The sequence below is a fragment of the Deinococcus roseus genome (assembly GCF_014646895.1).
Lineage (GTDB): Bacteria > Deinococcota > Deinococci > Deinococcales > Deinococcaceae > Deinococcus_C > Deinococcus_C roseus.
This window is the reverse complement of the sequence record NZ_BMOD01000019.1, coordinates 24229-81899: the sequence shown is the minus strand read 5'-3', so window position 1 is coordinate 81899 and position 57671 is coordinate 24229. Positions and strand designations below refer to the sequence as shown.

General features: G+C 56.9%; 53 protein-coding genes (1 of these 53 running past the window's edge). 23 read left to right on the top strand and 30 right to left on the bottom strand.

Going from position 1 to position 57671, the window contains the following annotated elements; all coding sequences use genetic code 11:
* On the bottom strand, positions 1-291 hold the start of the coding sequence (locus IEY52_RS19290; RefSeq protein WP_189005534.1) for a TPM domain-containing protein. The gene continues 1050 nt to the left of window position 1, outside the view; the window shows 291 of its 1341 coding nt (coding positions 1-291); it begins with the start codon at positions 289-291; its stop codon lies beyond the left edge, outside the window.
* A gap of 103 nt (positions 292-394) precedes the next feature.
* Here IEY52_RS19290 and IEY52_RS19285 point away from each other — a divergent pair, with 103 nt between their 5' ends.
* The gene (locus IEY52_RS19285) at positions 395-1768 is read left to right on the top strand and encodes a TIGR04013 family B12-binding domain/radical SAM domain-containing protein (protein ID WP_189005531.1); all 1374 of its coding nucleotides are present in this window, start codon (positions 395-397) and stop codon (positions 1766-1768) included.
* Here IEY52_RS19285 and IEY52_RS19280 read toward each other — a convergent pair.
* Positions 1755-2942 carry an MFS transporter gene (locus IEY52_RS19280; protein ID WP_189005529.1) on the bottom strand — a complete coding sequence of 396 codons (1188 nt, stop codon included), beginning with the start codon at positions 2940-2942 and terminating at the stop codon, positions 1755-1757. The two genes, IEY52_RS19285 and IEY52_RS19280, sit on opposite strands and share 14 nt — an antisense overlap.
* A gap of 213 nt (positions 2943-3155) precedes the next feature.
* On the opposite strand from IEY52_RS19280, the gene fumC reads away from it, so the two are divergent.
* On the top strand, positions 3156-4553 hold the full coding sequence (gene fumC / locus IEY52_RS19275) for a class II fumarate hydratase (RefSeq protein ID WP_189005527.1): 1398 nt from the start codon (positions 3156-3158) through the stop codon (positions 4551-4553).
* A gap of 65 nt (positions 4554-4618) precedes the next feature.
* On the opposite strand, the gene IEY52_RS19270 is transcribed toward fumC, so the two are convergent.
* Positions 4619-5161 (bottom strand): hypothetical protein, encoded by a 543-nt coding sequence (locus IEY52_RS19270; RefSeq protein ID WP_189005525.1) that lies wholly within the window; start codon positions 5159-5161, stop codon positions 4619-4621.
* Positions 5162-5424: 263 nt separating this feature from the next.
* Between IEY52_RS19270 and IEY52_RS19265 the strand changes: the two genes are divergently transcribed.
* Both IEY52_RS19265 and IEY52_RS19260 read left to right on the top strand, forming a co-directional pair.
* On the top strand, positions 5425-5646 hold the full coding sequence (locus tag IEY52_RS19265) for a hypothetical protein (RefSeq protein ID WP_229684876.1): 222 nt from the start codon (positions 5425-5427) through the stop codon (positions 5644-5646).
* Positions 5647-5729: 83 nt separating this feature from the next.
* Positions 5730-7958 carry a carbohydrate binding domain-containing protein gene (locus tag IEY52_RS19260; protein ID WP_189005521.1) on the top strand — a complete coding sequence of 743 codons (2229 nt, stop codon included), beginning with the start codon at positions 5730-5732 and terminating at the stop codon, positions 7956-7958.
* Between the two features lie 269 nt (positions 7959-8227).
* On the opposite strand, the gene IEY52_RS19255 is transcribed toward IEY52_RS19260, so the two are convergent.
* The 3 genes from IEY52_RS19255 to uvrB form a co-directional block, all read right to left on the bottom strand.
* Positions 8228-9580 (bottom strand): GH1 family beta-glucosidase, encoded by a 1353-nt coding sequence (locus tag IEY52_RS19255; RefSeq protein ID WP_189005519.1) that lies wholly within the window; start codon positions 9578-9580, stop codon positions 8228-8230.
* Between the two features lie 123 nt (positions 9581-9703).
* Entirely contained in the window at positions 9704-10726 is a 1023-nt protein-coding gene (locus IEY52_RS19250; RefSeq protein WP_189005517.1) for a hypothetical protein, read from the bottom strand.
* Positions 10727-10865: 139 nt separating this feature from the next.
* A complete protein-coding gene (gene uvrB / locus IEY52_RS19245) occupies positions 10866-12881 on the bottom strand; it encodes an excinuclease ABC subunit UvrB (RefSeq protein ID WP_308425021.1) in 2016 nt (671 codons plus the stop codon).
* 313 nt (positions 12882-13194) lie between these two features.
* Here uvrB and IEY52_RS19240 point away from each other — a divergent pair, with 313 nt between their 5' ends.
* The 8 genes from IEY52_RS19240 to IEY52_RS19205 all read left to right on the top strand — a co-directional run bounded on the left by IEY52_RS19240 (position 13195) and on the right by IEY52_RS19205 (position 24584).
* Complete coding sequence (locus tag IEY52_RS19240) at positions 13195-13497, top strand: hypothetical protein (RefSeq protein ID WP_189005515.1); 303 nt, start codon at positions 13195-13197, stop codon at positions 13495-13497.
* A 194-nt stretch (positions 13498-13691) separates the two neighbouring features.
* Complete coding sequence (locus tag IEY52_RS19235) at positions 13692-15923, top strand: diguanylate cyclase domain-containing protein (RefSeq protein ID WP_189005512.1); 2232 nt, start codon at positions 13692-13694, stop codon at positions 15921-15923.
* Positions 15924-16305: 382 nt separating this feature from the next.
* A complete protein-coding gene (locus IEY52_RS19230; RefSeq protein WP_189005504.1) occupies positions 16306-17307 on the top strand; it encodes a LacI family DNA-binding transcriptional regulator in 1002 nt (333 codons plus the stop codon).
* 180 nt (positions 17308-17487) lie between these two features.
* Entirely contained in the window at positions 17488-19131 is a 1644-nt protein-coding gene (locus IEY52_RS19225) for an ABC transporter substrate-binding protein (RefSeq protein WP_189005502.1), read from the top strand.
* Positions 19132-19387: 256 nt separating this feature from the next.
* The gene (locus IEY52_RS19220; RefSeq protein WP_189005500.1) at positions 19388-20374 is read left to right on the top strand and encodes an ABC transporter permease; all 987 of its coding nucleotides are present in this window, start codon (positions 19388-19390) and stop codon (positions 20372-20374) included.
* 1 nt (position 20375) lies between these two features.
* Positions 20376-22244 carry a dipeptide/oligopeptide/nickel ABC transporter permease/ATP-binding protein gene (locus IEY52_RS19215; RefSeq protein ID WP_189005499.1) on the top strand — a complete coding sequence of 623 codons (1869 nt, stop codon included), beginning with the start codon at positions 20376-20378 and terminating at the stop codon, positions 22242-22244.
* A complete protein-coding gene (locus tag IEY52_RS19210) occupies positions 22241-23242 on the top strand; it encodes an ABC transporter ATP-binding protein (protein WP_189005498.1) in 1002 nt (333 codons plus the stop codon). Before IEY52_RS19215 ends, IEY52_RS19210 begins: the two co-directional genes overlap by 4 nt.
* Positions 23235-24584, top strand: coding sequence for a GH1 family beta-glucosidase (locus tag IEY52_RS19205; protein WP_189005497.1), 1350 nt, complete (start codon positions 23235-23237; stop codon positions 24582-24584). Before IEY52_RS19210 ends, IEY52_RS19205 begins: the two co-directional genes overlap by 8 nt.
* A gap of 51 nt (positions 24585-24635) precedes the next feature.
* On the opposite strand, the gene IEY52_RS19200 is transcribed toward IEY52_RS19205, so the two are convergent.
* From IEY52_RS19200 to IEY52_RS19190, 3 genes are all read right to left on the bottom strand, one after another.
* Positions 24636-25070 (bottom strand): hypothetical protein, encoded by a 435-nt coding sequence (locus IEY52_RS19200; protein WP_189005496.1) that lies wholly within the window; start codon positions 25068-25070, stop codon positions 24636-24638.
* A gap of 214 nt (positions 25071-25284) precedes the next feature.
* Positions 25285-28059: a glycoside hydrolase family 3 N-terminal domain-containing protein gene (locus IEY52_RS19195; RefSeq protein ID WP_189005495.1), complete on the bottom strand. Its 2775-nt coding sequence runs from the start codon at positions 28057-28059 to the stop codon at positions 25285-25287.
* A 100-nt stretch (positions 28060-28159) separates the two neighbouring features.
* The gene (locus tag IEY52_RS19190) at positions 28160-29176 is read right to left on the bottom strand and encodes a LacI family DNA-binding transcriptional regulator (RefSeq protein ID WP_189005493.1); all 1017 of its coding nucleotides are present in this window, start codon (positions 29174-29176) and stop codon (positions 28160-28162) included.
* 201 nt (positions 29177-29377) lie between these two features.
* Here IEY52_RS19190 and IEY52_RS19185 point away from each other — a divergent pair, with 201 nt between their 5' ends.
* Positions 29378-30229 (top strand): GNAT family N-acetyltransferase, encoded by an 852-nt coding sequence (locus tag IEY52_RS19185; RefSeq protein WP_189005491.1) that lies wholly within the window; start codon positions 29378-29380, stop codon positions 30227-30229.
* A gap of 31 nt (positions 30230-30260) precedes the next feature.
* Positions 30261-31160 carry an aminoglycoside phosphotransferase family protein gene (locus tag IEY52_RS19180; protein ID WP_189005489.1) on the top strand — a complete coding sequence of 300 codons (900 nt, stop codon included), beginning with the start codon at positions 30261-30263 and terminating at the stop codon, positions 31158-31160.
* Here the strand turns inward: IEY52_RS19180 and IEY52_RS19175 are convergent.
* Together IEY52_RS19175 and IEY52_RS19170 are read right to left on the bottom strand one after the other, a co-directional pair.
* The gene (locus tag IEY52_RS19175; RefSeq protein ID WP_189005487.1) at positions 31151-31750 is read right to left on the bottom strand and encodes an HAD-IA family hydrolase; all 600 of its coding nucleotides are present in this window, start codon (positions 31748-31750) and stop codon (positions 31151-31153) included. The two genes, IEY52_RS19180 and IEY52_RS19175, sit on opposite strands and share 10 nt — an antisense overlap.
* Before the next feature lie 45 nt (positions 31751-31795).
* Positions 31796-32992, bottom strand: a complete 1197-nt coding sequence (locus IEY52_RS19170) for a cytochrome P450 (RefSeq protein ID WP_189005485.1) — start codon at positions 32990-32992, stop codon at positions 31796-31798.
* A 179-nt stretch (positions 32993-33171) separates the two neighbouring features.
* On the opposite strand from IEY52_RS19170, the gene IEY52_RS19165 reads away from it, so the two are divergent.
* Positions 33172-35190: a diguanylate cyclase domain-containing protein gene (locus IEY52_RS19165; protein WP_189005483.1), complete on the top strand. Its 2019-nt coding sequence runs from the start codon at positions 33172-33174 to the stop codon at positions 35188-35190.
* On the opposite strand, the gene IEY52_RS19160 is transcribed toward IEY52_RS19165, so the two are convergent.
* Positions 35187-36224, bottom strand: coding sequence for a M42 family metallopeptidase (locus tag IEY52_RS19160; RefSeq protein WP_189005474.1), 1038 nt, complete (start codon positions 36222-36224; stop codon positions 35187-35189). The genes IEY52_RS19165 and IEY52_RS19160 overlap by 4 nt on opposite strands.
* Before the next feature lie 147 nt (positions 36225-36371).
* Entirely contained in the window at positions 36372-36863 is a 492-nt protein-coding gene (locus tag IEY52_RS19155; RefSeq protein WP_189005472.1) for an LEA/WHy family protein, read from the bottom strand.
* Between the two features lie 83 nt (positions 36864-36946).
* Here IEY52_RS19155 and IEY52_RS26990 point away from each other — a divergent pair, with 83 nt between their 5' ends.
* Entirely contained in the window at positions 36947-37075 is a 129-nt protein-coding gene (locus tag IEY52_RS26990; protein ID WP_268239739.1) for a hypothetical protein, read from the top strand.
* A 61-nt stretch (positions 37076-37136) separates the two neighbouring features.
* On the opposite strand, the gene IEY52_RS19150 is transcribed toward IEY52_RS26990, so the two are convergent.
* Positions 37137-38657: an amidohydrolase gene (locus IEY52_RS19150; protein ID WP_189005470.1), complete on the bottom strand. Its 1521-nt coding sequence runs from the start codon at positions 38655-38657 to the stop codon at positions 37137-37139.
* A gap of 175 nt (positions 38658-38832) precedes the next feature.
* Here IEY52_RS19150 and IEY52_RS19145 point away from each other — a divergent pair, with 175 nt between their 5' ends.
* Positions 38833-39654 carry a metallophosphoesterase gene (locus IEY52_RS19145; protein ID WP_229684874.1) on the top strand — a complete coding sequence of 274 codons (822 nt, stop codon included), beginning with the start codon at positions 38833-38835 and terminating at the stop codon, positions 39652-39654.
* Positions 39651-40178 carry a GNAT family N-acetyltransferase gene (locus IEY52_RS19140; protein ID WP_189005468.1) on the top strand — a complete coding sequence of 176 codons (528 nt, stop codon included), beginning with the start codon at positions 39651-39653 and terminating at the stop codon, positions 40176-40178. Before IEY52_RS19145 ends, IEY52_RS19140 begins: the two co-directional genes overlap by 4 nt.
* A 3-nt stretch (positions 40179-40181) precedes the next feature.
* Here the strand turns inward: IEY52_RS19140 and IEY52_RS19135 are convergent, their stop codons facing one another.
* Positions 40182-41087 (bottom strand): DMT family transporter, encoded by a 906-nt coding sequence (locus IEY52_RS19135; protein WP_189005466.1) that lies wholly within the window; start codon positions 41085-41087, stop codon positions 40182-40184.
* 109 nt (positions 41088-41196) lie between these two features.
* Here IEY52_RS19135 and ispF point away from each other — a divergent pair, with 109 nt between their 5' ends.
* Together ispF and IEY52_RS19125 are read left to right on the top strand one after the other, a co-directional pair.
* Complete coding sequence (gene ispF / locus IEY52_RS19130; RefSeq protein ID WP_373289896.1) at positions 41197-41676, top strand: 2-C-methyl-D-erythritol 2,4-cyclodiphosphate synthase; 480 nt, start codon at positions 41197-41199, stop codon at positions 41674-41676.
* Complete coding sequence (locus IEY52_RS19125) at positions 41673-42128, top strand: tRNA (cytidine(34)-2'-O)-methyltransferase (RefSeq protein ID WP_189005461.1); 456 nt, start codon at positions 41673-41675, stop codon at positions 42126-42128. The genes ispF and IEY52_RS19125 overlap by 4 nt, the downstream gene beginning before the upstream one ends.
* Positions 42129-42301: 173 nt before the next feature.
* Here the strand turns inward: IEY52_RS19125 and IEY52_RS19120 are convergent, their stop codons facing one another.
* From IEY52_RS19120 to IEY52_RS19070, 11 genes are all read right to left on the bottom strand, one after another.
* Positions 42302-42922 carry a hypothetical protein gene (locus IEY52_RS19120; RefSeq protein WP_189005459.1) on the bottom strand — a complete coding sequence of 207 codons (621 nt, stop codon included), beginning with the start codon at positions 42920-42922 and terminating at the stop codon, positions 42302-42304.
* 82 nt (positions 42923-43004) lie between these two features.
* Positions 43005-43724, bottom strand: a complete 720-nt coding sequence (gene tmpR, locus IEY52_RS19115) for a bifunctional dihydropteridine reductase/dihydrofolate reductase TmpR (RefSeq protein WP_189005457.1) — start codon at positions 43722-43724, stop codon at positions 43005-43007.
* Positions 43721-44125, bottom strand: coding sequence for an NUDIX domain-containing protein (locus IEY52_RS19110; RefSeq protein WP_189005454.1), 405 nt, complete (start codon positions 44123-44125; stop codon positions 43721-43723). The genes tmpR and IEY52_RS19110 overlap by 4 nt, the downstream gene beginning before the upstream one ends.
* 31 nt (positions 44126-44156) lie before the next feature.
* Positions 44157-44981 (bottom strand): CDP-alcohol phosphatidyltransferase family protein, encoded by an 825-nt coding sequence (locus tag IEY52_RS19105; RefSeq protein ID WP_189005452.1) that lies wholly within the window; start codon positions 44979-44981, stop codon positions 44157-44159.
* A gap of 328 nt (positions 44982-45309) precedes the next feature.
* Positions 45310-46293, bottom strand: a complete 984-nt coding sequence (locus IEY52_RS19100) for an aldo/keto reductase (protein ID WP_189005450.1) — start codon at positions 46291-46293, stop codon at positions 45310-45312.
* A 159-nt stretch (positions 46294-46452) separates the two neighbouring features.
* Entirely contained in the window at positions 46453-47331 is an 879-nt protein-coding gene (locus tag IEY52_RS19095) for a phosphotransferase (protein WP_189005448.1), read from the bottom strand.
* A 53-nt stretch (positions 47332-47384) separates the two neighbouring features.
* Positions 47385-48371, bottom strand: coding sequence for an ABC transporter ATP-binding protein (locus IEY52_RS19090; protein ID WP_189005446.1), 987 nt, complete (start codon positions 48369-48371; stop codon positions 47385-47387).
* A gap of 9 nt (positions 48372-48380) precedes the next feature.
* On the bottom strand, positions 48381-49187 hold the full coding sequence (locus tag IEY52_RS19085; RefSeq protein WP_189005444.1) for an ABC transporter permease: 807 nt from the start codon (positions 49185-49187) through the stop codon (positions 48381-48383).
* Between the two features lies 1 nt (position 49188).
* Positions 49189-49980, bottom strand: a complete 792-nt coding sequence (locus tag IEY52_RS19080; RefSeq protein WP_189005442.1) for an ABC transporter permease — start codon at positions 49978-49980, stop codon at positions 49189-49191.
* A gap of 250 nt (positions 49981-50230) precedes the next feature.
* Complete coding sequence (locus IEY52_RS19075; RefSeq protein ID WP_189005440.1) at positions 50231-50698, bottom strand: single-stranded DNA-binding protein; 468 nt, start codon at positions 50696-50698, stop codon at positions 50231-50233.
* A 133-nt stretch (positions 50699-50831) separates the two neighbouring features.
* Entirely contained in the window at positions 50832-51182 is a 351-nt protein-coding gene (locus tag IEY52_RS19070) for a hypothetical protein (RefSeq protein ID WP_189005438.1), read from the bottom strand.
* Positions 51183-51447: 265 nt separating this feature from the next.
* On the opposite strand from IEY52_RS19070, the gene lipB reads away from it, so the two are divergent.
* Both lipB and lipA read left to right on the top strand, forming a co-directional pair.
* Positions 51448-52104 (top strand): lipoyl(octanoyl) transferase LipB, encoded by a 657-nt coding sequence (gene lipB, locus IEY52_RS19065; RefSeq protein ID WP_229684873.1) that lies wholly within the window; start codon positions 51448-51450, stop codon positions 52102-52104.
* A 12-nt stretch (positions 52105-52116) separates the two neighbouring features.
* Complete coding sequence (gene lipA / locus IEY52_RS19060; protein ID WP_189005433.1) at positions 52117-53091, top strand: lipoyl synthase; 975 nt, start codon at positions 52117-52119, stop codon at positions 53089-53091.
* Between the two features lie 59 nt (positions 53092-53150).
* Here lipA and IEY52_RS19055 read toward each other — a convergent pair whose 3' ends face one another.
* Positions 53151-54386: a hypothetical protein gene (locus IEY52_RS19055; protein ID WP_189005431.1), complete on the bottom strand. Its 1236-nt coding sequence runs from the start codon at positions 54384-54386 to the stop codon at positions 53151-53153.
* A gap of 300 nt (positions 54387-54686) precedes the next feature.
* On the opposite strand from IEY52_RS19055, the gene IEY52_RS19050 reads away from it, so the two are divergent.
* Entirely contained in the window at positions 54687-55205 is a 519-nt protein-coding gene (locus IEY52_RS19050) for a hypothetical protein (RefSeq protein ID WP_189005429.1), read from the top strand.
* A 70-nt stretch (positions 55206-55275) separates the two neighbouring features.
* On the opposite strand, the gene IEY52_RS19045 is transcribed toward IEY52_RS19050, so the two are convergent.
* The 3 genes from IEY52_RS19045 to IEY52_RS26780 all read right to left on the bottom strand — a co-directional run.
* The gene (locus IEY52_RS19045) at positions 55276-56148 is read right to left on the bottom strand and encodes a carbohydrate ABC transporter permease (RefSeq protein WP_189005427.1); all 873 of its coding nucleotides are present in this window, start codon (positions 56146-56148) and stop codon (positions 55276-55278) included.
* A 9-nt stretch (positions 56149-56157) separates the two neighbouring features.
* Positions 56158-57081, bottom strand: coding sequence for a carbohydrate ABC transporter permease (locus tag IEY52_RS19040; protein ID WP_189005425.1), 924 nt, complete (start codon positions 57079-57081; stop codon positions 56158-56160).
* Between the two features lie 130 nt (positions 57082-57211).
* On the bottom strand, positions 57212-57671 hold a 460-nt coding region (locus tag IEY52_RS26780), incomplete at its 5' end, for an extracellular solute-binding protein (protein WP_229684872.1).

Genomic DNA, 57671 nt, shown 5'->3' with positions numbered 1-57671 from the left:
GCTTCCCAGGGTCACATGGGCTTTTTTCAGCACCGGGTTGTAATTCACCAGCACGGCGTATTGCTTTTTGAATTTTCCAGGGTTCCACTGGTTCCAGAGTTGCACTGCAGATTTCTCTGAGGTGACAAGCTGCACCGAATGCCCCCAGGTGCTGGCATGTTGCCTGAGCACAGCAGCAATCTGGCTTTCCTGCCCGGAACCGATGGCCTGACGCTGGTCCTGCACCTGCTGGGCCTGGACCATTGCGGTCAACAAAAAAAGGGTCAATGCACTGGAAAAAGGTTTCATCATGGGTTTCATGGTGTCTGTATTGTCTCATGGCAGAACGCTCTTTGTTGTGCTGGTGCCAGAAGATGTCCAGAACACGTGGTGCTGAACAGCAAAAAATGCTTTAATGAATCCCGTGAAGGGCAAACAGGCCATCTTGATGGTGGAATACAGCTACAACCGTTACAGCCTTGCGGTGCTGACCGGCATTCTGGAAGCCGACGGGCGCTTTGAAGACCTGGACATCCACTTCCGCAAAGCGGCCAGAAAAGACAGCCTGGAAGACAGCAGACATGAGGAACTGCTGCAGAACATCCTGCTGCTGGCCCGGCAATACCAGCGTCTGGTGGTGGCTTTTTCTTTCCACACCCCCAATGTGGCGGCCATGGGCTATACCCTGCAAGCCATCCGTGCCGAACTGCAAAAACAGCAGATGGACAATGTGCTGATCCTTGCCGGAGGCCCTCACCCCAGCGGTGATCCGCTGGGCACCGTGCAACTCGGGGTGGATGTGGTGGTGCTGGGCGAGGCTGAACTGACCCTCCCTGAACTGCTGGACCGTATTTTTCAGCAGAAATCCCTGGAAGACCTCAAAGGCATTGCCTTTCTGGACGATCAGAAAAAATACCGCTTCACAGGCCGTGCGCCCCAGATTGACCTCAACGATTACCCACCGTTCTCTTTGAAATCCAGACGCTTTGCCCCGCTGGAAATTGGCCGGGGATGTGCCTTTGCCTGCAGTTTCTGCCAGACCCCTTTCCTGATGGGGGCCAAAATGCGCTACCGCTCCATAGAAAACATCATCCACTGGGCAAAGCAGGGCAAAGATGCCGGTTATCAGGCCCTGAGGTTCCTGACCCCCACTGCATTCACCTATGGCAGCGTGGATGGGCAAACCCTGCACCTGGATCTTCTGGAAGACCTTTTAAAAGGGGTCAGCCAGATTTTTGGCAAAGAACACGTGTTTTTCGGGTCTTTTCCCTCCGAAGTGCGGCCCGAGACCGTCACGCACCAGACCCTTTCGCTGGTGAAAAAATACTGCACCAACGACAACATCATCATCGGGGCGCAATCTGGCAGCAACCGCATGCTCTCTGAAGTGCACCGGGGGCACGGCACCGAAGAAGTGGAAGAGGCCGTGCGCCTGCTGCTGGAATACGGGTACCAGGCCAATGTGGATTTCATTTTCGGGATGCCCGGAGAAACCGAGGAGGACCTGGCCCAGACGCTGGAATTCATGCTGAAACTCACCCGACTGGGGGCCAGGGTGCACTCTCACACCTTCATGCCTCTGGTGGGTACGCCGCTGTCCAGTGCCGCTCCGGGGGTGGTTTCTCCTGCCGTGCGCAAGATGCTGGAAGAACTGAGGTTGCTGGGCCTGGAATACGGGCACTGGAAGCAGCAAGAACTCATCGCAAAAGAAAGCACAGCCTTTCTGGAAGACCTGCTGCAAGAGCGCCCCGATGAACTGAAAGGGGTTCGGGCGTTTAAACGGCAGTAGGGGTTTTTTGGTCCAGCTGTTTTTTCACCTGGAATTGCCCGATCAGCAGCGCAGTAACGGCCCCAACCGCGAAGAACACCACCCAGGGCAGCGCTGCAAAATGCAGGTGCTTGCCGTAATCAAACAGCACACCTCCCAGCGCATTGCCCAGAAAGCCTCCCACCGCCAGAGGCAAAGCCGCCACTCCCAGGTAGGTTCCGGCCCGTTCTGGAGGGGTCAGGCTGGCGATCAGGGTCTGCTGGCTGGGTGCAGCCAGCAAATTTCCAATGGCAAACACAGCCGTGCAAAGCAGAATGCTGGTTGGGGCATGGGTGAACCCCATCAGGCCCAGACCCAGGGCCATGAAAGCCACCCCTGCAGACAGCAAAACCTGTGAAGAATACCGTTTGCTGGCGTATTTCATGATCGGATACTGCAGCACACTGGTGAACCCGGCATACACCCCATACACCCAGGCGGTCAGGGAGGTCCCACCATGCTGGGTGGCGTGCAGCATCAGGGCCACATTCACCTGCACCCACAGGAAGAAAAAACCAATCTGTATGACCTGGAAATGCAGGAAAGGACGGTCCTGCAAAGCCAGTTTCAGGCCTTTCATGGTGCTGCCTCTGGGCTTGGGTTCGTTGGCTTTCAGTTCGGGCAGAAAAAGAACCGAAAACACCAGAGACAACAGGTAACAGGAAGCCCCCACAAAACTCACCGCCTGAAACCCATAGGGAATCAACAGCGTGCCAACCAGTGGCCCAACGGCCATCCCGATGTTGCTGCTCACGCCCTGAATGGCATAAAACCTGGGGCGCTGTTCTGGTGGGGTCAAAAGCACAATGGCTGCAGATTTGGGGGCATCAAAAAGGGCACCTCCCAGGGCAGCAAAAACCGCAGAAGCCATCAGGAGGGGAAGGGAATCTGCAAAAGCCATGCTGGCAAAACCCAGCGCCCGGACCATGAGCCCAAAGCAGATCAACCGTTTCAGACCAAATTTGTCTCCCAGCATGCCCCCCACCACAGTGAAGCCCTGCTGCACCAGTTGCCGCACCGCCAGCACCAGACCGATGGCTCCGGCTGCCCATCCCAGACCATTCACAAAATGCACAGTGATCAGGGGGATGATCATGAAAAAGCCCATCCACATCAAGAGGTTGTCCAGCAAGAGGATTCTCTGGGAGCGGTTCATGGGTCACCTTAACGCGGAAGGAGGTTCTGGGGGAATAGCGGGATTGGCTTAAGCCCTCTCCAGACTGAGCCCTCTCCTGGCTCGCTCTGCATCGTCTCCTCTCCCCGAGGGAGAGGACAGCGCAGCGCCAGCAAGTGAGGTGAGGGAAGAAGCCCTACTCCTTCCTTAACTGCAGTAAAATACTTTCTGGTTGAATTTACAGGAGGCTTTACCATGACCTACCGCACTGAATCCGACACCATGGGCCAGATCCAGGTGGAAAACTCCCGATACTGGGGCGCACAGACCCAGCGTTCCATCCAGAACTTTCCCATTGGTGTGGACCGTTTCCGTTTCACTCCGGCCATCATCCGTTCTCTGGGGATACTGAAAAAAGGGGCTGCACAGGCCAACAAGGACCTCGGGGAGCTGCCTGCAGACATTGCAGATTTGATTGTGCAGGCGGCAGACGAGGTGATTGCCGGAAAACTGAACGAGCACTTCCCATTGGTGGTGTTCCAGACTGGATCGGGCACCCAGAGCAACATGAACAGCAACGAGGTGATCTCCAACCGGGCCATTGAAATTGCGGGCGGAGAACTGGGCAGCAAGAAACCTGTGCACCCCAACGACCACGTGAACCGGGGCCAGAGCAGCAACGACACCTTCCCCACCGCCATGCACATCGCTGTGGTGCTGGAACTCAACGAAAAACTCTTCCCTGGCGTGGAGAAACTGCGCACCACCCTGGCCCGCAAAGCCGAGGAGTTCCAGGGCATCGTGAAAGTGGGCCGCACCCACCTGCAAGACGCCACCCCCATCACCCTGGGTCAGGAAATTGGCGGCTGGGTGGCCCAGATCGATTACTGCATCTCCGAAGTCAAACACGCCCTGACCGGTCTCTATGACCTCGCCATTGGTGGAACTGCTGTAGGTACGGGTCTGAATGCCCACCCTCAATTCGGGGATCTGGCGGCCAGTTACTACACCAAAGAAACCGGATACCCTTTCCGCAGTGCAGAGAACAAGTTTGCTGCCCTCAGTGGTCACGACGCTCTGGTGCAGACCAGTGCTGCCCTGCGCACCCTGGCTGGAGCTTTGATGAAAATGGCCAACGATGTGCGCTGGCTGGCTTCCGGTCCCAGAAACGGCATCGGGGAAATCACCATCCCAGAGAATGAACCCGGTTCCAGCATCATGCCTGGCAAGGTCAACCCCACCCAGTCCGAAGCGCTCACCATGGTGTGTGTGCAGGTGTTCGGAAACGACGCAGCAGTGGCTTTTGCAGGATCTCAGGGCAACTTCCAGCTGAATGTTTTCAAGCCTGTGATGGTGCACAACGTGCTGGAAAGCATTCAGCTGATCAGCGATGCTGCTGTGGCCTTCAATGACAACTGTGCAGAAGGCATCCAGCCCAACCTTTCAAAAATCGAGCACAACCTGGCCATCAACCTGATGCAGGTGACCGCCCTCAACCGCCACATCGGTTATGACAAGGCGGCGGCCATTGCCAAGAAGGCCCACAAAGAAGGCACCACCATGAAAGAGGCCGCTCTGGCCCTGGGTTACCTCACCGAAGAGGAATTTGCGAAGTGGGTCATCCCCATGGACATGACCCACCCCAGCATCTGAAGCTTCAGGCATTCAAAGGACCCTCTCCAAACCGAGAGGGTCTTGTTTTTGCAGTTCAGCAGTGGTTATTTGTCTTTGTCGGACTTGCCGTGGTCTTCACCCGACTTGCCGTGGTCTTCACCCGACTTGCCGTGGTCTTCACCCGACTTGCCGTGGTCTTCACCCGACTTGCCGTGATCTTCAACAGCTTCGTCTGCATCATCGTCATGGTCTTTGGATTTGTCCTTGTCGGCTTTGGCCTGATGCTGGGCTTTGTTCAAGACAGCCACCAGTGGGAGCGTCTGTGTCTTGCCCTCCACTGTGAGGGTCACTTTGACCTGTCCGGGCTTGCTGAGGTCACTGGCCAGATCATAGGTGGCCGTTTTGTCTTCTGCATCCTTCACCACCACCTGCCTGGCGGTGCTGAGGTCGCCCGTGGCATTCAGGGTGCCATCCGGGTTGAGGGTGGCGACAACGGTTCCAGAGGCATCCACAAAGGTGATGGTCCATCCTCTGGTTGCAGCCACAGCCACGGTTGCAGTGGGAGAAGGCATTGGAGGGGGGGTGTCTTCTGCAAGAGCGGCATTGCCAGCGAACAACAGGGCAGCAACAAGGATGATTTTCTTCATGTGTCCTCCTGAAACAACTGCAGTGTATAAATTGAAGCTGATCTGGTTATGATCGAAATCTGATTGAAATCTGATTCATCTGGACTTCATTTGACTGTCCAAAAAATGACATGTTTATTATAAATTTCAGATCGTCCAAATTGTGCACATGGGTTGCATATTCAAATGGAATTACAGAATCATGACATGTCTTTCATGAAGAGCTTCAACATCAGAGGTCATGCTGCAACCCCAGGCAGGCTTTCCCCGTATCTGAAAACATGATGAACTTGCTCTCGATCGTTTTTGGCATTGTGGCAGCGATTGGTCTGCTGGTGGGCCTGATTCCCCTGCTGGGCTGGGTGAACTGGTTCATCACCTTGCCCCTTGGCATCATTGGCCTGATTCTGGGTACCATCAGCAGCAGTGCAACAGGACGAAACCTCAACATTGTGATCCTGATTCTGGCTGCCCTGAGGCTCTTTCTGGGTGGAGGGATCATCTAAACACCCCTCAACCGCACCCTTGATGTCCTCTCGCCTCTCGGTCACAATGAAGTCACGCAAACGTTTTCATACCGGAGGCTGATATGGTTTTTCATGGTCGCAGAAAGCACCTCTTCCTCGTTGGCACCCTGCTGCTGGGTGCAGCCCTGGCCCAGCAGTCCCCCCTGGTCCTGGCTGACTTTGAAGGTTCAGCAGCCCAGTCTCCCCTTCCAGCTTCCAGCGGATTTGCCACCTGGCAGGACGGTTCTGGACTGGTGACCCTCACCACCAGCACCGAAAATGTGGCTGGACAGGGGGCAGACAACCATGTGCTGGTGACCCCCGTGGACATCAAACAATGGGGCGGATTCACCCATGATTTCTCGCTGGCCGTCAATGGCTCTAAAGGCAGCGTGGACCTCAGTGCCTATTCGGGTCTGCGCTTCTGGTTCAAGGGCTCTGGCAGCGGAAAAAACATCCAGTTCGAGCTGCTCGACAACCGGGGCAAAGACCAGAACACCGACACCGCAGAACGCTTCTTTTACCGTTTCCCGGACGACAGCAGCGACTGGAAACAGGTGGTGGTGCCTTTCAGTGAACTGCAGCGCCGCACGGATTTTCAGCCTGCAGGGGCACCCAGCGATGGCCTGACCCTCAAGGAGGTGTGGGGATACGCCCTGAACCTGCCGCAAGGCGCAACCACTTACGCCTTTGACCGCTTTGAAGCCCATCAGGAAGCCCCTGCAGCCGCCCCCAGCGACGCACCTCCCCAGCTTTCCTTTGAAGCCCCTGAAGTCAAAGTGACCGAGGGACAAACCGCCGTGTTTCACATTGTGCTGAACGCCCCCCAGAAAGACCCCATCGAGGTGGAATACGAGACCACCGATGGCAACGCCACCAGCCGCGATTTTGTGTACACCACCGGGGTGCTGACCTTCCAGCCTGGCGAAACCAGCAAAACCGTGGGGGTGCCCACCTATCCCAACAGCAAATACACCGGAAACCGCACGGTCAATCTGGAGATGTACCCGCCCAAAAATGCCACCCTGATGACCACCATCAGCAAACTCATCATCCAGGACGATGATCCCCAGAGCCTGGGGCTGGGAGAGGACTTTGAGAGCAGCTCAGGGAACCTCAACCTGGGCAAAAACCTGATCGTCTCCACCATCGATGTGAAACAGGGCGCAGCCGAAGCCCACCCCGAGCAGGACCCCCTGGAAGGCGTCTGGCAGATCAAACTTTCTGGCAATCAGAATCCCTCTGCCACCCGCAATTTGCGTCCAGTGCAGGACTGGACCGGAGCCAGAACCCTCAGCTTCTGGTATTACGGTGAAAACTCCGGGAAAGATGTGAAGGTGCTGCTGCAAGACGCTCCCACCCTGCAACCCTCCAGAGACTGGACGGTGGCCTGGGGAGAGGAGTTCAACAACCCTGCAGGCTGGCAACCCAGCGAAGACGACTGGAATTACGCCGTGATCGGCACCGGAAACGGCAACAGCGAACTGCAGTATTACACCGACAAAGCCGAAACCGTCAGCACCGACGGACAGGGCAACCTGCGCATCCGGGGCGACAAAGCCGCCCCTGGCTTCAAATGCTGGTATGGGGACTGCCTGTACACCTCTGCCCGCCTGAGCACCCAGAACAAGAAGGAATTTGATTACGGACGCATTGAGGCCCGCATCAAAATTCCCTCCGGACAGGGCTACTGGCCTGCATTCTGGCTGCTGGGCAGCAACATCGGCACGGCAGGCTGGCCCGGTGGCGGCGAAATCGACATCCTGGAAACCATTGGCAAGGAACCCTACAACATTCACGGATCCCTGCACGGACCTGGCTACTACTTCCGGGAAGGCACCCAGTTCACCAAAACCGTGACCCTGCCCGAACCTGTGGCCAACGATTACCACACCTATGCCGTGGAAAAACGCCCCGGAGAAGTGGTGTATTTCCTGGATGGTGTGGAATACCAGAAAGTCACCGCCAAGGACATCCCTGCAGGCACCGTGTGGGTGATGGACCAGCCGTTCTTCATCCTGCTCAACCTTGCCATCGGGGGAGCATGGCCCGGCAGTCCCGACGAGACCACCCCCTTCCCCGGTGACATGCTGATCGATTACGTGCGGGTGTACCAGCCTTCTGTTCCCCAGCACCAGCTTGAAACCACCTTCAAGGAAGATTTCACGGGCTGGAAGAAAATCGAGCTTCCCATATCTGCCTTCACAGGAGACAGCGGCTTCCAGTGGAACGGCCTGCAACGCTTCCAGTTGCAGTTCGCAGATGGTCTGGAAGGCGTGCGTTACGTGGACACCTTGCGGGTGGAGAAGTAATTCAGAAGGCAAAGATGCGCCGAGGGCCGAGAGCCGAGAGCCGAGAGCATCGTGCAACAAAGCGAACTCTCTGTCCAGGCGATGAATCAGAAATGCAAGCAAAGAAGGCAGATCCAGCATCTGCCTTCTTCTTTGAAATGCTTTTCGGCATGGCCTGAATGGATTTGCACAGATTTCAGCAAATGGGAGCCTGCTGGAACAGCGCTCCCAGCCAAATGCTCTGGAGTTCTTTTTGCCCTCGGCCCTCGGCTCTCGGCCCTCGGCTTCTCTCACACCGCCCCTTCCCGCCTCCACTTCCCACTTCTCAGGTACCCCTGCAGCCAGTAATAAGACGCTTTGGGGGTGCGCTTGAAGGTCTGGAAATCCACATGCACCAGTCCGAAACGCTGGGTGTACCCCTCTGCCCACTCGAAGTTGTCCAGCAGAGACCAGCAGAAGTAACCCCGCACGTCTGCGCCTTTTTCGATGGCCTGACCGAGGGCGTCCAGGTGGCGTTCCAGAAATTCGATGCGCCTGGAGTCGTTGACCTTGCCTGCCAGATCGGGGGCATCGGGGTAAGAGCAACCATTTTCGGTGATGAAGATGGGGGGCAGTTTTTCTGCGTAGCGGTCTTTGAGGTCCAGCAGCAACTGGGTGAGGCCTTCGGGAACCACAGGCCAGCCGAATCCCGTCTGCTGGTAATCCAGCATCGGGACCGTCTCCAGGCCCAGTGGAGCAGTGCTGCTGGCTTTCACGTGGTCAGGGGCGTAGTAATTGACCCCCAGGAAATCCAGTCTGGAACCAATCATCTGAAAGTCTTCCTGCCGGATGAAGGTTTCGGCCTGTTCTCCCAGCAAGGCCAGCAGGCTTCTGGGATATTCACCATGCAAGATGGGGTCCAGGAAAAGACGGTTGTGCAGGTCATCCATGTGGGCTGCTGCCTGCAGGTCCTCGTCTGTGTCGGTGGCAGGAATCACGGGGGCCAGGTTCTGGGCAATGCCCACTGGACTGCGGCTGATCTCACGGATGGCCTGCACAGCCAGACCGTGGGCCAGCAATTGATGGTGGGCCACGGGCATGGCGTCCAAAAGCAAGGTTCTGCCTGGAGCATGCTGTCCCAGGGCATACCCCAGGGTCAGCACCACAAAGGGTTCATTGAGGGTGATCCAGGCTTTGATGCGGTCCTGGAAGGCATCTGCCAGGATGTGGGCGTATTCTGCAAAACGGTGGGCAGTGTCCCGGTTGAGCCAGCCTCCCTGGTCTTCGAGGGCCTGGGGCAAATCCCAGTGAAAGAGCGTGGCATACGGGTCAATTCGACTGTCCAGCAACTGGTCAATCAGGCGGTCATAAAAACCCAGACCTTTTTTGTTGGGCCTGCCTTTTCCTTCGGGCTGGATGCGCGGCCAGGACACCGAAAACCGGTAGGCATTCATCCCGAGTTCCTGCATCAGGGCGATGTCTTCAGAGGACCTGTGATAATGGTCGCAGGCGGTGTCGCCGTTCTTGCCATCTTTGATTTTGCCGGGGGTGTGGGAAAAGATGTCCCAGACGCTGGCTCCGCGCCCATCGGTGCGCACGGCCCCTTCAATCTGGTAGGCCGAAGTGGCGGTGCCCCACACGAAATCTGCTGGAAACTGTGACATGTTGACCTCCTGTGATCGAGAGAAATTCGGATCAGATGCCTGCAGTGTCAACATTATAAAGGAGCCAGAACGGGCAAAAAAGAAGCCCGGGAACACCATCCCCGGCTTGCTGGCTTGTGTTGTTTAACTTTTTTGCAGCTTGCGAATGCCCTGCCCGATCCAGACCAGCAACCACACCAGTCCAGCCAGCACGAAAACCAGCACGTAATCAATCAACGGAATCCGCATAATTTCATTGAGTTTTCCCCAGCCCCTGCCGCTGTACACGTAGATCACCCAGCCAGAAAACAGGGAGGCCACAATCCAGCGGGTGAGCCTGCTCCAGCCCAGGCCGTGCATCTGGGTCACAATGAACACCCCCAGGAAGCCAAACGCAAACATCGGCCAGAGACCATTGGTGTTGGAGAGGGCCACGATGCTGCCGTGAATGACCACCAGCAGTTCCTGCGCCAGCGTCCAGTACCGGTTCACATGGATACGGGTCAGAAAAAGGCTGCCCTGCAGCATCAACATCAGGGTGTAGAAGGTGCCCAGAAGGTGCCCTGAGGTGGTTTCCATCGGGTGGTACCAGAAGGTGTAGACCACGGCCCAGGAGAAGAAATACCCGTGGTATTTGCGCACAGCGTCCACAATGGTGGCTTTGAGGGGTGCTTTTTTGCCGAAAAACATGCCCCGGCGTTTGTTTTCCATGACCAGCACCAGCACCAGCAGCACAATCACCGATCCCTGCGAGCTGTAGATGCTGACATCCTGGGCCAGACCGTCATAAAACAGGTGGGTCTGCAGCAGGTGCAGCAGCACAAACACCGCGTTCACCCCCAGTGCCCAGAAGTTCACCGGATGCAGCCCTGCAGTGTATTTCTTCACACGGGTCTGCGCGTAAAAGATCAGACCCCAGATGGTGATCTGGTGGGCCAGATACAGAAACCAGGCACTGAAATGCGTCCAGAAAGTGGGACCCGGCAACTTCCAGAAGTACCAGGATGCCCCCTGATCGGGAAGAAAAGTCTGCCTGAGAGGCTCCAGTCTGAAATCCAGCACCCACACCAGCAAGGTGAACAGGGCACTGAACAGGATGCCTCCCCACAAAGCCAGGATGTCCTTGCGTTCGGGTTGTGGTCGGGTCACATCTCTGGTTTGCTGCATGGTTCCACAGTAGAAAAAACCCAATCAACAACATGTATTGTGGCCCACAGGATGGCAAAATCCATGAAAAAGACCCCAGGTTTCTGGGGTCCTGCACACTTTTTTCTGTTTGATCTTCTGGGCTTTTACCGTCTGCCCTTTACCGTCTGCCCTTCTTGCGCACCTTCTGGCCCGGAACCGTGGGCTGCTTGAAGTCCTTGCCGGACAGCTTGGCTTCCCGTTCCCGGATCTGGTCGCGCAAAGAAGCGGCTTTCTCGAAATCGAGGTCTTCTGAGGCCTGCCACATGTCCAGTTCCAGATCGGTGATCTGGGCCAGGATGGTGTCCCGGTCCATGGTGTCGGGCATGTCTTTCTTGAGTTCGGGTTCTTCCTCGCCACGGATCACGTCCCGCACTTCTTTTTTGATGGTTTCGGGGGTGATGCCGTGCTCCTCGTTGTACTTCTGCTGTTTCTCACGGCGGCGCTCGGTTTCCTTCATGGCGTAGTCCATGGCAGGTGTGACCACATCGCCATACAGCACCACCTCGCCATTCACGTTGCGGGCCGCGCGACCAATGGTCTGAATCAGGCTGCGCTCACTGCGCAGGAAACCGGGTTTGTCTGCATCCAGAATGGCCACCAGCGAGACCTCTGGCAAATCCAGACCTTCACGCAGCAAATTGATTCCGACCAGCACATCGTAGTGCCCGAGGCGCAAATCCCGGATGATCACCTGGCGCTCAACAGTGTCGATGTCGGAGTGCATGTACCTGGCCCGCGCCCCTTTTTCCAGCAGGTACTCGGTGAGGTCTTCTGCCATGCGCTTGGTGAGGGTGGTCACCAGCACCCGCTCTCCTTTTGCCGCCCGTTCACGCACCCGGCCCAGCAAGTCCTCCACCTGTCCCTGGATGGGCCGCAACGTCACGGTGGGATCAATCAGACCTGTGGGGCGAATGATCTGCTCTGCAATGTTCCCGGAGATCTCCCGCTCGTAAAGGCCGGGGGTGGCGCTCACGAACACGATCTGACCGGTTTTCTCCAAAAACTCCTCGAATTTGAGGGGGCGGTTGTCCATGGCACTGGGCAGCCGGAACCCGAAATCCACCAGGGTTTGCTTGCGGCTGCGGTCCCCGTTGCTCATGCCGCCAATCTGCGGCACCGTGACGTGTGACTCATCAATGAAGGTGATGAAGTTCTCCGGGAAGTAATCGATCATGGTGTATGGGGTGGCCCCGGCTTCCCGTCCGTCCATGTGTCTGGAGTAGTTCTCAATGCCTGAGCAGTACCCCAGCACCTTGAGCATCTCCAGATCGTAGAGGGTGCGCTCTTTCAGGCGCTGGGCTTCCAGCAGTTTGCCCACACTCTTGAAGTACTCCAGGCGCTGCTCCAGTTCCTCCTGGATGGTCACGATGGCCCGCTCCACGTTGCCTGCACTGGACACATAATGCTTGGCCGGATAGATCACACTGGAAGGCAGCTCTGCAGCCACATTCCCGGTCAGCGGATCGTACATCACGATGCGGTCCACCTCGTCGCCCCACAGTTCCACCCGCATGGGGGCTTCATCGTAGGAAGGCCAGATCTCCATGACATCCCCTTTGGCCCGGAAACGCCCGGGCTGGATCTCGATGTCGTTGCGCTCATACTGCAGTTCCAGCAGTCGGTCAATCACCTCATCGCGGCCCATCTTCTCGCCGACCTTGATGATGATGTTCATCTTGCGGTACTCTTCGGGATCCCCCAGACCGTAAATCGCAGACACCGAGGCCACCACAATGGTGTCCGGTCGGGTGAGCAAACTGCGGGTGGTGCTGTGCCTCAGGCGCTCAAGTTCCTGGTTGATGGCTGCATCTTTCTCGATGAACAAATCTTTTCCGGGAACGTAAGCTTCCGGCTGGTAGTAATCGTAGTAACTGACAAAGAACTCCACAGCTGCATCTGGAAAGAAAGCCCGGAATTCACTGGCCAGCTGGGCGGTCAGGATTTTGTTGGGGGCAAGGATGAAAGCAGGCCGCTGGGTCTCCTCGATGACTTTGGCAACCGTATAGGTTTTTCCCGTCCCAGTCGCGCCCAGGAGGGTTTGAAACCTGAGCCCGTCGTCCAGGCCCTCCACCAGACTGCGAATGGCTGTCGGTTGATCTCCACTGGGTGTAAATTCTGATTTCACCTTGAGCATAACCTTTATTTTACGCCATAAACTTAATGCTGGGGTGGGTGATATGGCCTAATTGGGAGAAGGCCGAGGGCCAAGGGCCGAGAGCCGAGGGCAAAAACAAACCAGCAATCTGTGGGTTCAGGTGGTTCACCTGCCAGAAATGCACCATCCCTCTGATGACCCATACTCAGAATGAATATGTTTTTATACGCACTTGAGATTTTCCTTGACACCCAGCATCGCAGCAGTTACCTTGCTCTCGGCTCTCGGCTCTCGGCTCTCGGCTCTCGGCTCTCGGCTCTCGGCCCAGTGCCCCACCCCTATAATGTTCCCCATGAGCAAACAGGTCTCCCCCGAACTCCGGGCCAAATACGACGAAATTTTCATGCAGGTGATTCTGGGCACCCAGGCAGAGGCACAAACCACCCAGCCGCAGGCTCCAGGCAATCTGGCAGCCATGTTTCACAAGGAGCAGGTGGCAGATGCCTTGCAGCAGTGCGCGGTCCTGATTGCAGCCTGGAACCGGGGCGAAATTGACACCCGCGCCATTGGCAAGTGTGCAGCATCACTGAAAGGACTGGGGCTCACTGCAGCTGCAGAGCGCATTGAGAACCTGGTGAAAATCGACGGGATCTGAGCAGGTCTGATCAGGTGCGGTTGAGCACAGTTTCTGACCGCTTCTTTCTGTTTTTGGGGAAGCTTTGACCTCCCGCTCTGATGGGCAGCTGGGTTATGGCATCCCACGGCTGAAGACCACGGGCTTTCCACCCAGACCATTTTTTGTAAGACGGCAAGGAGTATAAAGAAAGCAACCCGAGGAGAGGGCGAGTCATGACTCCTGTGAAAAGCGTTGCTGTGCTCACCGACTACCTTTATCCTTACCAGACCACCCTGATTGCAGGCGTGCAGCACGCCTTAGAAGAGCAGGGCGTGGCCTCCACTGTTTTTGTGGGTCGCAACTTCAACACCCCGAGAGCCACCCTGCAGCGCGCCACGGACATTTACAAATTGATTGATCCTTCCCGGTATCTGGGTGTGATTCTGCTGGCTTCGCCTCTGGGGGTGCATGTTTCAGATGAGGAGTTTGCCCGGTGCATTCAGTCTTACCGTCCCCTGCCCATTGTGAGCATCGGGCGCAGGATTCCTGAAACCTCCAACGTGCTGCTGGACAACCGACCTGCCATGCGCTCCCTGATGGAGCACCTGGTCACGGTGCGCAAATTGAAAAGCCTGGTGTTCATGCGGGGCATTCCTGGAAATTACGATTCCGAAGAGCGTGAGCAGGTGTTCCGTGAAGTGCTGCACGAGCACCAGCTACCCGTGCAGGAAGAATTGATCCTGACCGGGGATTATGCTTCTTCGCGGGCTTATCTGGAAATGACCCGTTTGTTGCAGCGCACCCGAGAGTTTGAAGGCGTGGTCTGTGCCAACGATGAAATGGCCGAAGGGGCCATCCAGGCCATCACGGCACTGGGATTGCGGGTTCCAGAAGACATTGCCGTGGTGGGCTTCGATGACAGCGAGGAATTCAAGCATGTGGTTCCAGCACTGACCACCGTCAGGCAGCCGTTTTTTGAGCAAGGCGTGGAGGCAGGGCGGATGCTGCTGTCCATGGCCCATGAAGGGGCAGGCGTGCAGGACCATTACATCAGTCCCCAGCTGGTGGTGCGGGAATCGTGTGGTCCGCCTCTGGCAGGGTTTGAATTCCTTTCTCCCAGCGAGATGTTTCGTGGGGTGGTGGAAGCCCAGCAGAAGTTGCTGACGCTGTTTGAGCAGGTGGCCGTGCATGCGGAGCAACACAGCCGGTTTCTGACCTCCTGGAAAGAAGCTTTGCTGCGCCGCACCCGTCTGGACCAGGAGTTTTTCCTGTGGCGGGATGGTCTTCAGGGCTGTGTGCAAAAGCTCGCCCTGCAGGTCAAGCCAGACCAGCAACAGCAGGTGCTGGCCCTGGGGTTTGCCGCCCAGTCCATTCTGGGCAGTGCTTTGCAGATGCTGCATTCCCGGAACCAGCTGCTGCTGGTGGGCAGCACCAAGAATGCCCCTGGTCTTTTTGCCGTGCAGAACCATGAGGATCTGTTTGAGGCCCTGAGGGTGCATCTGGAACACCTTTACATCCGGCACTGCATGCTGGTGCTGTACGAGAGTTATGATTCCACCCCTGCTCCTTTTGCCCATGTGGCCATGGCCGCCGGGACCCTCTCCAACCTGGATTCTTCGGTGTTTGCCACCCGCGATCTGTTGCCAGAGAGCATGCAGGAGGAGCTGGCTGCAGGCAGTTTGCTGCTGACCCCCCTGTATGTGAATGACCTGCACTATGGGTACCTGCTGTACGAACCGCCCACGTCTGGAAGGTTCGATGAGGAAAGCCTGTGTCACAGCGTCAGCCATGCCATCCAGCAACTGGAACAAACGCTGGCCCTGCGCAGTTATGCCGAGAACCTGGAGGTGCAGGTGCAGGCCCGCACCCGTGAATTGCAGGATGAGGTCACAGAGCGCATGAAGGCCGAGAAAGCCCTGCGGGTCGCCAATGAGGAGCTGCAGCGTTTTGCTTTTCTGGATGGCCTCACCCAGATTTACAACCGGGCGGCGTTCAATGAGCACCTGCAGAGCCAGTGGGTGAACCACCTCAGACACAACAGGCCCCTGAGTCTGATTCTGTGTGATGTGGATTTCTTCAAGCGCTACAACGACCATTACGGTCACCTGGAAGGGGACCGCTGCCTGCAGCACATTGCCCAGGCCCTGTCCCGTTCGGTGCGCAACCGGGGAGACACGGTGGCCCGCTATGGAGGTGAAGAGTTCGTGGTGATCCTGCCCGAAACCACCCCGATGGGAGCCATGCTGGTGGCCCAGCGCATCCAGCAGGAGGTTCGGGGGCTGGAAATCAGCCACGAAAAATCCGACATCAGCCCACTGGTCACGGTGAGTGTGGGGGTGGCGACCCTGGTGCCGCAGTCCGGGATGTCTCCCGAGGACCTGATCCACATGGCCGACCAGTGCCTGTACCGCGCCAAACAGGCTGGTCGGGGCCGCATCATGCAGCATTCTCTGACCAATTTCTGAGCAGTTCACAGTCAACAGTTCTCAGTCAACCACAGACTGAAGCTGTTTTTTGCTGTGGTGGCTGTGGTTTTTTAAGGATCTTCAGGGTGACCGTTCTTTCAAAATTTTGCCGCCCAGAGTTTACTAACTTAAATTCAACTGGAATTTTTCACCTCGAACCTTCAAAACTCCCGCTGCAACTTCAGAGATTTTTTCGTTTCACAAAGCACTTTTGCGACCCTGGACTTTTTGAATTGAGCCATCAGGTTCATGAGAGTCTTTTATACCAGGTTCAATTTCAATGTAAGCGTCTTGCATTTCTGGGGGTTTCCTCTTATGCTTGATGCAATCGTTTACATCAGAGTTTGGTGTGTGCCACAAGGCACCCGCCATGGGGTACTTCATGACCAGCAGAAGCCAAAACCGACCCAACATCCGGGCTGTCGCCATGCAGGCAGGTGTTTCCACAGCCACCGTTTCCCGGGCCATCAACACCCCGGAACGGCTGGATCCGGAAACCCTCAAGCGGGTGCTGCATGTGGTGCAGGAACTGGGCTACGTGCCCAACCTGACCGGACGCAGTCTGGTGATGGGCCGCACCCACGCTGTGGGTGTGGTGGTGCCCAATGTGGGCTGGCCGCTGTTTGCTTCCTTTGCCAGAGGCATCGAAATGGAACTGAACGCCTCGACTTTGATGCCGATCATCGTCTCCACCGACGACCTGCAAGACCGCGAAAAAGACGCTGCCAGAGCCCTGGTGGAGCGTTCCGTGGATGGTCTGATTCTGATTTCTTCCAACCTCGCACCAGGCGAAATTGAACGCCTTGCTCCCAACATGTTCCGGGTGCACATCAACCCCCAGATCGACGGCCATGAGCACCAGATCCGGGTGGACGATGTGGCCGGAGGGTACCTTGCCGCAGACCACCTGATCAAAAGCGGCCACAAACGCATTGCCCATGTGGCCGGGGAATTTCGTTCAGGACGGGACAGGGCTCAGGGATTTTTGAAGCGCCTCTCTGAAGAAGGCCTGGAACCTTTTGTCCTTTACACCGGAGATTTCACGGTGGAAGCCGGAGAGAAAAGTGTGGATAAAATTCTGGAAATTGGAGTTCCAGACGCCATTTTTGCAGCCAGCGATTTGATGGCTGCCGGGGTGTGCCGTGCCCTCAACCGGGCAGGTCTGCGTGTTCCTGATGCCGTTTCGGTGATGGGCTACGACGACAATCCTATTGCTGCACTTCTGGACCCCCCCCTCACCACCATCCGCCAGCTGGACATCGAGCTGGGAAAAATGGCCGGAAAAATGTTTCTCTCCCTGATGGAGGGAGAGGAAGCCCACAGCGAAATCATTGTTCCAGAGCTGATTGAACGCCAGACCACCCGCAGCCGCCTTCGCAGGTGAACCCTGCAATGCATGCTTCAACATTGCACCTCAGTCGGGAGTTGCCGCACTCCCAGAAAAAGGAATGGAAAGGAATGAGGACCATGTCAGACCGAGGAGATTCACGCTCCCCCCCGCCCATCAATGCCCCCCTGAAGCCGCTCTAAAGTTCAAAAACCCCTTTTCCCTGGAGGAATTCGCATGAAAAATGCAAACGTTTACACCAAAGCTGCCCGTGTTGCCCTGACCGCCGCCCTGCTCACCGCTTCCCTCGCCCACGCAGAGAGCGTGTTCCGCATTGCCCGTGACTCCGCGTCCCTGGCCAGCGTGAACCTCAACCCCTTCTCTGGAGGCAGCCAGCGCCTCTACCCCACTGTTTCCGCCATCTACGAGACCCTCTTCTACGTCAACTCCCTGACCGGCGACGTGGAAAATGTGCTGGGCACCGGCTACAAGTGGGACAAGGGCAACAAGAAACTGACCGTCACCGTGCGCGATGGAGTCAAATGGAGCGACGGCACCGCCTTCACCGCCAAAGACGTGGAATTCACCTTCGATTACCTGAAGCAAAACCCCGCCATTGACGGCGCTGCCCTCTGGAAAAACGGCCTCACCGACGTGAAAGCCAGCGGCAACACCGTGACCTTCACCTTCAAAGACAAGAACATCCCCGTCTTTGTGTACATCGCCCACCAGACCATCGTGCCCCAGCACATCTGGAGCAAGATCAAAGACCCCACCACCGAAACCAACACCAAACCTGTGGCCACCGGACCTTTCCTGTTCCAGAGCGCCAACAGCCAGAGCATCAAAGTGGTGAAAAACCCCAACTACTGGATGAAAGGCTACCCCAAAATCGACGCCATCCAGTGGGAAGTGGTGGGCGGTGCAGACGCCATCCTGCTGAAACTGCTTAGAGGAGACGCCGATTACTCCTACGCCAACATCCCCGACATCAAGAACGTTTACGTCAACAAGAACCCCGACACCAACAAGTTCTACTGGCCCGTGACCGGCGGCAACTACCTGTACTTCAACACCGCCAAGGCCCCCTTCAGCGACGTGAACTTCCGCAAGGCCATCTCCAGCGCCATCAACACCGAAGAAGTGGCCCTCAAAGCCTACTCCGGTCTGGTCAAGGCAGCCAGCCCCAGCGGCATCATCCCCACCCAGCAGGGCAAGTGGCTCTCCAAGAGCATCGCAGCCAAGGGCGTGACCTTTGATGTCAACAAGGCCAGAGAGTACCTGAAAAAAGGTGGCTACAAGGTCGTCAACGGCAAACTGACCGACAAGAGCGGAAAAACCCTCCCCACCTTCAAGATCCTGGTGGGCGCAGGCTGGACCGACTTCATCACCATGGCCCAGGTGATCGGCAACAACCTCAAACAGATCGGCATTGACACCACCATCGACCAGCAAACCTGGGGCAGCTACTCTGGCGGCCTGCAGACCGGCACCTACGACATGGGCATTTCCTGGGGCTGGGGCGGCGGCGAAACCCCCTACAACCTGTTCTTCCAGAGCTTTGCACCTGAATTCAGCGCCAAAGTCGGAGACAGCGCCGCTTCCAACCTGACCCGTTACACCAAGAGCAACATCACCTCTGCCCTCAAACGCTTCCAGCAGAACAGCGACCCCGCCGTGCAGAAGAAAGCCATCGACACCATCGTCAACCAGTTCGTCACCGATGTGCCCTTCTTCCCCCTGACCGACCGCGTGAACTTCACCACCTACAACAGCAAGAACTTCAAAGGCTTCCCCACCGACGCCAACCCCTACTACGACGGTGGAGCAGACGACCAGATCGGTGCCCGCCTGCTGTTCCTGAACCTGGAAGCCAAATAACCCCACCCGCTTGCTGACGCTGCGCTCCTCCCCTACAGAGGGGAGGAACTCCGACCCCACCCGCTCTCTGACACTCGCTCCCTCTCCTCTCAGGAGAGGACCGACCGAAGGTCGCGGTGAGGTCCCCACCTTCAAAAATCCCCTCTGATCTCCCGATCCCTTGAAATCCCCTCGCTTTCCCTGGTGGCCTCTGTGGCAAACAAAGAGGTCACCAGCGAGGTGGGGGGTTTTTCTCACCCCAACAAGGAGGTGAACTGTGAACTTTTTTCTGCGTCGCCTGACTTTTTTTCTGCTGACCCTGTGGGCGGCCCTCACCCTGAATTTTTTCCTGCCCAAACTGGTGCCCGGAAATCCCATCGGGGCGATGCTGGCCCAGGCGCAAGGGCGGATGAACCCGGAAGCCGTGCATGCTCTAAAACTGGCTTACGGCATCAAAGAGCATCCCGATCCCCTGTACATCCAGTACTTCGAGTACATTGGCAAACTGCTGCACGGTGACTTTGGCCGCTCCATCAGCCAGTTCCCCATGAACGTTTCAGATGTGATTGCTGGCTCTGCGCCCTGGACCATCGGTCTGGTGGGCATCAGCACCGTCATTTCCTTTGTGCTGGGCAGCTTGCTGGGTTTGTGGACCGCCTGGAAACGCGGCAACAAGGTGGCAGATGCCATGGTGCCTCTGGGCCTGTTCCTGAACAGCATGCCTTACTTCTGGTTTGCATTGATTTCCCTGTACATTTTTGCTTACCTGCTGAACTGGTTCCCACTCAGTGGTGGGTACGCTTCAAACCTGTCTCCCAGCGATGGCTGGCCTTACTTCCAGAGCATCTTGCTGCACGGCTTTCTGCCTGCTTTCACCATCGTGGTGACCGGGATTGGGGGCTGGCTGGTGGGCATGCGCAACAATGCCGTGTCTGTCTTGAACGAGGATTATGTGACTTTTGCAGAAGCCAAGGGCCTGCGTCCTGAGCGCATCAAGAACCAGTATGTGGCCAGAAACGCCATTCTGCCTTCCATCACTGGATTTGGCATGGCCCTGGGCTTCGTGGTCGGCGGAAGCATCGTCACCGAGATTGTGTTTTCCTACCCTGGCATTGGCCGCCTGCTGTACCAGGCCGTCACCGCCCTCGATTATCCCCTGATGCAGGGCATCTTCCTGTTCATCACCGCAGCGGTCTTGATTGCCAACCTGCTGGTGGAAGTCAGTTACGTGTTCCTGGACCCCCGCGTAAGAGGAGGCAAATGACATGGGACTCCTGAAAGCCCTCTGGGCTGAACCCCGTTCACGGGTGGGCCTGATCCTCTTTGTGCTGATGGCCCTGATTGGCCTGCTGGCTCCTGTTTTGACTTCCCGTTCTCCGGTGGACATGGGTTTCATGCCCTGGGAGAAACCCTCTGCCATGCACCCCATGGGCACCACGGGCCTGGGTCAGGACGTGTACACCCAGTTCCTGTACGCCACAAGGCTGTCTTTGACCCTCGCGCTGGTGACCGGGTTGCTGGTGGCATTGATCAGCACCGCGATTGGTCTCACGGCGGCTTTTTATGGTGGTCTGGCCGATGAACTGATCAGCTTTTTCACCAATGTGGTGCTGGTGCTGCCCGCCCTGCCCCTGATCATCGTGATTGCCGCTTACATCAAAGTGGGCGGATTCTGGCCGGTGGTGCTGGTGGTGGCCCTCACCGGATGGGCCTGGGGTGCCCGCGTGCTGCGTTCGCAGGCCCTGACCTTAAGAGAGAGGGATTTCGTGCATGCGGCGATTGCCTCTGGGGAAACCCCTGCACGGATCATTTTGACCCACCTGATCCCCAACATGAGCGGTCTGATTGCCGCCAACTTTTTCGGGGCTGCTGTGTATGCCATCCTGACCGCCACCGGACTGGAATTCCTGGGTCTGGGCGATGTTTCCCTGATCAGCTGGGGCACCATGCTGTACTGGGCCGGAAGTGAACAGGCCATGCTGCACGATGCCTGGGTGCGCATTGCCGCTCCCGGTCTGGGCATTGCTTTTCTGGGCACTGCTTTTGCGCTGCTGAACTTCGGGATCGACTCGATTTCCAACCCCCGTCTGCGCTTGCAGGCCCCGGTGCACAAGAAACCAAAACCCGTCAGCCCTGAGCCTTTGCGTTCCCAGAAGAACCTGGTGAGTGCCCAGAACGTCACCGTGCAGTACGACACCCCCAGAGGTGCCGTGACCGCTGTCACCAGTGCCAACCTGGACGTCAAAGGCGGAGAATTTGTGGGCCTGGCCGGGGAATCCGGGTGCGGAAAATCCACGCTGGCCTTTGCCATGACCCGCCTGCTGCGCTCCCCCGGTTTTGTCGCTGAAGGTGCCGTTTACCTGGAGAACAAGAACCTGCTGGACCTCGACAATGAGGAGCTGCGCAAAGTGCGCTGGAAAGACTTCTCGCTGGTCTTCCAGGCTTCCATGAACGTGCTGAACCCGGTGCTGACCGTGCGCGAGCAGATTTACGACGCATTGAAAGCCCACGGCATGACCGACAAAACCGAGCTGGAAAAACGGGTGCTGGAACTGTTTGCCATCATCAACATCCGCCCGCAGTTTCTGGAGAGCTACCCCCACCAGCTTTCTGGCGGGATGCGCCAGCGTGTGGTGATCGCCATTGCCCTGGCTTTGCAACCCAAAGTGATCGTGATGGACGAACCCACCACCGCTCTGGACGTGGTGGTGCAGAGAAGCCTGCTGCAGGAAATTGCCGACCTGCGCAAGAAGATGGACATCTCCATCATCTTCATCACCCACGACCTGTCCCTGCTGGTCGAGATGTCGGACCGGATTGTGATCATGTACGCCGGGCAGATTGTGGAAGAAGCCCGTGCTGCAGACATCTACGCCCGTCCCCGTCACCCTTACACCAAACTGCTGATGTCCACCTTCCCGCCCATCTCTGGACCCAAAGAGCGCAGACACGGCATTCCGGGCCGTCCTCCGGTGCTGACCACCACCTCCAAAGGCTGCCCCTTTGCAGACCGTTGCCCCAGCGTGATTCCTGGCGTGTGCACCGAGGTGAACCCCATGCTGCTGGAAATTGAGCGGGGCCACAAGGTCGCCTGCCACCTGGAAGTTCCCGAAATGCGCGAGGTGAAAGCATGACTTCTGGCACCAGCAACACCCATGCACTGGAACTCAAAGACCTCAACAAGGTTTTTGCCTCTGGCAACAAGAAAGTGCATGCGGTCAGCCATGTGAACCTGACCCTGCGCAAAAAAGAAGTGATCGCCATTGTGGGCGAGTCCGGCTCCGGAAAATCCACCATTGCAAGGCTGATCACCCGCCTGCATGCTCCCACTTCAGGCCAGCTGGTGATTGACGGGCAGAACATCTCCCAGAACCCCTCTGGGAAAGAACTGAAGCACCTGAGGCAGCGCGTGCAGATGATCTTCCAGGACCCTTTCGGAAGCATCAACCCCCTGCACCACATCGGGTACACCGTGGGTCGCCCCATGGAAATCCACGGGATTGCCAAAGGCAAAGAGAAAGAAAAACGGGTGGCACAACTGCTGGACCGGGTGGGCCTCTCCCCTGGTGCAGAGATGACCAAGAAGCTGCCCCACGAGCTTTCCGGTGGACAACGTCAACGTGTTGGGATCGCCCGTGCCCTCGCAGCCAACCCCTCCATCCTGCTGGCCGATGAACCCACCTCCATGCTGGACGTGTCGATCCGTCTGGATGTGATGAACCTGCTGCTGGATTTGCGCGACCAGGAAGGCCTGTCCATGATCTTCATCACGCACGACCTGGCTGGCGCACGCTACATGTCTGACCGGGTGGCGGTGATGTACGCAGGCCATATGGTGGAGGTCGGACCCACCGATCAGGTGATCAACCGCCCCGCCCACCCTTACACCCTGCTGCTGCGCTCTGCAGCCCCCAAACCCGAAGAGTCCCTGCGTCCTGAACGCATCGATTCCAGAGGAGACATCCCCAGTCTGGCCGCACTCCCTACGGGTTGCCCCTTTGCTCCCCGCTGCCCTTTTGCCACACCGGAATGCACCCAGGCCCTGCCTGAATTCAGAAATGTGGGTACCGAGCATCAGGTGCGGTGCATCCACCCCCAGAACCAGCCTCAAAAGGAGTTGAACCATGCTTGATCTGAACGTCTTCCCCCCGAACTTCCGCTGGGGCACCGCCACCGCCGCCTACCAGATTGAAGGCGCAGCCCACGAAGATGGACGCGGCATTTCCATCTGGGATGTCTTTTCCTACACCCCTGGAAACGTCAAAAAAGGCGACTCTGGCGACGTGGCCTGCGACCACTACCACCGTTACGCCGAGGACTTCAAACTGATGAAAGAACTGGGCATGAACAGCTACCGCCTGTCCATCAGCTGGCCCCGCATCCTGCCCAAAGGCCGGGGCGAAATCAATGAAAAAGGTCTGGCCTTTTATGACCGCCTGATTGATGAACTTCTGAAAAATGGCATCGAGCCTTACGTGACCCTGTACCACTGGGATTTGCCCCAGGCCCTGCAGCAACTCGGAGGTTGGGCCAACCGCGATACCGTGGACGCTTTTGAAGAATACGCCCGCATTGTGGTGAACCGCCTGGGGGACCGCGTCAAGAACTGGATCACCCACAATGAGCCCTGGTGCGCCGCATTCCTGGGCCACGGCGCAGGGGTGCACGCTCCCGGTCTGAAAGATGTGGGGGTCTCCATGCAAGTGGCCCACCACCTGCTGCTCTCCCACGGGAAAGCTGTTCGGGTCATCAAAGAGCACGACAGTTCACACAAGGTTGGGATCACACTGATTCTCGGCCCCAGCCATGCTGCCAGTGATTCTCCCGAAGATGTGGCTGCAGCAGCCCGTCACGACGCTTTCCTGAACACCATCTACCTGGATCCCCTTTACGGCAAGGGTTACCCCAGAGTGCTCTTTGACCACATCCCGGCTCTGGCCCCCAAAGTGCAGGAGGGGGACCTGGAAATCATCGCCACCGAGACCGATTTCCTGGGGGTCAACTATTACCAGCGCAGCATCGTGAAGCACTCAGAGCAGCTTCCCTTCAACTTTGATGGGGTGCGTCCTCCTGGGCCAGAATTCACCTTTTTTGACTGGGAGGTCTACCCTAAAGGACTCTACGAGGTGCTGACCCGCGTGCATCAGGATTACGCTCCAAAGGAAATCTTCATCACCGAGAACGGGGCCACCTTCGAGGACACCCTCACGGAAGACGGTCAGGTTCACGATGAGCAGCGCCGCTTCTACATCGAGCGCCACCTGAAATCTGTTCAGGACGCCATCTCTGAAGGGGTGCCCGTGAACGGCTACTTCGCCTGGAGCTTCCTCGACAACTTCGAGTGGGCAGAGGGTTTTGAGAAACGTTTCGGTCTGGTGTATGTGGATTACGCCACCCAGAACCGCCACGTGAAAGACTCTGGCAAGTGGTACAGCAAGCTGGTGAAAGAAGCGCTGGGAGCGGTTGGGGTTTAAGAACCCTGTCCATTGCAAAGAGGCACCTGCAAGGGTGTCTCTTTTTTGATGTCACCATGTCCAGGGCAGGAGAAACCAGACATCCAGATCTTGCAGAGGTTGATTTTGCAGGGCTTTCCGAAGGGCCTCTTTAGCTCTTGCACGAATGATCTGCTTCCACTGGGCAGGAGCCATTTCCATTCCCATGTGTGTTCTGGCAAGACGGGTTTTGGCAAAATACCGCTTGAGTGGACGGGTGATGTACAGCCGGTAACTTCTGGCTTCACGGGAACGCCTGATGGCTTTCACTGGAGAAAAAGCAATGTCCCACTCATGAGGCAGCAACAACCTCTTTCCAGCAAGGTGTTCCTCTTTACGCATGCCATGAAAATGGTCTCGCCTCCAGAAGCTCTGTGCTTTGCGGTTGTTCAGGTTGCGGAAATGGTGGTGGCGAATTTTGCTGCGGGAATGCCTTCTGGAATGACGTTTGTAGGGGTGTTTCTTCATTCGTTGGTTTGAGTATGCAGGGTTCCTGCTTTTTGCACCTCTGCCGTCTGAATTAAGGGAAAACGCTTACCACAAAAGAAAAACCTGCCCAATCCACAGGCAGGTCCAGAGCAGGTAAAAGAACACAGCCCGCAAATTTCTTGTGCTTTGAGAACGCTCAGGCAACCCAGCGGGTCCCTCCTGCGGCAACAGGAGGGACCCGGGAGAAAGAACCTTATTTGGCGTAGTTCAGGCCAAAACCGTAAGCAAAGAGGGGGTCGTAGGTGGCATCGCCCACGTTGAGGGGCAACTGGGCCACGCTCCTGGGCCAGCTCACGGGGAGTTTGCCCTTGAAGTCCTTGTCTCCGAACAGCACATCTGCCACGCCTGCACCTTCAGAGCCGGGGAGCCATGCGGCCACAAATGCGCTGGCCTTGGAGAGCTCGTCATTGATGATCATGGGACGGCCAGAGACCAGCACCACCACGCACTTGACGTTGCTGCACACATTGTTGATGGTGTTCTGGTCATTTGCGCTGAGGGTCAGGGTGCCGTTGTCGCCAGCGCCTTCTGCATAGGGCTGCTCACCGACCACCACGATGGCTGCTTCATAGCCTTTGCCCGTCACATCTGCAGCAGTGGGGGCAGCCACGTATTCTGCACCTGCATTGGCAGCCTTGATGCCTTCCAGGATGGTGGTGCCTTTGGTGATGGCTCCAGCGCTCCCCTGCCAGCTGATGGTCCATCCGCCGCTCTGCAGACCGATGTTGTTGGCGTGGTTGCCAGCGACCAGCAATTTGCCGGTTTTCTTGAGGGGCAGGGTGCTGTCCTGGTTCTTCAGCAGCACCAGGGATTCCTGCACGGCCTGGCGGGCCACTGCACGGTGGGCGGCAGAACCGATCTGCGCAATCTCACTGCGGTCAGAGAAGGGTTTCTCGAAGAGGCCCAGCTCGAACTTCTTGGTGAGGATGCGCTTCACTGCGTCATCGATGCGGGACATCTGGATGTGTCCGGCTTTCACTTCGGCAATGGCACCTTCATAGAAGGTCTGGTACTTGTCTGGAACCATGATCATGTCCAGACCGGCATTGATCGAGGTGGTGATGTCGGAGTTGTAATCTCCGGGAATCTGGTCAATGGCAGCCCAGTCGGAGATCAGGAAGCCCTTGAAGCCCAGTTCGGTTTTCAGCACATCGGTCAGCAGGTGCTTGTTGGCGTGCATCTTCAGGCCGTTAAAGCTGCTGTAGGAAGGCATGATGCTGCCCACATTGCGCTTGATGGCCTCAATGAAGGGGGGCAGGTGGATCTTGCGCAGGGTGGCCTCGTCCATTTCGGTGTTGCCCTGGTCGATCTTGCCGCCCGTGTAGGTGGTGCCGCCATCGCCAACGTAGTGCTTGGCGGTGGCCATCACGCTGTTTTTGTTGTTCAGGGATGCGCCCTGGTAGCCGTCAATGATGGGGGTCATCATGCTGGCAATCTCAGGATCCTCCCCGAAGGATTCATAGGTGCGGCCCCAGCGCTCATCGCGGCCCACACACACGCAGGGCGAGAAATCCCAGCGGATGCCGGTGGCGTAAATTTCTGCAGCGGTGACTTCACCGATCTGTTTGGCCAGCACCGGGTTGCGGGTGGCTCCCAGACCGATGTTGTGCGGGAAAATGGTGGTGCCGTACACGTTGTGGTGACCGTGCACGCCGTCCACCCCGTACAGCATGGGAATGGAGAGGCGGCTGAGCAGGGCGTAGTTCTGGAAGTCGTCCACCATGTTGGCCCAGTCTTCGGGGTTGTTTCCGGTGGTGGGGGCAGAGCCACCTCCGCTCAAGAGGGAGCCCAGAGACAGGTCGGCAAGGTCGTATTTCTTGCCGTTGACCGCGCCACGCTCGGCCTGGGTCATCTGACCGATTTTCTCTTCCAGGGTCATTCTGGAGAGCAAATCGTTCACCCGGAACTCCACCGTCTTGCTGCTGTCCTGGTAAGGGAACTTCTCACCATCTTTGATGTAGACGGTGCCTTCCTTGTCGGTGCCCAGGGTGGCCCCACTGGGATCAGAGAGGGTGACTTTGACGGTGACGTTGCCCTCTGCCACAGCGGTGTTGCTGGTCTGTACCGTGAAGGTCTTGGTGTCCTCTCCAGCAGCGAAATTCAGGGTTCCGGAAGCTGCGGTGTAATTGGTGCCTGCTTTTGCAGATTTGTCGGCGGTGCTGTACTTCACAGTGACGGCAGCAGTGGGTTTCTTGTCCAGTTTGACCGTGAAAGTGGCAGCTGCCCCTTCATTGACGGCCACTTTGGTGCCAGACAGAGAGGCTTTCACCGAAACGGGAGGCTTGGTGCCCCCAGGAACCAGTTTGAAGTCGTCAAAGTAGATGGTGCGGCTCTTGTCCTCGCCCTGGCCGTTGGACAGTTCCAGCGTGAAACCCCACACTTCAGAGAGGGTCACACCATCGTTGGGGGTCTCGCCAGAAGGCTGCCAGCCGCGGCGCACCAGCTGGTCAAAAGGCACCTCGATTTTCTTCCAGCCTTTGGTGTCGTCTTTGAAGGGGAATTCAAAACGCTCGGCGCTGTCGATGTCCTTGTTGGGGCCTTTGTTGTCCAGCAAATCAAAACGGTAGGTTTTGCCGCTGCCTTCACCGTAAAACATGAAGGTGATGGCCTTGAAGCTGCTCCAGTCGGCATTGCTCCATTTTTTCCCAGAGGCATCTGCAATTTTGAAGTCAAAGCCACCCCAGCTGCCGGTCAGGTTGTAAACCACCTTCAGGGCTTTGGTGTCCTTGTTGTCTGCGTCTTTGATGGTTTCCTGGGTGATCACCAGCGGATCTGCACCTTTTTCCTTGTAGGTGCGGATCTGGGCAGCACTGTCTGCAGCATCCACATCCACAGGCGCTTCAAAATTCTGGAACACCGTGGGGGTGTCAGGACCGGGGCCGGGAGGAGGGGTGGTGCCGGTCTGGGCACAGGCTGCCAGAGAAACAGCCATCAGGGCGGTGAGCAGCAGGGTTTTGGATTTGTTCATGGAAAACCTCTTTTGGAAAGCACCTGCCTGGAAAGAGAAAGAAAGCAAAAAGCATCCTCAGACAGCTTTCGGCTGCCCGTGCAGGGAAGAAATCAATTGTTCAGGGGGGTGTGGGTTTCAGGTTGAGGACGGAATGGCGGACGATCAACTGGGGCTCTAGAACAGATCTCACCTCCTGGTGTGTTCGGTCCAACAGCCTGAGCACGGTGCTTGCCGCTGCCATCCCCATTTCATAAATGGGAACGCGCACGGTGGTCAGGGCCGGATGCATGTAACGGGAAAACAGGATGTCGTCAAAACCAACCATCGAGACATCCTCGGGAATGCGTTTGTTGAAATCCCTGAGGGCCTGGTAACTGCCCATCGCCATCTGGTCGTTGCCGCAGAAAATGGCGGTGAAAGCAGGCCCGGCCAGCAGTTTCAGGGCGGCCTGGTAGCCTCCGGGTTCGGTGTAATTCGAGGACACCACCAGCCCACTGCGGTAAGGCAACCCGGCCTGGGACAGAGCCCTCTGGTAACCTGCCAGCTTGGAGCGGGTGACGTGGGTGTGTGGATCTCCACTGATGTGGGCAATTTCGCTGTGACCATGGTCAATCAGGTAACGGGTGGCCAGGTAAGCCCCCAGCTCATCATCGATGCCGATGTTGTTGGGGAGTTCTGCCGGGTCCTGTCCCATCACCACCACGGGTTTCATGTGCGGGTTGATCTGCTCAAGATCTGCTGCAGAAAGGCGTTCTCCGTAATAGATCACGCCATCGGCATCGTTGTTCAGCAGGTAAGCAAGGGTTTCCTGTTCGTTGTCGCGGTTCCCCTGACCGCTGGCGACCACCAGACGGTAATCCGTTTCCCTCAGCACCCGCTGGATGCCTTCCAGAAAAACCCCAAAATACGGACCGGCAATCCAGGGCACCATCACCCCAATCCCCCCCAGTTGTTGATTGACCAGTCCTCTGGCCAGCGGGTTGGGCTGGTATTTCAGTTGCGTTGCTGCCGACTCGACAAGTTTTCGGGTGTCTTCGGAGATCGGGCCGCTGGAGTTCAGCACCCGGGACACCGTGGACACCGAAACGCCAGCGAGGACAGAGACATCCTTGATGGTGGTTCGTTTTCTGGTCATGGTTTTCCTGTGGAAACGTTTGTAGTAAATTGTGGCAGATTTTATGGGGTTTTGCAATAGAGGAATGAAAAAGTTGTGGAAAGGTTTTTACAAAAGTTTCAGTGGGTTTTAGGGGGCAGGTTTTGCCTGGTGCAATCGGTCCTCGGCCTTCTACGCCACCTGACGCATGTGCAGCACCGCCGAAAAAGTTTTACTGAAACCATGCGTTATTTACAGGAACGGGCACTGACGCCCGAACAACTGGCCCAGGCCCTGAATTTGCAAGTCAGCATCAATGAAACATCTGGGCTTGACCTCAAACTGGGGCTGGATTATGAACCCCTCAAGGTGCATGAAACCCCCTGGAACCGGCACCACCTGATGCTAAATGGAGACCGGGTGGTGGGTTACGGGAGCATTCTGGGGGCTTACCACATGCCCGAACTGAAAGTGATGGTGGCCCCTGAATTTCGCAGGCAGGGCATGGCGACCCGCATGCTCAGGAGCATGGCGCGGGCCTGTGCCGTTCCCGGCGTGCAGAAGGTGCTGGGGATTTGTGAAGCAGCGTCCAGCGCAGGTCAGGCTTTTTTGCAGAAATGGGGGGTGACCCTGGATTTTGCAGAATACCGCATGGTGCTGAACCTCGGACAGTTTGAAGCCCCTGAACTTCCCGAAGGCACCACCGAGTCCCAGGCAGCACCTGAAGATGCAGAAAGCATTGCTGAGGGGGCCAGAAAGGATTTCGGGTTTGGCATGAACCTGGATGACCTGCGCAGAGAACTGCGCGAGGAGCCCGAACCCCACCGGGTTTTGAAGGTCAATGGGCGGGTGGTGTCCAATTTGCGGGTGTTTCACACCGAAAGCAGGGCGGGGATTTATGCCTTCCGGGTGCATCCTGATTTTCGCAGAAAAGGTCTGGGGGAACTGTTGATGCGTCAGGTGCTCTTTGATTTGCAACAGCAGGGGTACCAGCAGGTGTGGCTGGAGGTCAATTCCAGCAACCCTCCGGCCATTGCCCTATATAAAAAACTGGGGTTTGAGGTGAGTGTCAATTATGGCTATTACCGCCTTTAAAACATCTGGCAGAAACACAAAAGGAGCCTGAATGGCAAAATTGCATGACCATGAAGTGGACACCAGCGCAGAAGTGGTGCAGCACCTGCTGACCACCCAATTTCCTGAGTTTGCACACCTTCCCCTGAACGTGATGCAGTCCAGCGGCACCGACAACCGCATGTACCGCCTGGGGAAAGCTTTGACTGTGCGTTTGCCGCGCATTTCCTGGGCCACACCCCAGGTGGAAAAAGAGCATCTGTGGTTGCCCAGGCTGGCCCCACACCTGCCCCTGCAGATTCCAGAACCTGTGGCACTGGGACAGCCTGATGACACCTATCCCTGGCACTGGTCCATCTACCGCTGGCTGGAAGGCAAAAATGCCTCTCTGGAGGGGGTTTCAGATGCTGACCTGCTGGCAAAAGACCTTGCCGGGTTCATGCTGGCTTTGCAAAACATTCCTGCAACAGATGGGCCTGTTCCGGGGCACCACAATTTTGGCAGGGGTGTTTCTTTGCATGAACGCGACCCCATGACCCGCAAGGCCCTGCAAGAACTGGAAGGCTGGTTTGATGTGAAAGCGCTGACATCCCTCTGGGAAAAAGCCCTGAGCGCTCCAGCCTGGGACAGTCCACCTGTGTGGATCCATGGGGACCTGCAAGCAGGAAACCTGCTCGTCCACAACGGGAAACTGCATGCGGTGATTGATTTTGGAGGTCTGGGGGTGGGAGACCCGGCCTGTGACCTGATGGTGGCCTGGAACCTTTTTGATGCTCCCACCCGTGAAACCTTCCGTCAGGCCCTGCAGGCAGACGATGCCTCCTGGGAACGGGGCAAGGGATGGGCGCTTTCGGTGGCGGTGGTGGCCCTCCCCTATTACCGTCACACCAATCCCGGTCTGGTGGCCATTTCAACGCAGGCCCTGAACGCGCTTCTGGCAGATCAGGGCTGAGGGGTCTGCAACAGGTTTTCCTTTTGCAGCACATTTAGAACTGCTTCAGGGCTCAGGTAGAGGTGGGCGTTCCAGCCTGCCTGCTGTGCAGCTTCCACATTTTTGCTTTGATCGTCCCAGAAGTGAATTTCTGCTGTTCCCAGGGCTTTCTGGACCTGCTGGAAATACTCCGGGTCGGGTTTCTTGGCCTTCAGGTGTGACGAGGCGAACATGCCATCAAAATGACCTTGCAGGCGTTCCCACAGGTAAGCAGCACGGTGTGTTTCCTGGTTGGTGGCCAGATGGCAGGCGTAGCCTTCAGCCCTGAGCCGGTCCACCACTGCCAGAAGTTCTTCATCTGGCACGAAGTCGATGTCAAACCATTCCTGCATGAACGCTTCCACAGACCCTGGATAGCCCCACATGGGCAACTCCGGGGCCAGGGCTGCTTTGAGGTCCAGCTCTCCACGCAGACACTGGTAAAAGACACCCACAAAGAAACGGTTGATCAGGTCTTCTGGCAACTGGTATTTTTCTGCAGCGTGAATGGAAAACAACTGCTGGGGCGGCTTCAGGACCACCCCATCCACATCAAAAAGCAAAACGGTCATGGTTCAGGATAACCAAAAAGACCCGGCAACAAAGTGCGGGTTGCTTCAACGCACCCCCACGTGCAGCTCTTTCAGACCGCGCAGGGTGAAATTGAGTCGGTAGGAAATGTCCTGCTGCAACATCTCCAGCGTGTCAAAACGCTGCAGCAGTTTTTCAAAGACCACCCTGGCTTCCATGCGGGCCAGACTTGCTCCCAGACAGTAGTGGTGTCCGGCAGCGAAGGCCAGATGCTTGCTGGCATCGCGCCGCACATCCAGTTGTTCTGGGTGGCTGAACACCCTGGGGTCCCGGTTGGCTGCAGCCAGCATCAGTTGCAACTGGGTCCCTGCTTTGACCTGCTGACCGCCCACTTCCATGTCGGTTTTCAGGACCCGCGAGGTGGCCTGCACGGGACTGACGTAACGCAGCAGCTCTTCCACGGCACCGTCCATCAACTCAGGGTGCTCCCGCAGCGCTGCAAGCTGCTCTGGATGCTCCAGCAGGGCATGAAGGCCACTGGCGATCAGGTTGGTGGTGGTTTCATGTCCGGCCACCAGCAGCAAAATGGCGTTTGAAAGCAGTTCTTCATTGCTGAGTTTGTCTCCGGCCAGTTCTGCCGTGGCCAGTGCGGTCATCAGACCAGGTCGGGGGCGTTCTCGCAAATCATCTGCAATCTGCCTGAAGTAGCTGTTCATTTCTACAACGTCCTGCATGATGCGGGGCATCAGGATTGTGCTTTCTGCACCCCCATCCAGCAGCACAGCAATGCTTTCAGACCAGCGTTTAAAGTGCTCTGCATCCTGCGGGTTGAGGCCCAGCATTTTCAGGATCACCGTGACCGGGAGGGGACCGGCCAGCTCGTCCAGAACCTCCATTTTGCCCTGCAGGGCCACCCGGTCCAGAATTTCATCCACCTGGGTTTCAATCAGGACCCGCATCTCCGAAACCACCCTGGGCGTGAAGGCCTGATTGACCAGGCTGCGCAGGCGGGTGTGGTTGGGGGGATCACGGAACAGCATCATGTGATAAAGGGCATTCACAGGCAGAAATTCATCCCTTTTGAGGTCTTCTGCAGAGGCCCCCAGCCGTTCCACACTGACCCGTGGGTCACGCAGCAAAGCAGCGTTCTCCGGGTGCCCGGTCACAAACAGGGAATTCCACTCTGGAATGTAAAATACGGGATTGAGGTTGCGCAGGTGGTCATAATGGGGGTAGGGGTTCTGGATGCCTTCTGGCGTGAACAGGATCTGGATCTCTTGCATGGGTCTCCTTTACAGGGATAAGGCTCCGGGGTTTTCTGGTTCCCATTGTGAAGTCAGGCTGTTTGAAAATCCTCTGTCCATTTCAAATAGAGACAGCAAGCAGACCCCATCCAACTCAGGTAAGGATTTTTTCAGAGGCCATGTTGACATAATAAGAGCAGATCTGGAGGCCCAGCCCGATGCCTGAACGCCGCACCCCATCCTCACACCACATTGCCCGGCAGATGCTGCTGGTCTTGCAGCATGTGACCGGGGCCAGCGCTGTGCGCCTGCAGCACCCCCAGTGGGGAGAATTGCTGGCTGGAGAGGGGTTCAGAACCGGAGAACCCCTGCTGGAACTCTCCACACCGGATGGGCTGGGACACGTCATTTTGCAGGGCCAGCAACTCCGAACCCTGGACCGGGATGTGCAGAAAGCCCAGGGATATGCCCAGACCATCCTCAACCTTTCCCGCCTGCTGAGCAGCGAAATCAGCATTCACGACCTGCTCAGGCAGGCCTTGCAGGTGTTGCAGGAATCCATCGGCATGGATCTGGTTTTCGTGTTGAAAATGGACCGTGAGCACCATGAGCTGGAAGAAATCTGGTCTGAGCAGCCCATTCCCTGGGACCTGCCCCACACCCTCTTTCTGAACGGCAGTGTGGCCTGGGAAGCCCTGAGGACCCAGCATCCCCGGCACTTTGCAAACCTGCAACTGGAGGGCACCACGCTGGAGGTGATGGTGTTCCCCCTGAACCTCAAAGAAGGGGAAGGCACCGTGCTCACGGTGGGCAGGCAGCAGGGTCGCCCCTGGCTCCCAGAGGAACGCACATTGCTGGAATCCATTGCACTGGGCATCCGCATGGTGCAACAGCAAGGGGAATATGTGCGGCAACTGAAAGACGCTGCCCTGCTGGATCCCCTGACCGGACTGGGCAACCGCCGCGCTTTTGACCAGACCCTGGAACAGGACCTGCAAGATGCCCAGCAGCAGGGGTTTTCTCTGGGCGTGATGGTGCTGGACCTGGACGGCCTGAAAAAAGTCAACGATGGACAGGGCCACGAGCAGGGCGATGTGCTGCTGAAGACCTTCGCGGAGGCTCTGAAGCTGCACCTGAGGCAATCCGATCCGGCTTACCGTCTGGGTGGAGATGAATTCGCGGTGATTTTAAAGCACCTGCAACCCGGGCAACTCTCCATTCTGGAAAACCGTCTGGGGGCCATTCGCAGCACGGTGCGCCAGAAAGGGTTTCTGGATGCAGATGCCAGTGCAGGGGTGGCTTTTCTGGGCCGCGATGGAGACACCCCTGGTGAACTCTGCCGGGTGGCAGACGAACGCATGTACGCCCAGAAAGCCGTGCACAAAAACCACCAGCAGGCCAGTTTGCTGGGCTCGGTCAGTCCACGGGCCGCCTGGCAAACCCTGCGCTCCACCCTGGAACTGCTTTCACACGATCAGGACGCTGGACCGCGCTTCTGGAAAACCCTGCTGGCCGCGGCCATCCGCACCATTCCCAGTGTGGAGGCAGGCTCCATGGACGTGTGGCACGGTGGTTATTACCGGGTGGCCGCCCAGGTGGGCTACGACGATGGCATTCTGGGCATCCAGCTCAGCGAGGACAGCCAGCTCAAATGGTACGGCAATGGCAGGGAGAACTACCTGAAAGGCATTCCGCGCCTGCTTTACGGCCTGGACATCGCCCGGCATTCCAGTGCCACCATCGAACCAGACACCTACGAGGTGTTCGATGAAGCAGGTTCGCTGGCCCAGGTGAAAAGCACCATCCTGCTGCCCATCGTGGTGGATGGGCACCCCATCGCCCACATGAACCTGGACAACCACACGGTGGAGCAGGCTTTCAGTGCAGAAGCCATCGAGATTGCCATGGATTTTGCAACCCAGGTGGGAGCCCTGCTGCTGGCCCAGCAGCGGCGCGAAGTGATCGCAGAACGGGAACACCACCTGCATTTGCTGCAGGACTTCACCCGCACAGTGCTGCTGCTGCCCGAAGAACAACAGCGCTTGCAGGCCCTGCAGGACCTGGCCATGCAACTGCTGGGCACCTCTCAGGTCAGCCTGGACGATCACCCGCTGGGGAATTTCAGCCTGCGCACGTCACAGGGTTACCTGAATGCCGTTCCTGAAAAAGGAGATGCCCTCTCCCGTTCGGGAAGAGAGCACCTGAGTATTGCGGTGGCACTGGTTTCTGGGGTTTAACCTTCCTGCATGTACTGCAAAATCAGTTTTGCAGTGTCCTGCAAAGCATCCAGGTGGGTTCTTTCATAGGCGTGGCTGGCATCCACGCCAGGGCCAATCAGTGCAGCAGGATAATTCCCTCCGGCCCGCCATGCAGCACTGGCATCTGAGCCGTAATACGGATAAATGTCGATCTTCAGGTCGATGCCTGCCTGCACTGCCGCTTTGCGAAGGCGGTTCCCCAGCCCGTGGTCATAAGGCCCCGAAGAGTCCTTCACACAGAGGGTGCAGTGGTGCTCATGCGAGGTCTGCCCTTTTCCAATGGCCGCCATGTCCACCGCAATGAGTTCCTGGGTGTCCTGCGGAATCCCCACTGAAGCCCCGTGCCCCACCTCCTCGTAATTGCTGATGAAGAAATGGGTGGTGTGCTTCAAAGCGATTTTCTCCTGCAGCACAGCACGGGTCACATCCAGAAAGACCGCCACTGCAGCCTTGTTGTCCAGGTGGCGGCTCTTCAGGTACCCGGATTCGGTCAGCTCTGCACGCGGATCCCACGACACAAAATCCCCCACCTGCACCCCCAGATTCAGGGCGTCTTCTGCACTGAAAGAACGGGCATCCAGACGCACTTCCATGGTTTCATCGGTGCGTTTGAGGTCCCGCAGTTCTGCGCCCCACACATGGGTGCTCTGCTTGACGTTGACCACAGTTCCCGTAAGGGTCTTGCCACCCTGCAAGTGCACTGTGCAGTATTCTCCTTCCACGGTGGCCCAGTCGTAACCCCCAAGGGCCGTCAGCTTCAGGCGTCCATTGTCTTTGATTTCCTTGACCATGGCCCCCAGCGTGTCAATGTGGGCACTGAAAGCCACTGTTTTGCCAGTTGCCTGACCGGAAAGGGTCCAGTACAGCGCCCCTTTGGGGGTGAACTGGGGCTCGATGCCAAGGTCCTGCAGCATTCCAGCCAGCACCTGCATGGCCTGCCCGGTGAATCCAGTGGGTGAGGGGGTGCGCAGCAAAGTCAGCAGCCGGTCTGCCAAGTAACGGGTGTCGATCATGGGACAAGCATATCAGGGGACAAAGCCGAGGGCTGAGGACCGAGGGCAAAAACAGAAACCTCAAATTGGGATTGTAGGGGCGCAGCGTGCTGCGCCCAACAGCAGTAACCTTCACTGCACCTGCAGGAGCACCCAGCCCAGAAATCCTCAGTTGTTCACGCTGCCCTGGGCCACCACGATGTTGGAGAAGGTGGCGGTTCCCAGCAAACCTGTGTCCACCTGAACGGTGGTTTTGACCAGGTAGTCCACCTTGCGGCCCTGGGCGATGTCGGCAATTTTGCTGGCCAGGTTGAGGTTCACAGGGAGGGTGAATTCGGTGGTGACCACGCTGCTGCCGTTGGCTTCCAGCCTGAGGTTGGGGATCACGGCTTTCCCGAAATTCAGACCGTCCAGCAAGAGGTCTCCCTGAATGCGCTGGATCTGCAGCCCGAAGGCATTGGGGTTGGTGACCTGCACATTCATCACAAAGGTGGCTTCGCCGTTGAAGGGGTTGAGGATGTTGGGGATGGTGTAACGGGTCAGTTCAAAGCTCTGGACCTGAAACTGGGGCGGCTGGATGGTGGTTTTGACCACCATGCAACCTGAGAGCAGTGCAGCAGAAAGGGTCAACAAAACAGGGATTTTCAGGCGCTGGATCATGGTTTCAGTGTAACTTGTGGCGTTGCATACAAATGAAAAACAGCTTTAGGAAACCTTTGGAGCATTCATTCCGTACCTGTATCATGTTTGTTCTCGAACTGCTCCTGGTGGTGCTGGTGGCCCTGTGGGCTGCCCGCCAGATCCAAAAACGCCTCATTCCTGTGCGCCTTCGCACCGATGAGCAAAACCGCCGCAACCGTTCCAGAAGGTAACCCCCCCTTTCAAGCCCAACAGCCCACCTGTAATTTGCAGGTGGGCTGTTTTCAGGTTCATTCAGGTTTCCGGCCAGGGAAAAGTCAGGGCTTCTGACCGACCCCCCAGCGTGTCCCACAAAGTAAAATCTGCCCTTGCTCCTGGAACGATGATGCCGTAATCCTGCCAGCCCACCGCCAGGGCCGGACCTCTGGTGTGCGCCCACAGGGTTTCTTCAGGACTGAGACACTCCTGCACGCTGAACGTCTGTCCATCCTGTCCCAGACGTTTGGTGGCTGCCTGAAAGCTGAGGTGCGGGTCCGGGCTGGCCACCGGTGCATCCGAGCCAAAAGCCAGCAGGGTTCCTGCATCTTGCAGGCTTTTCACGGCGTAGGTGGTGTCTTGCATGTGGGGCATCAGTTCCCGCACCAGACGGGCATCTCCGGGCAGGTGAACGGGCTGCATGGAGGCCGTGACCTGCAAGGTTCCAAAACGGGCAATGTCCTCCTGGTTCAGGTGCTGGGCGTGTTCCAGACGCAGGCGCAGTCCCTGCTGGTCTGCCAGGGGTTTCAGGTCCTGATAAATGTCCAGCAACACCCGGTTGGCCTGGTCCCCGATGGCATGCACGGTGGGCACAAAGCCGTACTGCAAGGCCTGTTCTGCCTTTTCCCGGATCACTTCTGGCTGGTCCAGAATCATGGGGGTGGCCTGCGGGTTCTGGTATCCCGGTGGGAGCATCCAGGCGGTCTGGCTGCCCAGTGCCCCATCCAGAAAGAACTTGACCCCTCCCAGTTTCACCCGGTCTCCCTGTCCTCCGTACAGACCAAGCCCGATGGCCGCGTCCAGGTCTGTGTGGGGAATGCAGGCCCACACCCTGAGCGGCAATTCACCGTTCTGCTCCAGGTGCAACAGGGCACGCAGGTGGCTGGCAGGCTCGTAGGCCATGGTGTGCACGGCGGTGTACCCGAAGTTGCGCATGGTTTTCACGGCAAGCCTTGCCGCATCCAGGGTTTCTTCCCAGGTGGGCTCCGGGATGTGCTTTCTCACCAGACCCATGGCCGATTCCAGCAGGTAACCGGTCAATGCCCCATCCACCCGCACCAGTTCTCCGCCTTCCGGGTTGGGGGTGATGTCCTGCAAACCAGAAAGCTGCAAGGCCAGCGAATTGGCCCATGCGCTGTGCAGGTCTCTGGAGTACAGCAGCACAGGACGGTCTGGCATGGCCTCATCCAGCAACTGGCGGGTGGGGTAGGCTTTGAGGCCCAGTTCGGTGATGGTGTAACCGCCCCCCACAATCCAGCCTTCAGGCTGGGTCAGGGCATGGTCCTGCACCCGCTTTTGCACCTCCTGCACCGAGGTGCTGCCCTCCAGGTTCACCTGGGACAGCCGGAAACCGTAAGCCACCAGATGGATGTGGGCATCCGTAAGCCCAGGGGTGAGGATGCGGTCCTGAAAATCCAGCAGCTTTGCCTGGGGCGCAATGCCCTGCAAAACCTCCAGTTGGTCCACAGCACGAACGCGGTCACCCGAAACCAGCACGGCTGTGGCACGGGGAAAATCAGGACTCTGGGTCAGCACATCGGCTCTGAGAATGTACTCCATGCCGCCAAGCATAACCCATGGGCAGGCCACAACATGAAGAAAACCTGCAGGTGGTCAAAGGCTTTCCCTGCCTGCACAAACCCATGTTCAGCACGGTGATGCTTTTCCTGAAAACAACACATTGCACCACAGGGTCTTTCCCCAAACCCTCATCAAAACTCTGCATACTGGAAACGTGAAAATCACCCGACGCCAATTCCTGCAAAGAGGTGCCCTGGTCGCCACCGGAGCCCTGGGGCTCGGGGGATACAGTTATGCACAGGCGCACCAGTTTGTGCTGAGTGAACACACCCTGCAGCTTCAGGGACTGAAGCAACCCCTGAAAGTGGTCCACCTGACCGACCTGCATTACAGCTCCCTGATTCCCCTTTCCCAGGTGGAGCAGTGGGTCCAGGCCACACAGCAGCAAAAGCCTGATGTCATCCTGATCACCGGGGATTTCATTTCTTCCCGCGAAGACTACCCGCACATCCGGGATCTGGCCAAAGTGCTCTCCAAATTGCAGGCTCCGCTGGGCGTTTACGGGGTGTGGGGAAACCACGATTACCACCTGATTCCAGACCGCCTGATGGAATTCGAGCAGGTGCTGAAAGAAGCCGGAATCCGCATGCTGAACAATGCTGCCGTGCAACTCCGGCCCGATGTGCAACTGGCAGGCATTGATGACCTGTGGAACGGCCTGCCCAGCCTGGAAGCTGCCCTGCAGAACCTCAACAAAGAACTGTGCATTCTGCTGATGAGCCACAACCCCGACATCCTGCCAGAAGTTCCAGAGTGGGTGGACCTCACGCTCAGTGGTCACACCCATGGTGGACAGGTGCGGCTTCCTTTGCTGGGGGCTTTGCATGTTCCCAGCAAGTATGGAGAGCGTTTTGCTCAGGGGATGGTGCAGGGTCCAGCCAGAGGGTTTGTGTCCAGAGGTCTGGGGGTCACCGGGGTTCCCCTGCGTTTCCTTTGCGATGCAGAACTGGTCGTGCTACATTTGCTTCCAGTGTGATCAAAAGCGAGATAGAACTCTCTGCCTACTCGGAACAGTCTCCCCACCTGAAAGCCGGGGTGCGGGTGTATGCCCTCACCTGGGGTTACGACGAGAAACCCTCTGCAAAATTCTTCCGGGAGTACACCCGCAAGGAAGGGTTTCTGGGGGTGGTGGCTTTGCACCACGGAGAAGTGGTGGGCATTGCCTTCGGGGTGAAAAGCGTGCCCGGCAACTGGTGGCATGACATGGTGTCACGGCACATCGGGGAGCACCATGCTGCCCTGAAAGACGCCTGGGTGCTGGTGGAAATTGCCATTTTGCCCAGTTACCGCAACCAGGGCATTGGGCAGCAGATGATCGATTACCTGGGTTCCAGGCAACCTTATGCCAACATGCTGCTGTCCACCCAGACCACCAACACCGGGGCCAGACGGCTGTATGAGCGTCTGGGATGGTCCTATTTGCATCAGGGCATCCAGTTTTACCCGGACAATTACACCCGTTTTGTGATCATGCACCGGCCCAGAGAATTGAAGCTCTGAGGGTCAATCCTGCACCGGAACCAGTTCTTTGCGGTCTGGAAGCTGGGAGAGCACCATCGCCAGCACGATCAGTGCCCCTCCTGAAATCCCCCGGATGCCCAGCACCTCTCCAGCCCAGAAGAACGCAAAAATGCTGGCCGTCACGGGTTCCAGGGCATAAATGATGGCTGCTTCGACGGCCGTCACAAATTTCTGCCCAATCACCTGCAGCACGGTGGTCAGGGCCGTGGCCGCCAGACCCAGGTACAGCAGGGGAGCCAGGGCTGTGCCTGGAACACTCAGGTAACCCTTGAAATTGCTGACCAGACCATCTTCCAGATGACCCATGTGCTGGGTGGCCTCAATGCCCGCCCAGGTCCAGCCAATCAAAACCACGGCCAGCAACTGAATGGCGGTGAGGGGAAGCACTTCATGCCTGCTGGCCGTGCGTTCCAGATAGATGATGTATCCCGCGTAAGTGAAGGCGCATCCCAGCGTCCACAAATCCCCGATGGCCAGTTGCCCACCTTCCCAGGAAATCAGACCGATGCCCAGGGCACACAGCGCCACCGAGATCCACACCCCCACAGAAATTTTCCGGCGGGTCATCAGGGCCAGTCCGATGGGCACCAGAATCACGTTCAGCCCTGTGATGAAAGCCGCCCGGTTCGCCCCGATGGTCTGCAGGCCCATGGCCTGGGTGATGTAGCCTGCCCCCAGCCAGGTGCCCAGAATCAGGCCGTCGCGCCACAGTTTGGGGCTGATCTTGCGCACAAAAAACAGCAGTGGAACCAGAGCAATGCTGAAACGCCAGGCAATGAAACTTGAGGTGGGCATGTGCTCGGTGGCTTCTTTCACCAGCGAGAAGGTGCTGCCCCAGAAAGCCGTGACCAGCAGCAAAAGCAGGATTCCAACCGTGTGCATCGACATGATGGGTATCCTAACAAGGCCAGATCAGGGTTAGGCCATTTTGCGTATCCAGGATCCAGGGCAAAAGACACCGTGTTGGTTTGTCTTTTCTGCTGCCATAATGTTCCTCATGCAATACCGCATTGGATATGGAGAAGACGCCCACCGCCTGGAAGCCGGGCGCACCCTCACCCTGGGAGGGGTGGTCATTCCAGACAGCCCCATCGGAGCCGTGGCCCACAGCGATGGAGACGCCATCTTGCATGCTGTGGCAGATGCACTGCTTTCTGGACTGGCGCTGGGAGACATCGGGCAGTACTTTCCTGACACCGACCCGCAATACAGGAACATGGACAGCAAAGTCATCCTGCAGCACACCCTGAACCTGGTGCAGCAGAAGGGCTACATCCCGGTCAATGTTGCGCTGGTGGTGACCCTGGACAGACCCAAACTTGGTCCCCTCAGGCCAGAGATTGCCCGATCGGTGGCCGCTTTGCTGGCACTGCCTGAATCCGAGGTGGGGGTGTCGTTCAAGACCAGTGAAGGTCTCGCCCTGAACCACGTGCAAACCCGCGTGACCATCCTGCTGCAGCAGGAGGCCCGCCCATGATCCACGTGGTGCTTTTTGAACCCGAAAACCCCGGCAATGTGGGCAACATCATGCGCTCTTGTGCCGTGCTGGGCGTGAAACTGCACATGATCCGACCTTTCGGATTCCGTTTGCTGGACCCGCAGTACAAACGGGCCGTGATGGATTACAGCCAGCATGTGCAGTGGCAGGACCATGCAGACTGGGAAGCCTTCAGGGCCAGTGTTCCTGAAGGTGCAAGGCTGTATGCCTTCACCACCAAAACAGAACGGGTCTACACCCATGTGGAGTACCAGGATGGAGATTTTCTGGTGTTTGGGCCGGAATCCAGAGGACTGCCCCAGTGGATCCGGGAATCCATTGAAGCCGTCACCATTCCCATGCCCGGAGAAGGCCGCAGCCTCAACCTCTCTGTTTCGGTGGGGATTGCGGCTTTTGAAGTGCTGCGGCAGCTGAACAACAACTGGACCTGAGCTTGCAGATCCACACAAAAAGAACCCTTCACCAGAAAGGTGAAGGGTTGAAAGTTGCTGCAGAATCTACTGCGTTTATCAGTGAAATGGAAGGATTCTGGTGAATCCTTCCATTTCAAAAAACACCGTGCAGAGAGCAAACTTCTTATTCTTCTGTCAAAGGCTCTAAAAACTCAGTGCCAGTCTCTGAGGACCACAATCTGGTCCCCCACAGTGAACTCAATCCGGCAGCCAGCCAGCTGGTCGTTGGTGGAAGACACGGTGTAATTCACCTGGGCCGTGTTGTTGCCTCCGGAGGTCACGATGTTGAGCAGGTTGCTTCCAAACACCATTTTGATTTCACTGCCTGATTTCAGGGTGTAGGCTTCCCCGGTTTTGGTGATGTTCACTGTGGTGGAAGCAGAAGCATCTGCCACAATGTTGGGGTTGCCGGTTTCAAACACTTTGCCTGTGGCTTCAATTTTCAGGTCAAAAGCCGCAGGTGCATTGCAGGTCAATCCAGAAACATCCACAGCCACCAATTTGAGGGCAGCATCAATGGCTCCAGGGGTGAATCCCTTGGTGTCTGGTTTTTCAGCATCTCCAAAAGTGGCAGTGATCTGACCGCTGCTGTTCACATCCTGTTTTGCCAGGGTGGGCAAAGCCGCAAACTCCACAGCAATTTTTTCGTCCTTCAAATTGAGGGCGTTTTTGTTGGCAAGTTCAATGGGAGGAATGGCTTTGGCCACCAGACCACACGCACTGAGCAAACCCACACCAACCAGCAGGGCACATCCCACTTTGAGCATTTTCATGACTTCCTCCTTAAAAACTGTGTTTTCATATTAACAGCTCCTGCTGTCCTGCGCTTGAAATTTCAGCACAAAATCCCACAGTCTAGAGGTTCCAGCCTCCAGAGACTTCCAGCACCTGCCCGGTGATGTATTCTGGTCCATCCACAAAAGCCCATACGGCATACACCAGTTCTTCCAGTTTGCCATCGCGTCCTGCAGGCACTTCCGAGAGGGGCTTGGTGACACTGGTTTCGATGATGCCCGGACTGACCACATTCACCGTGATGCCATGTTTGATTTCGGTTCTGGCGAGGCTTTTGGAGAGGATGATCACCCCGGTTTTGGCAATGGCATAGGCGGTGTTTCCGGGCCTTGCCAGCACATTTTCTGCCCCGGCGTACCCCAGGTTGATGATCCGGCCATGTTGCTGCTCCCGCATGATCGGAATGGCCGTGCGGCAGGTGTAGAAGGTGCTGTTCAGGTTGCTGTCCAGCATGTCATGCCAGTCTTCCAGGGTGTTGTCCAGCAACGGCTTGAACACGTAATTGCCCACGTTGTTGACCAGCACACTGAGGTTCCCCAGGTGTTGATGGGCTTCCTGCACCAGTTTTTCAGCTTCTTCAGGTCTGGAGAGGTTGGCCTGCAAAGCCACACATTTGACCCCCAGAGCACGGAGGTCTTCTGCTGTTTGTTCAGCTTTTTCTTTGCTGGTCAGGTAATGGATCGCCACATCAAAACCCTCTGCAGCCAGCTTCAGGGCAATGGCACGCCCAATCCCCCCTGAACTCCCGGTGACCAGGGCACCCTGTCCTCTGCGGGTCACGCGAAAACCTCCACCTGGTTCACCAGGCTCAGGGTGAAGCTGTTGAGGGGATAACTGCGGGCTTCTTCCAGGGTCACCCAGGCGTGCTGCACGATCTCCTCGTTGTAGGTCAGTTCAGTCTGTGCGGTCTGGGCCACAAAATCCAGCAAAAGCATGTGGGATTCTTTGTGAAACTCCGGACTGAGGATGGCCTCCTGCACCTGCACAAACCGCACCTCTGTGAGGTCAAGACCGACCTCTTCCAGAAATTCACGCTTCAGGGCTTCTGAAGCTTCTTCGCCCCATTCCACTTTGCCGCCAGGCACACCCCAGAGGCCGTTCCATTTGGTGGTCTGCACAATCAGGTACTTCTGTTCGGGACCCTGCACCAGGGCTCCCACACACACCACAGGTCGATTCATGGAGCACCACCTTGTTCAGAGATTTTAATGTTCAGGACTTTTTGAGAAACTCCCGTGTCAGGTGCTCCCGGTACCCCTGGAGCAGCAAAAGCACTCCTGCCTGCACGTAAAGAGCATACACATACCAGAGCGGGCGACCCAGCGCAATGCACACCCCGGCCAGCAAAAACTGGGTGGCCAGACCCATGTTCATGCTGAAATCCAGAATTCTGGGCGTGTGGTACACCTGACTGGCCTCCTGCAACTGGTCGGGTCTGGCCTGCCGGGTGATCGCCTGAAAGCGCCCATCGTTCCAGGCACGGATCAGGCGGTCCTGGGGACCAAACACCACATTGTAAAAACCCTTCATCAGGGCCAGCACCAGCGGATTGTCGTTCTGCTGTTCTGGAGTGGCCCGGAAGGTGTTCCCTCTGGAACGCTGGTGGGCCGCTTCCCACTGGAAATCGGTGGTGCCAATCAGGGCCAGCAGCACCCAGCCCAGAAAAGCCTGCAACCACTGCCCGGATTGCGCACCAATGGCCAAAAACAGTGCGGTGTTGACCACAAAATCCATGTTGGTGTCCAGGTAACGCCCGGTCTCACTGGTCTGCCCGGTGGCACGGGCCAGTTGCCCATCTGCCCCATCCAGCACGGTCTTGATTTGCATCAAAAAAGCAGGCAGCAAGGTCTGGCCCTGCGGAATCAGTGCCACAGCATACAGGCCCAGCAAAGTGTGAAACATCACCACCATGGGGGGTGTCACCGGGGTTCTGGAGAGGGGAACAACAACCAAATGGGCCAGCGGCCGGAAAATGTATTTGCTGCTCCACTCAAACCTCGGGCGGGGTTTGACACTCTTCTGATAAAAGCCGTCCACAATAACAATTTAACAGTTTGCAGGCCCGGGGTTTATGGCGTGACTTGCAATGTGGGGATGGGACAGGGCCGAGAGCCGAGAGCCGAGAGCCGAGAGCAAGGTAAGCTCTGGAATGCAGAAGGTCAAGCTTTGAACAGCAAGGGCTTGCCCCTGATACCGGAAATCCATCTGCTGATCAAAACACAACTCCCATGCATCACACATGGGAGTTTCTGGAACGACTGATCCACATGGCTTTGGGTTTTTTGCCCTCGGCTCTCGGCTCTCGGCTTTTACACATGGCTTTGGATCTTTTGCTGACAGCTGAAACCTGATGGCTGACCGCTTTTCACCAGCTCTGGTGCACCAGACCCCGAATCCGCTGGTCATAGATGGCCTGCACTTTTTGCATGACTTCTGCAGAGAGCTCAGGCAGGTCTGCGGCAGCAACGTTGCTTTCGGCCTGCTGGGGGGTTTTGGCTCCGGGGATGGCGCAGGTGACTTCAGGAAACATGGTGATCCAGCGCAGGGCAAACTGGGCCAGGGTCATGCCCTCGGGCAGGATGGCTTTGAGGTCTTCCACGGCGTCCAGGGCAACATCGTAATCCACACCAGAGAAGGTTTCTCCCTTGTCGAAAGCCTCACCATTGCGGTTGAAGCTGCGGTGGTCGTCTGCCTCAAACTGGGTCTGGCGGGTCAATTTTCCGGTGAGCAGGCCACTGGCGAGGGGCACACGGGCCAGAATGCCCACGTTGTTTTCACGGGCTGCCTGGAAGAACTGTTCGGCGGGTTTCAGGCGCAGCATGTTGAAGATGATCTGCACCGAGGCCACCCCTTCATGCTGAATGCCCGTCAGGGCTTCCTGCACGGTTTCCACACTGATCCCGTAATGGCGGATCAGGCCTTCTTTTTTGAAGTCATCCAGAATGGAAAACACTTCATCTGAGGCGTAGACATCCGGGTGGGGGCAGTGCAATTGCAGCAGGTCGAGGGTGTCCACCTGCAGGTTTTTCAGGGAGCGACCAATCCAGCTTTCCAGGTTGGCACGGGTGTATCCCTCTTTGGTTTGCTGGGGGAGGCGTCTGCCTGCTTTGGTGGCCACATAAAAAGGCTCTGAACGCTCTTTGCGAAGCTGTGCGATCAGGCGCTCGCTGTGTCCATCTCCGTAGACATCTGCGGTGTCGATGAAGTTGACGCCCAGATCCAGTGCCCGGTGCAGGGCGGAAAGGCTTTGCTGGTCATCCACCTGTCCCCAGGTGCCCCCAATGGCCCAGGCCCCGAAAGAGATGGTGGAGACGTTGTATCCGGTTTTGCCCAGTGTGCGGTATTGCATGTGAAAACTCCTTTGTTGGGTGATCAGGTGAGATGAATGCTGCGAAAAGAATGCCCAGCACAGATTTTTTCTGTACAGATTGTGCTGCATTGAAACCAGATTGAAGGTTTGCGTTTTGCAGTTTAAACCAATGTGATCGCTCTCATTGTGTCCTGTTGCTCAAAGGTCCAGGTGGCCCTGCTCCAGACGTTCCACCACCGTGAACGCCCATCCCAGGTGATCCATCTGGGGATGGTCCTGGCCCAGTTGCAAACCCGCGTTCAGCAAAGCCCAGCCCATCTCCCGCAGCATGTTGAGGAATTTCATGTCCTGCAAGGCCTGCACCAGATCCGGAGTGCAGCATCCAAAGTACAGGCGCAACAGGTCTTCATCCTGCTGTCTGGAAAAACGGTTGGAGAAAGAGAGGGTGGCCAGATCAAAAAAAGCATCCCCCACACCAGAAAGCTCCCAGTCCAGAAACCGCATGCCCTGAGGGGTCTTCATGATCTTGCACCGGTGGAGGTTGTTGTGGCAGTACACCTTTGTGAAGGTGTGGTCCCGACTGCGCCGTTTCTCGATCACCTCCATCCTGCGCAGAAAGCCCTCTGTTTGTTCTGGAAGCAAAACGCCCAGCAGTTTTGCGCCTTCCAGATAACACTCGATCATGTGGTAAGGGCTGCACTGGCGGTCGATGCCCTTCATCAGGTGCACGTCCTGCAGTTTCTGCACAATGGCCCTCAAAACAGCAGGGTTTTTCAGGTCCTCCTGTTCGATCAGGTGACCTTGCAGGTGCTCCATCAGCAGGAATCCCCCTTGCCTGCTGTGGTAGATCACCCTGGGGCCGATCTCTGCCAGAGAAGCGCGTTGCAAAGCCAGCACCTCCTGCTGCGCAGAAAGCCCCAGCATGTCCTGCTGACGCCCCACCACCTTCAAAACCAGGGTCTGGTTCAGGCCCCTGAGTTTGTAGGTCTGGTGAATGGATTCACCTTCCAGCGGCTCGATCTGAAAGGGTTGTGCCAGATGCTGGGTGATCTCGGGCAGCAGGGCTTGAATGGACATGTTGGCTCCTCTTTTCCATGATGATTTGAAAACGTTTTCAAAATAGGAGAGGGCTATACAGGAGGGGCCGACAGCAAATCATGCTGGTAAATGTTTCTGATGGTGCTCTCGATGTCCGGTTCTTTCACCGTCAGGTCCAGGATGTTGAAGCGCTTGGAGATCCGACGAATCAGTTCTGAGGCAGCAATGTCTTTGAAGGTGTAAGTGACCCGACTGCGGTCCTGCTGCCTGATTCTGGCACCGGGAATGCTGACCTCCGGGTAGGGTTCTGCAAAGTCCACAATCAGTTCCCGCTCTCCTCCAAAGCGTTTTTGCAAACTGGGGATGTTTCCGTCATAAAGCAGATGACCGTGGTCGATGATCATCACACGCTGGCAAAGGGTCTGCACATCTGAGAGGTCGTGGGTGGTCAGCAGCACGGTGGTTTCCCGCTGCTGGTTCACATGCAGGATGAATTCGCGGATGCGCTCTTTGGCCAGGATGTCCAGCCCAATGGTGGGCTCATCCAGAAACAGGATCTGGGGGTCGTGCAAGAGGGCGGCGCACAGATCTGCCCGCATGCGCTGCCCCAGAGAAAGGGAGCGCACCGGAGTGTTTTTGAATTCCTGCAGGCCCAGCAAGGCCTCAAATTCCTTCAGGTTGCTGGCAAACCTGGGGGCAGGAATGCGGTAGATGTGCCTGAAAAGCTCCAGCGACTCGATCACCGGCAAATCCCACCACAGGGTGGTCCTCTGCCCAAACACCACCCCGATGTTGGCCACATAAGCCTTGCGGTTCTTCCAGGGCACCAGTCCTCCCACAGTCAGGTGGCCAGAGGTGGGCACCAGCAGTCCAGACATCATCTTGATGGTGGTGGATTTTCCTGCCCCATTTGGCCCCAGATACCCCACGGTCTCCCCTTTTTTGATGCTGAAGGTCAGGTCGTCCACGGCTTTCAGCAGGGTGGCTTCACGGGTGACAAAGTTCTTCCAGGCGGCAAAAGCACCCTGGTGGTGCTTGCGGATCGAAAAGTGTTTGGAGAGGTTCTCAATTTCAATCATCTTTGCTCCTCAAGTTCCCGTGCTCTGGTAGTGCTTCAGGCCAAATCGCCAGAACAAAATCGCCAGCAGAAAAATTCCACAGCCCACCACCGGAGACAGCCAGTGGCTCCAGGCTGGGAAGCCAAACGGATCGGGCTTGTCCAGCAGGTGCAAAACCGGATAGTAATTCAGGAAGATCACAGGGACCACAAAAGTGAAAATCTTCCTCAGCCAGTTCTGGTAGATGCTCATGGGGTACTCGATCATGGCGCGGCCCCCGTAGGTCAGGATGTTCATGGCCTCTGCAGAATCCACCGTCCAGAAGGTGATGGTGGACCCGATCATGAACAGTCCTGCAAAGAACAGCACCATCCCGATCAGCACCAGAAGCAGCAGCAAGGCTTTTTCCGGGGTCCAGATGATGCCTGCGTACCAGATGCCATACAGCAGAATGACCAGTCCCAGCAGGCATTTTCCCAGTCGCCTCAGACCAAAATCGGAGCCCATCACCTGAACGGTCAGGCTGACCGGGCGCAACATCAGCTGGTCCAGGCTGCCCTGCCGGATGAAAGCCCCAAAGATGGAAGGATCAAAACCAGCAAAAGCCATGTCCATGATCCCGAAAGACAGCTCTGCCAGTCCATACAGCAAGGTGATTTCCGGGATGGTCCAGCTTCCCAGGGTTTTGATCCTGCCCAGAATGAGCACCAGAGAGGCAAATTCCAGCACCGTGTAAAACGTGGTGGCGATCAGGTCCATCAGGAAAGACACGCGGTATTGCAACTGGCTGCGCACCAGCGCGTGAATCAGACGCACATAAACGGTAAAAGTGTGCATGTCAGCCTCCCAGCACCATCAGGCGTTTGCTGGCCTGCTGCCAGACCCCTTGCGTCAGGATCAACAGGGCCACCAGCCAGATTCCTTGCAGCACCAGGGCATGCAGCATCTCCTGGCTGGAGAGCACCCCGCTGTAGATCTCCATGGGGGTGTTCAGCACGTAGGGAAAGGGGGTCCATGCAGCGAATTTCTGCACCCATTCTGGGTACAGCCTGATGGGCATCAAAAGCCCGGAAAGCAGCAGGGTGAAGGCGTAACACAACCTCGCAATGCCCCTGGCATCTGGCGACCAGAAGGCACCCAGGTTCACCAGAAAGCGCACCACAAACCACACCGTCCAGCCCAGCAACAAAGACACCACCGTATAAATCCACTGCATTGGGCTTTCAGGAAACCCCATGTCCATGAACAGCCCATACACCAGCAGAATCACACTGCCCCGCAAAAGAAGCTGCGCCACCGACTGCCCAAAATCCCGCGCCATCCAGAGGCCCAGAAAAGAAATGGGTTTGAGGAGGTCCGTGGCCACCTCTCCGCGGTAAATGGTGCGCATCAGGTCAAACGTGCCGAAAATGCTCAGAAACCCCAAAAGTGCCTGCGTCACCACGGTGTAGGTCACGGCTGCCTTCACATCCATCCCAGAGAGGATCTGGGTGTTCTGGTAGTACGCCTCCACCATCGCCGCCTTGATGAAACCAAAAAACAGGTTGGTGGCAAGGCCTGCAAGGGCCGCCGCCCGGTAGGTGATCTGCCTCTGAAACGCCCTGACCATGATCTCCCAGAAAACCGTCATGTGCCTCCTTGTGTTCTTGCGTGTTGGGGAAAACCCAAGCAGGGTAGCACAGGGGATTGAGGGGTGGGATGGGGGTTTTGGCGTATGCAGCGCTCCGCTTTATGGCAGAAGGCTGAAGGCCAAGGCAGAAGGCCATGGGAGCCAGAGCTTTTGCGCTGTAGCCTTCTGCTTTCTGCCACAACCAAAACCCCCCAGCCAAAACTGGGGGGCGCATCCTTGGGGGAAGCAATGACGATTTGCGGTGCTGGGGTTACTGCTTGGGCTGGTTCTGTTGCTCAGCGACTTTTTCGGGGTTCTGGTAGGCTTCCAGAGCGCGGCCATTGCCCCGGAAGGTGATCAGGGTGACGTAACGCACGGACTCTTCGCCTTCTTTGAGGTGTTCGGGGTCGGTGGGGCGTGCGCCACGGGAGTATTTGATGATTTTGGGGAGCTTGAGTTTTTTGGTGTCCACTTCCTCAAGTTCACGGCGCTTGTAGACCTGCCCCTTGTGGAACACGCATTTTTCGCCTTCTGCATTGAGGAACTCGCGGGCACCAATCAAGGCCCAGTCGAAGGTGTCTGCCATGATGATAGGAAGCACCAGACCGCCTGCAGGGATGTCTCCGCTGGTCCAGCCCCGGCGGCCATACTGGCGCATGACCCGCAGCATTTCGTCTTCGTCTTTGACGTGGATGGTGATTTTGGTTCCCAGAATGCCGGTGAGATGCAACTCAATCATGGGTTCAGTATGCTCCTGGGAATGGGGTGTGGGATAGTTGCTGCTTTTGTTTCTGGGCACTGCTGTCATGGTTTTCTCCTGTCAGGCACAGCTGATTTTGTTGTCCATATTATATATTATGTTGTCACCTAAATCAAGACTGGGAAATCTCCTTAGGGTGAATCCCTGCTTTGGATCGGGTTTTTCTCTGCTCGTCCTGCAAGGCAAGACCCCACAGCAAAAGTCCAAAAATGAAAGCCGGATTTCCCCTGGAGAAATCCAGCATCCAGGTCAGCAATCCCACACCCCACAGCACCCAGAGGGCAGGCATCATCTGCTGCAACGTCAGGCTTCTGGACAGGTACCAGGCCAGGTAAACCACGGCACCAGCAAATTGCAGCCCACCCAGCCAGTGGATCAGCCCTCCCGCAAAAGCCCAGGCCTGATACCCGGAGATTCCAAAAAGCAAAAAACCGCCCATCATGTACAGTTTCTCTTTGACCATGGGTCAGGGTAATCCTGGAGGGGGAAAGAAAGCTGTCTGATATGTGGCGGTTGGAGCCGAGAGCTGAGAGCCGAGGGCCGAGGGCCGAGAGCCGAGAGCCGAGAGCCGAGAGCATCATGGTGCTTTGGCTAAAGCTCGGAGTCAAGTTCATAAAGCATCAGCTAAAGCTCTTCCGTCTTGCCCTCGGCTCTCGGCCCTCGGCCCTCAGCCTCAATTGCTCCTTGCCTCCCACTGTCCCGCCCAGAAAACCATTAGAATGTTTAACGTGAGTGAAGCATTTCGCGTGACCGACCTGGGCACGCTTGAGTACCTGCAAGCTTTAGACGTCCAGCACGAGGTGCATGGCAAAGTGGCAGCACGGCAGCAAGAGCCGACCCTGCTGCTGGTCGAGCATCCCGCAGTGCTGACCCTGGGGCGCAAAGCAAAAGAAGGCGAAAACATCATTGTACCGCGTGAATTTCTGTCCCAGCAGGGCATTGCCGTGCATGCCATTGAACGGGGCGGAGATGTCACCTACCACGGTCCCGGCCAGCTGGTCGGCTACCCGATTTTCCCGGTGGGGCGCAGGGTCAGGGATTTCCTGAGGTTCCTGGAGGCCGCCCTGGTGAAAACGCTGGGTAGATATGGTCTTGAAGCGTCTGGCTCGCCGGGTTACGCTGGCGTGTGGGTCGGCGATGAAAAAGTTGCCGCCATTGGCGTGGCCATCCAGAAGCATGTCGCGTTCCATGGTTTCGCCCTGAATGTCAACACAGATCTGGACCATTTCTCCTACATTGTTCCGTGTGGCATTCAGGACAGGGGCGTCACCAGCCTGCAGAAACTGCTCGGGCGTGAAATCAATGTGCAGGAAGTCAAAGCCTTTGTTGCAGAGGACTTCCGGCAAACCTTTCAGGACTACGACTTCTCGTTTCCTGATCTGTAAAAAAGAGGCAGCATGAGCGAACCCCGGTACATCAAGAACGGCATCTACAGAAAGAACGCCGAACCCGTCAGAGAGAAGAAACCCGAGTGGCTGAAGGTCCGCATGCCCAGCGGAGACATCTACCAGCACACCAAGGGCATTGTCAAAGACCACAAGCTGCACACCGTCTGCGAGGAGGCCATGTGCCCCAACATCGGGGAGTGCTGGTCCAGGGGCACCGCCACCTTCATGCTGATGGGGCACATCTGCACCCGGGCCTGCCGCTTCTGCGCCGTGGACACCGGAAACCCCCAGGGCAAACTGGATGTGATGGAGCCGTTCAATGTGGCCGAGTCGGTCAAGCTGATGAACCTCAAGTATGTGGTCCTGACCAGCGTGGACCGCGACGACCTGCCAGATGGAGGGGCTTACCACTTTGCCCGCAGCGTGGAGCAGATCATCAAGCTGAACCCCCAGACCAAGGTCGAAACCCTCACCCCGGACTTCCAGGGCAACCTGAAGTGCATTGAACTGATTCTGGATTCTGGTGTTCACGTGTATGCCCAGAACATGGAAACCGTGGAGCGCCTGACCCACCCGGTGCGTGACATCCGGGCCAGTTACCGTCAGACCCTCAAAGTGCTGGCCCACGCCAAACAGTACCGTCCTGACGTGTACACCAAGACCAGCATCATGCTGGGCCTGGGAGAAACCCTGGAAGAAGTGGTGCAGGCCATGAAAGACTGCCGTGAAGCAGGAGTGGACATCATCACCTTCGGACAGTACCTGCGGCCCACCCGCCACCACCTGCCCGTTGAGAAATACTGGACCCCCCAGGAATTCGATGAAGTGCAGAAAATCGGCATGGAAATGGGCTTTTTAGAAGTGGTGTCTGGCCCTCTGGTCAGAAGCAGTTACAAAGCCGAGCAGGTCTTCATGAACGATGGTCCCACCAGGGACATCCCCGAGCACCTGTCCCACCTGAACGATTTGCCCAACCTGATCTGAACCCCACAAAAACAATCCCGAGGACGCAACCTCGGGATTTTGCTTTTGTTGTTTGCAGATCAGAATTTGATTTTTGCGCCCACAGCCACGCCCACCACAAACTGGCGGGTGATTTCGGCCTGGTGCCCGGTGAGGGCAAAGTCCAGTTGGAAGTCTCCCAGGTCTGCACCCAGACCGAGGCCCAGCTGAAAGCCTTTTTCAAACCCCAGGCCAGCACGGTATTGCAGGTTGCCCCCCTGGTATTCAGCACCCAGATGCACCCCCAGGTCCTGGCCCACACCAAAAGTGGTGTCTGCACCCACAATCAACTTGTTCTCTCCATCTGGAATCAGGGTTGCAGCGTTCAAGAGCACTTCTGGAGCAAAAAAAGGTTCCATCAGGGTGCTGGCTGTGGTGGTGCTCTTGCCATTGTCTGACACAGAGCGACTTCCTGGCCAGACTTCATATTGCAGCAGGTTTCTGACCCCGAAACCCAACGTGAGGTCTCCCAGGTCTGCCACCAGCCCGGCATCCAGGTGGGTGCCGTATCCTGCCCGCAAAGGATCCACAGCAGCAAAGAACTCCGAGTGGTTGCTGCTGAGGGCATCCACCCGCTCTCCATCAGGTCCCGTCACGGTTTTGTCCTGAAAACTGCCTTCAAAACGCAAGAGCCCCACACTCAGGCGGTTGCGCACCCCACCATACAGTTTCAGACCGGGTTGTTCAGAGAGCAGCTGGTTGTACGTGAGTCCAGCATCGAGCGTCATGCGGTACCCAGCGTTTGCAGATGAGGTGTACACCTGATTGGGCTGCAAAGGGCCACCCTCTGAAACACTGCTGTAGTTGTCGCTGTAGGTGATGTCACTGGCCCGGAAGCCGATCACGGGTGTGACCTCCAGATGCCAGTTGGGGTTCCACTGGAAATCCAGATCAAACGGAATCAGGGTCTGGCTGTGCTGCGAGGCATTCCAGCCTTCTGCCCAGGTGGTGATCCGGGAACCGCTGCTGCCATTGTTGGGAACCAGCTGGGGCCCTCCCACTGAAAAATTCCATTCCAGCGGATGGAAAAGCGCATCAAAAAACAACAGGTCTGTGCTGCCTGTGCTGGCCTGTTGTTGCAGGCGATACAGTTGCAGCAACCCCAGTGGCAGGCCATAACCGGTGTCCAGGTCATACCGATCAAAACCATACAGTGCAGGATTGGAATAATGCACATTGGATTCGGGAAGCAGCACACCACCCATGCCAAGTTGACGGAGGTTCTGGGCCTGGCTGGCAGAGCATAAAAGCAGTGCAACGACAAAGTGTTTTTTCATATTCATCGCTCTGCATCTTATGAAGCTGCTTTCTTTTCTGCAAGTCCGGCGGGCCTTGTTGTACGGATGACTGCCCGTTTAGAGCATTTGACGGAAAACAAGAGGTTGTTTCCTGGGCTGATGTTTTTTGAAGCAGGAGGAGTTCATAAGAGTCCTCCTGCTTCAGTGATAAACACGGCAAAAGAGATTCTGGTTTTTGATTTGAGGGTTGATTCCAGTGCTGATTCAAAATGCAGCCAGCCTTCAGAATCCTGAGGGGTTTCCCATGCAGTTCTGTTTTGAAGCCTTTACACTCAGAACATGAAAAAGTGGATCTTCACCTTGTTGATGCTGACCCCCATTGCCATGGCCCAGAACCTCAGCAGCGTTTACACTTCCCTGAATTCAAAAGACTGCAAAACCCTGGAGCAGGAAACCGAAGAAGGCGAATTCATCCATCAGTTGTGCCCTGGTGTGGGGAAATACCGCCTGGACTTCACCGAAGGGGACCTGAGAAGCAATGTGAAAGTCCAGCATCCCAGTGGACAGCTCTCGGACCTGGATTTGATTGCGAAGGTGTCTTCAGGATTTTCTTCTGTGGGTCCAAAGGCCGAGTGGCGCATGAAAAAAGGCATTCCTGTGGCCCTGATTCTGCGCTACAACGCCAGTGAAAACCCCGAGGATGGCAGCATCATCACGTCTTATCTGGTGGTCAGCAAGATCACCAGCACCTCTGCCTGTGTGGTGGGCATCCTCAAACCCCAGCAGAATCAGAATGTGCTGGCCCGAAAACTGGCCGATCAGGCCCAGCAGAAGCCCTGCCTGAACCCTGGCAATTGATGTGAGCAACAAAAATCCCACCTCAAAAGGTGGGATTTGAACTTCTTTTGGCCTGAAGGGGTCTGGGCAATCAGCCTTTGACCGCTCCGGAGGTGAGTCCAGAAACAATGTTTTTCTGGAAAATCAGCACCAGGACAATCAGGGGAACGGTCACCAGAATGCTGGCGGCCATGATGTTGGCCCAGGGGGTTTCATACTGGGAAGATCCAGAGTAGTTGGCAATCACCACTGGAATGGTGCGGTTCTGGCTCATGAAGGTGAGCGCGAACAGGTATTCGTTCCAGGCGTTGATGAAAGCCAGCAGTCCCGTGGTGACCAGGGCAGGACCCATCACGGGCAGGATCACCTGAATCAGGGTTTGCAGGGGGGTTGCGCCGTCCATCATGGCGGCTTCTTCCAGTTCGTTGGGAATTTCCCGCACGAAACTGGTCAAGACCCACACACTGAAGGGAATGGTGAAGATCAGGTAACTGAAGATCAGTCCCAGAGGATTGTCGTACAGTTTGGCCTGCTGGATCATGGTGTACAGACCCGAAAGCACGGCAATCTGGGGGAACATGCTGACCGCCAGGATCACATACATGATCACGGTTTTGCCGTAAAACTTGTATTTGCCCAGGGCGTAAGCGGCAAAAACCCCCACCACCAGCGAAAGCAGAACGGCTCCCAGCGAAACGATGGTGCTGTTCAGCAGACCCTTGTAAAAGCCGGGGTAGGCAAACACCTGGGCGTAGTTGTCAAGGGTCCAGGGGGCAGCCATCATCTTGGCAGGCCCCTCAAAAATGGCACTGGCAGGTTTGAAGCTGGTGATCACACCCCAGACAAACGGAAGCAGCAGGTAAGCTGCAATGACAAGCAAAAGCACGGTGAACAGCACCGATTGAATGACAACGGTGGGACGCACAGTGGTTTTGACAACCTGATCGGTTCTTTGAATGGTCATCATCTCACCTCAATCAAACCGAACCCGAAGGGTCGTGACGTACAGAATCGTGATGGCCAGAATGATCAGGAAGATCAGCACCGAAACGCCGCTTCCTTCTCCCAGGTTCTGGTAATCGATCATGCTTCTGCGAGCGAAAGCCGTCATGCTGGTTTCTGCAGCCTTGTTGGTGCCCAGCATCACGGCCATCACATCAAATACCCTGAGGGCGTCCAGGGTCCGGAAAATCAAGGCAATCATGGCTGTGGGTTTCAGCAGGGGCAGGGTGATGCGCCAGAACTGGGTCCATTTGCTGGCCCCGTCCACGTTGGCCGCTTCGTAAATGTCTGCCGAAATGCCCTGCATTCCTGCCAGCAGCAGGAGGGCCATGAAGGGTGTGGTTTTCCAGACATCCACAGCAATGATCGCCCAGATCACTTTGGAACTGTCTGCGAGCACGGCACCGGCACCCATCCCCTGTCCAATCAGACCGAAGGTGTCGTTGTACATGAAATACCACATCTGGGCGCTGACCACCGTGGGAATTGCCCAGGGGACCAGCATGGCGGTGCGCATCAGGGACTGACCAGGAAATTTCATGTTCAGCACATATGCAATGCCCAGACCGAAAACAAACTCCAGAAACACGGAGGCCACGGCAAAAAGGACGGTGTTTCCGACGGACTGCCACCATTTGGGGTCCACCAGAATGCCACCTATCTGTCCATCGTCTGTTTTGTACCAGTAGTTGCCAATGCCTATGTTTTCGGCGATGGAAGGATCCACCAGGCTGGCATTGGTGAAGCTGTAAGAAATGGTTTTGAAGAGTGGGTACCCGGCCACCAGAACAATGATGAGCAGGGCAGGAACCAGAAACCAGACGGCCGTTCTGGCCCGAACCGCCAGCACACCCCCGGGTTTTCGACGTTGCAACGCAGGTTGAGATTTAGTCATAACACCCTCTTGCAGAACTGGATTGAAGTTATGAATCCATTGTGACAGATCCGTTGCACTTCAAACAGCCCTGAGCTGAAAGCGGAGGAACACTGAAGACTCAGTGTTCCTCGCCAGTTGTGAAGTTAAATTACCAGCCCCGGCCTTTGATGCGGTTGAGGTCGGCTTCCAGTTGCTTCAGGGCAGCAGAAGCTTTCTGCTTGCCGGTCAGCACGCTGTGAACAGCACCGGAGAAGGCCTGGGAAACCTGGTTGTACTTCAGACCGGTCACGCCGGAGGGACGGGCCACAGCGCTGGTGAACACGTCATACAGGCTGCCGAAGAAGGGGTTGGCCTTCAGCACGTCTTTGTCCTGGTAAAGAGACTTGATGGTGGGGTTGTAAGAAGCTTCAATCGCACGGCGCTTCTGCTCTTCGGGACCCGCCAGGTAGCGCACCAGTTCGATGGCAGCAGCCTGGTTTTTGCTGTAGCTGGACACGGCCAGTTGCCAGCCGCCCAGGGTCGCAGCGTTTTGACCGTTGGCTCCGCCCTTGGGCAGGGGGGACACGCCGATCTTGCCTTTGACTTTGCTGTCCTCGCCCTGTCCGAGG

Coding starts and splice junctions, on each gene's coding strand:
- IEY52_RS19285 (WP_189005531.1), top strand. CDS start 395: ATGAATCCCGTGAAGGGCAAACAGGCCATCTTGATGGTGGAATACAGC.
- IEY52_RS19280 (WP_189005529.1), bottom strand. CDS start 2,942: ATGAACCGCTCCCAGAGAATCCTCTTGCTGGACAACCTCTTGATGTGG.
- fumC (WP_189005527.1), top strand. CDS start 3,156: ATGACCTACCGCACTGAATCCGACACCATGGGCCAGATCCAGGTGGAA.
- IEY52_RS19270 (WP_189005525.1), bottom strand. CDS start 5,161: ATGAAGAAAATCATCCTTGTTGCTGCCCTGTTGTTCGCTGGCAATGCC.
- IEY52_RS19265 (WP_229684876.1), top strand. CDS start 5,425: ATGAACTTGCTCTCGATCGTTTTTGGCATTGTGGCAGCGATTGGTCTG.
- IEY52_RS19260 (WP_189005521.1), top strand. CDS start 5,730: ATGGTTTTTCATGGTCGCAGAAAGCACCTCTTCCTCGTTGGCACCCTG.
- IEY52_RS19255 (WP_189005519.1), bottom strand. CDS start 9,580: ATGTCACAGTTTCCAGCAGATTTCGTGTGGGGCACCGCCACTTCGGCC.
- IEY52_RS19250 (WP_189005517.1), bottom strand. CDS start 10,726: ATGCAGCAAACCAGAGATGTGACCCGACCACAACCCGAACGCAAGGAC.
- uvrB (WP_308425021.1), bottom strand. CDS start 12,881: ATGCTCAAGGTGAAATCAGAATTTACACCCAGTGGAGATCAACCGACA.
- IEY52_RS19240 (WP_189005515.1), top strand. CDS start 13,195: ATGAGCAAACAGGTCTCCCCCGAACTCCGGGCCAAATACGACGAAATT.
- IEY52_RS19235 (WP_189005512.1), top strand. CDS start 13,692: ATGACTCCTGTGAAAAGCGTTGCTGTGCTCACCGACTACCTTTATCCT.
- IEY52_RS19230 (WP_189005504.1), top strand. CDS start 16,306: ATGACCAGCAGAAGCCAAAACCGACCCAACATCCGGGCTGTCGCCATG.
- IEY52_RS19225 (WP_189005502.1), top strand. CDS start 17,488: ATGAAAAATGCAAACGTTTACACCAAAGCTGCCCGTGTTGCCCTGACC.
- IEY52_RS19215 (WP_189005499.1), top strand. CDS start 20,376: ATGGGACTCCTGAAAGCCCTCTGGGCTGAACCCCGTTCACGGGTGGGC.
- IEY52_RS19210 (WP_189005498.1), top strand. CDS start 22,241: ATGACTTCTGGCACCAGCAACACCCATGCACTGGAACTCAAAGACCTC.
- IEY52_RS19205 (WP_189005497.1), top strand. CDS start 23,235: ATGCTTGATCTGAACGTCTTCCCCCCGAACTTCCGCTGGGGCACCGCC.
- IEY52_RS19200 (WP_189005496.1), bottom strand. CDS start 25,070: ATGAAGAAACACCCCTACAAACGTCATTCCAGAAGGCATTCCCGCAGC.
- IEY52_RS19195 (WP_189005495.1), bottom strand. CDS start 28,059: ATGAACAAATCCAAAACCCTGCTGCTCACCGCCCTGATGGCTGTTTCT.
- IEY52_RS19190 (WP_189005493.1), bottom strand. CDS start 29,176: ATGACCAGAAAACGAACCACCATCAAGGATGTCTCTGTCCTCGCTGGC.
- IEY52_RS19185 (WP_189005491.1), top strand. CDS start 29,378: ATGCGTTATTTACAGGAACGGGCACTGACGCCCGAACAACTGGCCCAG.
- IEY52_RS19180 (WP_189005489.1), top strand. CDS start 30,261: ATGGCAAAATTGCATGACCATGAAGTGGACACCAGCGCAGAAGTGGTG.
- IEY52_RS19175 (WP_189005487.1), bottom strand. CDS start 31,750: ATGACCGTTTTGCTTTTTGATGTGGATGGGGTGGTCCTGAAGCCGCCC.
- IEY52_RS19170 (WP_189005485.1), bottom strand. CDS start 32,992: ATGCAAGAGATCCAGATCCTGTTCACGCCAGAAGGCATCCAGAACCCC.
- IEY52_RS19165 (WP_189005483.1), top strand. CDS start 33,172: ATGCCTGAACGCCGCACCCCATCCTCACACCACATTGCCCGGCAGATG.
- IEY52_RS19160 (WP_189005474.1), bottom strand. CDS start 36,224: ATGATCGACACCCGTTACTTGGCAGACCGGCTGCTGACTTTGCTGCGC.
- IEY52_RS19155 (WP_189005472.1), bottom strand. CDS start 36,863: ATGATCCAGCGCCTGAAAATCCCTGTTTTGTTGACCCTTTCTGCTGCA.
- IEY52_RS26990 (WP_268239739.1), top strand. CDS start 36,947: ATGTTTGTTCTCGAACTGCTCCTGGTGGTGCTGGTGGCCCTGTGGGCT.
- IEY52_RS19150 (WP_189005470.1), bottom strand. CDS start 38,657: ATGGAGTACATTCTCAGAGCCGATGTGCTGACCCAGAGTCCTGATTTT.
- IEY52_RS19135 (WP_189005466.1), bottom strand. CDS start 41,087: ATGTCGATGCACACGGTTGGAATCCTGCTTTTGCTGCTGGTCACGGCT.
- ispF (WP_373289896.1), top strand. CDS start 41,197: ATGCAATACCGCATTGGATATGGAGAAGACGCCCACCGCCTGGAAGCC.
- IEY52_RS19125 (WP_189005461.1), top strand. CDS start 41,673: ATGATCCACGTGGTGCTTTTTGAACCCGAAAACCCCGGCAATGTGGGC.
- IEY52_RS19120 (WP_189005459.1), bottom strand. CDS start 42,922: ATGAAAATGCTCAAAGTGGGATGTGCCCTGCTGGTTGGTGTGGGTTTG.
- IEY52_RS19110 (WP_189005454.1), bottom strand. CDS start 44,125: ATGAATCGACCTGTGGTGTGTGTGGGAGCCCTGGTGCAGGGTCCCGAA.
- IEY52_RS19100 (WP_189005450.1), bottom strand. CDS start 46,293: ATGCAATACCGCACACTGGGCAAAACCGGATACAACGTCTCCACCATC.
- IEY52_RS19095 (WP_189005448.1), bottom strand. CDS start 47,331: ATGTCCATTCAAGCCCTGCTGCCCGAGATCACCCAGCATCTGGCACAA.
- IEY52_RS19090 (WP_189005446.1), bottom strand. CDS start 48,371: ATGATTGAAATTGAGAACCTCTCCAAACACTTTTCGATCCGCAAGCAC.
- IEY52_RS19085 (WP_189005444.1), bottom strand. CDS start 49,187: ATGCACACTTTTACCGTTTATGTGCGTCTGATTCACGCGCTGGTGCGC.
- IEY52_RS19080 (WP_189005442.1), bottom strand. CDS start 49,980: ATGACGGTTTTCTGGGAGATCATGGTCAGGGCGTTTCAGAGGCAGATC.
- IEY52_RS19075 (WP_189005440.1), bottom strand. CDS start 50,698: ATGATTGAGTTGCATCTCACCGGCATTCTGGGAACCAAAATCACCATC.
- IEY52_RS19070 (WP_189005438.1), bottom strand. CDS start 51,182: ATGGTCAAAGAGAAACTGTACATGATGGGCGGTTTTTTGCTTTTTGGA.
- lipA (WP_189005433.1), top strand. CDS start 52,117: ATGAGCGAACCCCGGTACATCAAGAACGGCATCTACAGAAAGAACGCC.
- IEY52_RS19055 (WP_189005431.1), bottom strand. CDS start 54,386: ATGAAAAAACACTTTGTCGTTGCACTGCTTTTATGCTCTGCCAGCCAG.
- IEY52_RS19050 (WP_189005429.1), top strand. CDS start 54,687: ATGAAAAAGTGGATCTTCACCTTGTTGATGCTGACCCCCATTGCCATG.
- IEY52_RS19045 (WP_189005427.1), bottom strand. CDS start 56,148: ATGACCATTCAAAGAACCGATCAGGTTGTCAAAACCACTGTGCGTCCC.
- IEY52_RS19040 (WP_189005425.1), bottom strand. CDS start 57,081: ATGACTAAATCTCAACCTGCGTTGCAACGTCGAAAACCCGGGGGTGTG.